Source organism: Ensifer sp. NM-2, assembly GCF_003024455.1.
Taxonomy (GTDB): domain Bacteria; phylum Pseudomonadota; class Alphaproteobacteria; order Rhizobiales; family Rhizobiaceae; genus Ensifer; species Ensifer canadensis.
Map to the genome: position 1 here is coordinate 1 of NZ_PVZR01000037.1, position 47,352 is coordinate 47,352.

Here is a 47,352-nt window from a genome sequence, read left to right on the forward strand (position 1 = left end):
GCATCAGGGTCACGCATTGGAGACTGGTTCAGAACCGAAGGACGGCCCTGTCCAGCGGAAGGAAGAACATTGAGCCGATCGGCAAAAAGCCGGTCAGAACGAAACCGAACCCAAGGAAAAGCCGCCAGTTCAAGGCGTTTTGCCCCTTGTGTTCTTTCATTGGAGAAAGCCATGATCCGTATCGACGACAGGCTCTATGATCGCGCCTATTTCGACGAAACATCCGCACGCCTGGCCGGGCAGATCGGCCTGAAGGACCGCGACGACGGACGCTACGCGGTCTGCTTTGCCGAAACCATCGACTGGCTGGCGCTATTCTTCGCCATCCGCAAGGCCGGCGCCAGCGTGTTGCCGATCCATCCGGGCACGCCCTATGCCGCCGCGCGCAAGCTTGCGATCGGCGCGGGCTGCGACCGACTGTTCTACAACAGCCCGACGGCGGAGGTACTGGAACGGTCGCAGAACGCCTTGCCGGTCGGAACGCTTCTCCAGATGAGCTCGGGCACGACAGGTGCACCAAAATGCGTGGCGCGTAGCTGGGAGGATATCGACGCCGAGATCGAAAGCTATATTGGCATCTTCCGCGCGCCGGAGGACATGACCCCGGTCATCGCCTGCCCGACGACCCATTCCTATGGCCTGATCTGCGGCATCCTGGTGGCGCTCAAGCGCGGCCAGACGCCGGTTATCGTCAACACCGCCAATCCGAAATATCTCATGAAGGTTCTTCGCGAGATCGAGCGGCCGCTGCTCTATTCGTCGCCGGCCATCCTGCACACGCTTGCCCGGCTGCTGCCCGAGGGCGAGCAGATCCATGCGACGATGACTTCGGGCACGCTGCTGCCGGATCCCTGGTTTGCGCAGATCAGGGCCAGGAGCCGGCATATGTTCCAGCAATATGGCTGCTCCGAAGCCGGATGCATCGCCATCAATCCGGATGTCACCAACGCCGGCGACATGGGGTTCGTGCTGCCGCATCTTCTGCCGCAAACCGGCAGCAACGCCGAAAATGCCGACGAAATCGTCGTGACCAAGGACGACGGCATTGCCATCCACACCCGCGATCTCGGCTATCGCCGCGATGACGGCATGCTGGTCTTCGTGTCGCGCATGGACGACATGATCAATGTCTCCGGTCTCAACGTCTATCCCCGGGATGTCGAGGACGCGGCAATGGCGATGGCTGAAGTCAGCGACGCCGTAGCCTTCCGCATGGGCGACCGCTTTGCCGGGGAGCGTGTCGCGCTGCTGTTCAGCGCCAGTCAAACCATCGCGCCGCAGGCGATCCGCGAATGGTGCAGCCTGCACCTCGCCAGCCATCAGCTACCGATGGACATCCGCCAGGTCGACACCATCCCGCGCCAGGCCAACGGCAAGATCAGCCGCCGCGAGGTTGCCGCCCGCCACGCCGCCGGCGAGTTCACCAAGTCGATCGCGGGAGCCGCGTCATGACCAGCAACAAAACCCTGGAAGCAATCCACAAAGTCCTCAGCGAACACATGATGCATCCGCATCTCGACGGCTTTGGCCCGGAAGCTCGCCTCAACGAGGACCTCTATCTCGATTCCGTCCTGATCCTGCAGATCTTTCTCAATTTGGAGCTGGAATACGGGCTGAGTGTTCCGGAAGAGGCGATCGCCCGCCAGGATGTCCAGACGGTCGCCGATCTCGCCGCGCTCTATGAGCCGAAGTCGATCGAGACGGTCGTCCCATCGTTTCCATTAACCGGCGGTACGACAGACGAAGGCGTGCATGGCGAGGCCTATTACGACATCAAGGTGCACTGCTTCGTCAGTTGCGTCTGCGACGGGCTGAAGCGAAAGGGCCTGGATCACCGACCGTTCTATTTCGGTGTCTGGGACGCGAAATTTGGGCTCAGCGACCGCTTCCAGCTTCTCTATCATGCACCCGAGATCAGCCAGGAATTCTTCCGCAGCTGGTTTCAGCGGCTATACGGCGTCACCGTTTACGAGTGGTACGACCCTGACATCAGCAAGAGCGAAAATCTCACCGTGATGCTCGACCTCGTCAAACGGCGCGCAGATACCGGCTCCGTCATGGTCATGCTCGACATGTTCCACCTGCCGGAGCGCGAGAACAAGTTCAACCAGAACCCCTTCCCGCACTACCTCATGCTGCAGGAAACCGCCGACCCCGATACGTGGTTCGTGCATGATCCCGACTACCGTTGGGAAGGCGAGATCGCGCGGGACAAGGTGATCCATGCGGTGATGCAGCCGACCGTCGGCGGCGGCTATGTCTTCGACAATGCAGAGGCTCGGCCACCGGCAGCCGAAGACCTCAAGGCCTATTTCGAGGCCTGCTTTATCAGAGACAGCAATCCGCTGGCCGACACCGTTCGCATGATCGTCACGGCTCATATCGACGGACGCGGCGGCATCGACCTCTCCGACCTCACGGACGCCGTGCGCGAACTGCCCGTCATCACCATCCGCAAATACGCCTATGAGCATGGCTTTGCGTTCTTCTGGCGGGCGCTGAAGCTGCCGGCGGCCGAGTTCGAAGGCTGGTGCGAAGAGATCGAGGCGCTCGTCCAGGCGCTGAAGGCGCTGCACTACGATTGCATGAAGCTGAGCCAGACCGGCGACCGCGCCTTGGCCACTCCGGTGTTCGAGCGGCTGGCAGAAGCCGACCGGATCGAGACGAAACTGAAAGGCAAGCTCGCCGAGATCTTCGATCTCTGGTGTGAACAGAACATTGCCGCCGACATTCCCATGCTGGAGAGGCCCATGCTGAAAAGGGTTGCGCGATGAACATATCGCTGTGCACGATCACGTTTCGCCATCATCTGATTTCCCTCGGCGAAATCGCCGCTTGGGCGCAATCCAACGATTTTCAGGGGATCGAGCTCTGGGGTGCGCATGCACGCAACCTGGCGCAGCAGCCCGACCGCAATGCCGATTGGCTCGATACTTTCGGGCTGAATGTGCCGATGATCAGCGACTATCTGCCGCTCGACGGCGATACGGAGACGCTGCGGCACAAGACTGTCGAGCTCTGCAGGCTCGCCCGCCGCTGGAGAACCCGCAAAATCCGTACCTTCGCCGGCAATTGCGGCAGTCTCTCCGTCTCCCACGAAGAGCGGCAGCGCATCGTGGAGCGGCTGAGAGAGATATGCGCGATCACTGCCAGCTACGGCATTCAACTGCTGGCGGAGACACATCCGAAGACGCTGGCCGATACTGCGGCCTCGACATTGCGTCTCATTGCGGAGGTCGACCAACCCGCCTTCGCGATCAATTTCGATACGCTCCACGTCTGGGAGGGCGGCGACGATCCAATCGCCGTGCACCGCCAGATGATACCGCACATCCGCCATTACCATCTGAAGAACATCCGCGACCGGTCGGACCTCTCGGTCTTCGAACCGGCAAACGTCTATGCCGCGGCCGGCCGTCGCGACGGAATGACGCCGTTGTTCGAAGGCACCGTCGACTATGTCGACTTTCTCCTGGAGATCGCGGGCGACGGACAGCACGACGCATCGCTGGAATGGTTCGGCAATGATTGCCTCGATGTGCTGCGTCGCGATCGCAGGCAGGTTCGCGGCGTGATCGAGGGGCGTGAACCCATACGGCGGACAGTCAACTTTTCGTGATCGCGTTTAGCGGCATCATCGACCCTTGCCGACGCAAGCCCATAAAAAAATGGCCCCGGCTGTACATGCCGGGGCCCATTTTTTGTTTTTGTTTTCGTCTTGCAAATGACAAGCAATATAGTTTCGGAGCACCGAAATACTACCTCGTTCGCGGCTTTGCTCATTTTTGACTTGAAGCGGACGAGCTGTGCTCTACCTCGCTACTCTGGCGATCTTGCAGCCGAAAATCAATCAACTTTTATGGGGCTATTTTTCGCCGCGCGACACGGGCGCTTGGGAAACTGCCGCACTGTTTCAACACCCCCAGGGCGGGCAGAAAACATGCCCTTCTCCAAACATAGCGGCGCCGGCAAGGATACGGAAGACACGTACGGCCGCGGCGTGTGCGCCTGACGTACCGCCTTGCCACCAGCCAACGGTCGCATCGATCGCTAAAGAATCTGACAGCGGCGCTGCCATGCAGATGGTCTTCTCTGATGGTCGAAATCACGACCAAGAGGAGACGAAGACGATGAGCCAGAAAACCTGCGCGGCCTGCGACTGCGAACTCGATCAGGACAGCATCAAGGTCAAGCTCGGCGGCAAGACGGTAGAAGTCTGCTGCGAGGAATGCGCTGCCGCCATTGGCGAAGCGGAGACCGCAAGGACGGCTGCGGCGTCGGCCGGAAAGTAAACATGAGGCCGGTCGCCATGGCAGCCGGCCTCCAATTCACAAGCATCAAGGTTGTCTTTTCGCAGCGACCGTCAGTGGCCCTTGAGCGCGGCAATTTCAGCCTGGAGCAACGCCACAGTCTCTTCCAGCGTCTGCACGCGCTGTTCCAGCTCGGACAGGCCTGACGTAGTGAAGGACGGCATGCTCGGCGCGGCGGCGACCGTCAGGTCGACCTCGCCACACAAAAGATGCGCAAACCGGTCTTCGCGCTGGCCGGCGCCGCGGTTGAGCTGCACGGTCAGCGGAGGCCGACGCCCGATCATCAGATCGAGGTTATCCTTGAGATCCTCGACCGACTGGAACCGCGCCATGCGTTCGCTGCGAGACCAGAGCTCGTAGGCTGTCTGCGGGCCGCGCAGCAAAAGCAGGCCGAGCACGACGATTTGCGGCGAGGTCAGCGAAAAGCGGTTGGCGGCCTGATGTTCATAACGCTCGACGCGCGATGCAAAGGCCTGCCGGACCAACCCCTTCTGGGCGAGCGAATTGAGCGCACGATGCACGTCCACCTGTTCCAACGCCATCACCGGGTCGCGCGCCGTCTTCTGGTTGGCGGCGGAGTGGAGGGAGTTGAGTGTCAGCGGATAGACGTCAGGCGTCGTTTCCTTCTTCTCGATCAGGCAGCCAAGAACACGGGCTTCGATCGCATTGAGTTCGGGAAAATCGGTGTCTGGATTGGTGTTCATAAGCTCACTCTTCTCGGCAACGAGTTCAACGGCAGCCCGGGGTTCTCCGACCGGATTGATCTACCCGGATTTTCCGCCCGTCTTTGGCAGAAAGCCCCGAAATCCCCGGCCGGCCGAACGGCACCCCTCGATAGACCGTTGCACGGCCAAGGCCAAGTTGCTTTCCGGTTTCCAAGTCCGAATATCCCCGGCAGCAAGCGACTGAAGGTAACTCGCTCGATCCTAACCGTCGCCTTGATTTTATTTCACCGAGCCCGACGCTGGCCACCCGATCGATCACGATTGCGCCGCAGTTCGCATCGATACGGTGCCGGTCAATTTCAAGCTGATTCCGCCTCCTGCCCTCCCTCGCCTTACGTCGCCAGATGCCCAGCGGTCACCCAATCGGGATCGCCGCCGCGTCGCTTGGCGGCGACCGTCGAAACCATCATCACAGAAGCCTCCCATGTCCCGTGTGAAAAAGAGGGTCGTACTGCATTTTCCGGGCTTTGAGCCCTTCGACGCGGAGGCGCACCGCCGGCGTTACGCCCGTTCAGCGCGGTAGAGCGCCGAGGTATGGGACTTCAAGTCCGATGTCGGGCCCTTGGTGAGCACGGGCGCGGCGACGCATTTCGACGTCGACTGTGCCGGACCGGACTGGCGGACTTCAAGCCGTATCCATGTTTTCGATCACGATGTGCTCGTCGATACCTTGAGCCGCCAGTCATTCACACGCCGGCTGGGCGGCGGATTTGCCAGTGCGCTGAACGTAACGTTCAACGGTGGGCTTTGGGGTTATTTTCGCCATGCCTGGCGCTTTGGCCTATTTTTCCTGTTCCCCTTCCTGCTGGCCGGATTGATGACGGCAGCGGCCCTAGTCGTTGCATTCATTCCCCACTGGCTGAGCCTTTCGAGCTGGAACCTGCTGTGGAGCGTACCGCTGGCCGGTCTCCTGCTGCGACAGGTCATGATGCCGTTGGCCACGAAGTTCCATACGCTGCACCTGTTTGCCGACTGGGAAATGGCCGTGGCCATGGCACGACTGGATCGGCCCGATTTCAACCGTTGGCTCGAAAGCTGTGTGGATGCCGCTTGCGAGGCGTTCAGCGAGGACGCCGACGAGTATCTTATCAGCTCGCACAGCATGGGTTCGAGTGTCGCCGCGCATGTCATCGGCATGCTGATCGAGCGGCGGCCGGATGTTATCGAAGGCAAACGGGTGGTGTTCGTAACACTTGGCGGCGCGATCCTGCAATGCGCGCTGATGGCGCCGGCCCATGCCCTGCGGGCCCGCGTCGGGGCAATTGCCCGCGCCAAGGAAATCTTCTGGTTCGAGGTCCATTGCCTGACGGATGCGATCCATTTCTACAAGACGCGTGTCGTCGCCCTGTCGGGGCATCCTGAGGCAAGGCAGCCGTCCATCGCCTATATCAAGGTCAAGCACATGCTGTCGCCTGACCGCTATAGGCGGATCAGGCGCAACTTCCTGCGCGTTCATCGCCAGTATGTGCTCGGTCCGGACGTGCGCGCACCGTTCGATTTTACCTTGATGACCGCAGGTCCGCTGCCGGCAGCGGCGTTCGCGGGTTTTTCGCAGGCTAACATACCGGCACTTTGACCCGCGACATCCTCGATGTCCTCTAGCGCGGCCCAGGCAGCCGCGCTTCTTTCCGGTCTTATGGAGCAACGCCCCCAACCGCGACTTCCGGTGCAAAGCGGTCGTTTCCAGCGGATGTCCGCTGGAATATCACACCGCTGATTTCGGCCGACCGGGAGAATGAGGGCAGTCAATCGAACAACCCTCGTCTCGACATGTTCGACTAGTTCCCCGGCTTGTTCTTGATCGCCGCATCGATCTGTTTCTTCACTGCATCCAGGTTGAAGGAGGCCGGATCCTGCATTGGCGGATAGTCAATCGCGGTGAGCGCAAGTTTGCCGACTTCCTGCTGAACACTGACGAAACGCCAGAACTCGCGAGCATAGAAGTCGTTCATGTAGCCCCCACCGAGGTCATTGAGGCTTTGACTGCCAATCGACGGCGTCCGCTCGAATGGGTCCTGACGGATATTGACCATGGTGGGCATGTCCGTTGTTACCTTCGCACCGGGCCAACCCTGAGGCTGCTGGAAGAACTGATACTTGAAGTCATCGATGCGAACTGCCCCCAGAGAAGGGCCGCCGAAGTAGAAGAATTCATGCCGTGCGGATGGTCCTTTGCCCGTCAACAGGTCGAGTTGGTTGTAGCCATCAAGGTGGTTCTTGTAGGTCTTGTCGCCCAGCTTCGCGCCCTTGAGCAACTGGTCAGTAATCTCGCTGTTGCCCGCCGCCGCGACCAGCGTTGGGAACCAATCCAAGGCAGAAAATATGCCGTTCTCGACCGTTCCCGCCTTAACCTTGCTCGGCCAACGGATAATGGCCGGCGCGCGGAACCCGCCCTCCATTACCGTACCCTTGGTGCCCTTGAACGGGGTCATGCCACCGTCGGGCCAGGTAAACACCTCCGCGCCGTTGTCGGTCGTGAAAATGACGATGGTGTTGTCGGTCTCACCCGCATCTTGCACGCATTTCAGGAGAGCGCCGACGCTGTCATCGAGCTGCGCCATGCCAGCTTCTTCGAGGCCATAGTTGGTGTCGCTGTTCATCAGCGCTTGGTATTTTGGCGACAGGAAAGTCCAGACGTGCATTCGCGTCGTATTGTGCCAGACAAAGAACGGTTTGCCGTCTGTCTTTGCCTTGTCCATGAAATCGCACGACGACTTGACCAGGACTTCATCGAAGGAGCCCATGTCGTATTTGGCCTTGGGCATGATGTCATGCATGTTCGGAACGTTGGACATGTCAGGGTACGGCGCTAGGGGACCCTCGTCCACGATCCTCTGCTTGCCGATCTTGCCCCAACGCGGCTGTTCGGATGTGTCGTCCGTATCGGTAGCAAAGGTGTGGACCAGATTGCGCGGCCCGACCTTGTCTCGGTACGACTGTTCGTTCGGAAACGAATACCAATAGGGGTCTGACATCGCGTCGAGGTGATAGAGGTAACCGAAGAACTCGTCGAACCCATGCAGTGTCGGCAGAAACTTGTTCAGATCGCCGAGATGGTTCTTGCCGAACTGGCCGGTGGCGTATCCCTCCGTCTTCAGCGCGGCGGCTATGGTTGCCGCCTTGTCAGGCATTCCTACGTCTGCGCCCGCCTGGCCAACCGTCGTCAGGCCCGTTCGGAGCGGGATTTCACCGGTAATGAAACTCGCCCGTCCAGCAGTGCAACTTGCCTCGGCATAATAGTCCGTAAACATCATGCCCTCTGCCGCCAGCTTGTCGAGGCTGGGCGTCTTCCCGGACATTATTCCCCGGTGATAGGCACCGATATTGAACCAGCCGACATCATCTCCCATGATGACAAGAATGTTGGGTTTTGGCTGCGGCTGCTGCGCAACTGATGGCGCAGCCAGCGCGGTCGCGAATACGGAAGCCAGCAAACCAAAATAAAGGTTTCTCATGCCACTCATAATTCATTCCCTCCGTTTAACTTGGCCTACTGCGTGTTTTCTTAAATCCTATTCGATCTATGGATAAAAACATGCAGCAATTCAAAGCGTTACAGCGACCTTTGCGTGTCTAATACGACGCGCGGCGCTGTAGTGGGGGATGCCCTTCTCACAGCATAGGGGTGCTCCTCCTCATTTATTCGGGACGATGAGCTTGTGAAATTGCGCGGCATAGCGCCGTCTCAGCGGAAAATGTTGGGTAGGGTGAATGCTGCTCTGAAAATTCGCCATAGGGCGGCGACAGACATACCGGCCATCGAAGCGTCAACAGCTAGTCACGCTTTACTAACTGCCGCAGGGTGGCAGTCGTCTTGGGCACGAATATCGCACATCTTCATTTCCTCCGCCAGTTTTGAAACCGCAACGCGAAGCGAGCGTTTACTGCCGGCGCAAAGTTGCCAATCTCACCCATCCGTCGCGCGAAAATAGAGGACCGGTACCGAACGACGCCAACGCTCGGGAAACCTCGCGATCTCGAACCAATGCCTATGCAGAGTTGATCCCACGGACATGGGGAAGTATTTATCGTGTCGACAAAAGGATTCTAAAGATGACCGATACCGATTCCAACCCCACACTCGAACGCAAGCGCGGCTCCGGCGTAAAGATGGTCTACGACCTTCTGCGTGACGAAATCCTCGATCTGGTCCTGCCGCCGGGCAGCCCGATCGACGAGGTCCAACTCGCCGAACGCTTCAAGATGTCGCGCACGCCGATCCGCGAAGCGCTGGTGCGGCTGGCCGGCGAGGGCCTGATCGATACGCTGCCGAACCGGTCGACGATGGTTTCAAGCATCGATTTCCTCAACATGCACACGTTCTTCGATGCGCTCGTGCTGATGTACCGCGTCACCACCCGGCTCGCGGCGCAGCATCATCGCCCGGAGGATCTGCAGATCATCCGCGCCCGGCAGGCTGAATTCGCAGCCGCGGTGCAGGCCCAGGATGCGCTGGCGATGATCGCCACCAACGCCGCCTTTCATTCGGCCATCGCCGAGGCCGGCCGCAACGCCTATTTCAGCGGCCTCTTCAACCGGCTCCTCGACGAAGGCCGGCGGATGCTGCGGCTCTATTACCAGTCCTATGGTGACCAGCTGCCGCAACGCTTCGTCGACGAGCACGAGGACATGATCACCGTGATCGCCGCCCGCAACGTCGAAGCGGCCGACCAGCTGGCCAAGGTGCATGCCGAGCAGATCGTCACTCAGATCAAGCGGCTTTTCACCCGCGACGAGCGGTTGGATATCGCGCTGTAATCTTCTGTCGATTTCTTGTCGACAAATAAAATACAACAGGATATTGTCACCGTCGAAGGCTGAGATCGGCGTCGGTGATGACGTTGGCCTCAGCCCATTCGACAGACCAATTGAGGAGTTTGAGATGAAGGCCAAGATTTTCTCCGGCGTCATTCCTGCGCTGATGACCCCGTGCAACGACGACCGCAGCCCCAACTTCGATGCGCTGGTGCGCAAAGGCAAGGAACTGATCGCCCAGGGCATGTCCGCAGTCGTCTACTGCGGTTCGATGGGTGACTGGCCGCTTTTGACCGACGCGCAGCGCATGGAAGGCGTGGAGCGCCTGGTCAAGGCCGGCATTCCGGTTATCGTCGGCACCGGCGCCGTCAATACCGCTTCTGCCGTCGCCCATGCGGCCCACGCCCAGAAGGTCGGCGCCCAGGGCCTGATGGTTATCCCCCGCGTGCTTTCGCGCGGCTCGGTCGTTGCCGCCCAGAAGAACCACTTCAAGGCCATCCTCTCGGCTGCCCCGGACCTGCCGGCGGTGATTTACAACAGCCCCTACTACGGCTTTGCCACCCGCGCCGACCTGTTCTTCGCGCTGCGCGCCGAACATCCGAACCTCGTCGGCTTCAAGGAATTCGGCGGCGCCGCCGACATGCGCTATGCGGCCGAGAACATCACCAGCCGTGACGATGGCGTCTCGCTGATGATCGGCGTCGACACGGCTGTGTTCCACGGCTTCGTCAACTGCGGCGCAACCGGCGCCATCACTGGCATCGGCTGCGTGCTGCCGAAGGAAGTCATCCACATGTGCAACCTGTCGCGGGCAGCCGCCGAAGGCGACGTCGATGCACGCCTGCGCGCGCTGGAACTGGAACAGGCGCTCGCCGTGCTTTCCTCCTTCGACGAAGGCCCGGATCTGGTTCTCTACTTCAAGCACATGATGGTGCTGAAGGGTGACAAGGAATACACGCTGCACTTCAACGAGACCGACGCCCTGTCGGAAAGCCAGCGCGGCTATGTCGAAGCGCAGTTCAAGCTGTTCAACAGCTGGTATGCCGCGTGGAGCAAGCTCCCGGGCGCAGTGCAGACATACAAGGGCTGATCATCGGTTGACCGCGCGTTAGCAAGAAGGCCCTCCCGTCGGGAGGGTCCTTAGCTGACGTGTGGAATTTTAGGTGACGTTTCTGCTGAACCCCCTACACCGCAAGGACTTAGGGGGTTCTTTTTGTTTAAAAATCTGAAGGAAGCGAGAACCAGCGTCTGTTCGTCCTTAAGGTTCGCGCCCCAGCAACGTCTGATTTCGAATGATCGACGTTAGCTGCGCAGCGCAGATCTTCAGGGGAGCCACGGACTGGGATGCTTTCGCCATCGCCATCGCACCGGAATAGGTTGCTACGACCAGGGTTGCCATGGCCTCAGAATCGAAATCGTGAACGGGGGCCGCCCGGAGGTCGCCCCTTAGCTTGTCGGCGATGGCTGACCTCCAACGCATGAAGATCGCCTCGATCGCGGCCTGGAAATCTTCGTCCTCGCGCGACAGTTCAAGAGCGAGATTGTTCAACGGACAGCCCGACACTGCCCCTTTCCGCTCCAGTTCGGAAATGATGGCTGCGAACACCGCTTGGATACCGTCGGCCGTCGTCGTCGCAAGATTGACTGGCGTGATCCAGGTCAACTCGACGGCTTCCGCCACCCGATCCTGAATAACGGCGAGGCCAAGGGCCTTCTTGGTGGGGAAATGATGGGCGAGCGCTCCACCCGTGACGCCCGCCTCGCGCTTCAAGTCGTGGAGGGCACTGGAATGGTAGCCGCGGGTCGAGAATGCAGCGTAGGCAGCATCCACAAGCCGCTGCCTTAGTCCTTCGGGATCGTTCATGCGTCTATGCGACGAGGTAGGTCGGTCCGACATGGGTCCTTCCTTTCCTCCTGGTTATAACAGGTTGACAAAACAGGACAACTGTCCTGTATTACAAAACAGGACGATTGTCCTGTTCCGAGGAAAGGTGGCCATGACTGTATTCACAATGAGCGAACCACTGACGGCTACGGACGATCCGACCAACGCGATCGTTGAACTGCGGCGGTATCGGCTTCGGCCGAACACCAGGGAGACGCTGATCGACCTGTTCGATCGCGAGTTCATCGAACCCCAGGAAGCGCAGGGAATGAGCGTGATGGGACAATTCCGCGACCTTGATGATCCCGACAGCTTTGTATGGCTGCGAGGCTTTCGCGACATGCCGTCCCGCGCAGCGGCATTGAACTCGTTCTATACGGGCCCGGTGTGGGCAGCTCACCGCGAGCAGGCGAACGGAACGATGATCAATTCGGACAACGTTCTGCTCCTGCGGCCCGCATCGCCCGATACCGGCTTTGCGCGGTCGGGCGTCACGCGCGCCGCCTCTGGCGCGGCGGATGTACGGCGCGGTCTTGTGGTTGCGACGATCTGTTATCTCGCACCACGCACGGACGACGCGTTTGCCGTGTTCTTTGAAGCCGTTGTCAGGCCATATCTGGAGCAAACCTCGGCTACGGTGTTGGCAGCATTGGTCACCGAGCAGAGCCCGAACACTTTCCCCAGGCTGCCTGTGCGCGAAGGGGAGACCGTCTTCGTCTGGTTCTCCGCTTTCCCCAGTCTGGCTGCCTACGAGACGCATCTTGCCGAACTTGCGCACTCCGAGACCTGGATCACGGAGGTCGTTTCGGAGATGGAGCGGCGAACGTGGCGGCAGAACGAGGTGTTGCGGCTGACGCCGACGGCACGATCCCTGCTGCCGTGACGCATTGCGTTGGGGGCGCATCTTCTCGGTGATCTCGCGGCCTTTGTTACCGGATGCCCGTTCAATGAACCCGTTACCGGCAGATTCTGAAAATGTGGAACCAGGGCAACCTGGTTCCACATTTTGGGAAAGGCTAGGCTCTCCGGGATGACCTTTCGTTTTACTGAGTGCCAGAAGCGGGCTGAGTGCCCCCGGCTGGATTTTACGCCACGGCATCGAGCCCAAGTGTGTGCAGGCGCTCGAGTTGCTCCATCTCGGCGGCCGTCAGGGTGATGCCATCGACCTCAGACTTTGCGCGGGCGGCGAAGCGGCGCTGAGACGGCAGGCGCGCGCCCTGGCCGAGAATGGCGTCAAACAGGACCTCGGCGCGGTCGAACGGATTGCCGGGACGCCCGGCGGCAAATGCCTCCGGCGAGAAGGCGATGATCAGTTCGCCATGGAACGGCGCCAATGTGGTGGTGCCGAGATAGTCGAGCACTTCCGGGCTAGTCAGGTCGCCGATCATGATGCCGGCCAGGAGTTCGATCATCGTGCCGATGGCCGAACCCTTATGGCCACCGAACGGCAGCATGGCGCCAGCAAGTGCGGCATCCGGATCGGTCGTCGGATTGCCCGACGCGTCGATCGCCCAGCCCTCCGGCAGCGGCTTGCCGGCACGGCGGTGCAGCTCGATCTCGCCGCGTGCGGCAACGGAGGTCGCAAAGTCGAAGACATAGGGCGGACGGCCTTCGCGCGGCCAGGCGAAGGCAAACGGGTTGGTGCCGAGCAACGGCTTGTTGCCGCCGGTCGGCGCGACCGTCGCATAGCTCGGGCACATGACGAGCCCGGCAAGGCCCATATCCGTCAGTCCTTCCGCCTCGGGCCAGAGCGCCGAGAAATGGGTGCAGTCATTGATGACGAGGGCGGCAAGCCCCAGGGTTCGGGCACGCTCGGCCAGAACAGGCAGGCCAAGCTCGAAGGCCGGATTGGCAAAACCACCCATGGCATTGACCTTGACGATCGCCGAGCCTTCCTGCGGTAGAAGCTCGGGAGTGGCGTCCGGCTTTACCTTACCGGCCTTGACGGTGCGCAGCGCGCCTTCGATACGGTAGATGCCATGCGACTTGCAGGCGTCGCGTTCGCCTGCCACGATCACCCGCGCAAGGGCGCCGGCCTGGACGGCATTGAGCCCGGCCTTGCGGAAGATCGCCTCGACCCGCTCCTGAACTGCGGCGATTGTCAGGGTGGTGGTCTCACTCATCTTGTACCTTTCTGACTGCGTATGACCCTGTTGTGGGCGGTTGAAGTTATGCATACATAGAGTATACAAAGAACCGCCGAGTGCAATTCGGCTGTCAGCTATTCATGCCGAAAGACACCGGTGTTCTCAAGAAAGGATCCGCAGATGGTCTTCACCCCCAAAGGAAAACATCTCGTCGCCGGCGAGTGGCTCGACGGCGCAGGCACCTTCGCCTCGACACCGGCACACGGCCCGGCGCATGACTTCGCGGTCGGCACGGTCGAACTGGTGAACCGCGCCTGCGAGGCGGCGGAAGAAGCGTTCTGGACCTACGGCTATTCGTCGCGGGCCGAACGCGCAGCGTTCCTGCGCGCCATCGCCGACGAGATCGAGGCACGGGCCGAAGCCATTACCGCGATTGGCAGCCAGGAAACCGGCCTGCCGGAAGCGCGGCTGCAGGGCGAACGCGGCCGCACCACCGGTCAGCTGAGACTGTTTGCCGACCATATCGAGGCGGGCGACTACCTCGACCGACGTGTCGATGCGCCCCTCCCCGAGCGCCAGCCGGCGCCCCGTCCGGAAATCCGGCTGATCCAGCGGCCGATCGGCCCGGTCGCCGTTTTTGGCGCCTCCAACTTCCCGCTCGCCTTTTCCACCGCAGGCGGCGATACCGCAGCGGCGCTGGCTGCCGGTTGCCCGGTGGTGGTCAAGGGTCATTCGGCCCATCCCGGCACCGGCGAGATCGTCGCTGAGGCCGTCGAAGCCGCCATCCGCAAGTGCGGCGTTCACCCGGGAGTCTTTTCGCTGATCCAAGGCGGCAGCCGCGACGTCGGCCACGCGCTCGTCAAGCATCCGCTGATCAAGGCCGTCGGCTTCACCGGCTCGCTCGCCGGCGGACGCGCGCTCTTCGATCTGTGCGCCGCCCGCCCCGAACCAATCCCGTTCTTCGGCGAGCTCGGCTCGGTCAACCCGATGTTCCTGCTGCCGGAAGCCTTGAAGGCACGTGCCGAGGCGCTTGGACAGGGCTGGGCCGGTTCGCTGACCATGGGTGCCGGCCAGTTCTGCACCAATCCCGGCATCGCGGTGGTGATCGAAGGATCCGATGCTGACCGCTTCACGGCCGCTGCCGTCGATGCGCTCGCAAAGGTGGCGCCGCAGACCATGCTGACCGATGGCATCGCCAAGGCCTACCGCGACGGCCAGGAGCGTTTCACCACCCGCAACAGCGTCAAGCCGCTGCTCGAGACCAGCTCGTCGGACCGCGCCGCGTCGCCCAACCTGTTCGAGACGACCGGCAGCCAGTTTCTGGCCGACCATGCGCTCGGCGAGGAAGTCTTCGGCCCGCTCGGCCTCGTCGTCCGGGTAAATTCGGAAGCCGAGATGGAACAGCTCGCGCGCGGTCTCCAGGGACAGCTGACGGTCACCGTGCACATGGATGCCGGCGACATCGAGCCGGCCCGTCGCCTGCGCCCCATCCTTGAGCGCAAGGCGGGCCGCCTGCTCGTCAACGGTTTCCCGACCGGTGTCGAGGTCGTCGATTCCATGGTGCATGGCGGGCCGTATCCGGCCTCGACGAACTTTGGCGCGACCAGCGTCGGCACCATGTCGATCCGCCGCTTCCTGCGTCCGGTCTCCTACCAGAACCTGCCGGAAGCCCTGCTGCCGGAAGATTTCCTGAACTGATCCGCGACCGATCGCTGCGCAGGGACCCCATTTTGCGAAACAAATGGGATCCCTGCGGGCCAATGACGTCACGATCATATACTTTTTGTATACTGTTTGTATTTTTAAGTTGATTTACGCTCTCCAACGCGGAATATTGCGCTCGCCGTCAAACGGCGCACCAATTCAGGGAGAGAGAAAAATGAAGACCTCGGTCCTAGCCTTCGGCCTCGTTGCCGCCACTGCTCTGACCAGCCCGGCCCACGCCGACAAGCTGGATGACATCATCGGCTCGGGTACGCTGCGTTGCGCAGTGGTTCTCGACTTCCCGCCGATGGGTTCTCGCGACGAGAACAACAATCCGGTCGGCTTCGACGTCGACTACTGCAACGACCTTGCCAAGGCGCTGGGCGTCACGGCCGAGATCGTCGAAACTCCCTTCCCCGAGCGCATTCCCGCGCTGATGTCCGGCCGCGTTGACGTCGGCGTCGCCTCGACCTCCGATACGCTCGAGCGTGCCAAGACCGTCGGCATGACCGTTCCCTACTTCGCCTTCGAAATGGCCGTTACCGCCAACGACAAGACCGGCATCAAGTCCTTCGAGGACATGAAGGGCAAGGTCGTCGGCGCCACCGCCGGCACCTTCGAAGCGATCGCGCTGGAAAAGCAGGTCAAGGAATGGGGTGCGGGCGAATTCCGTCCTTACCAGACGCAGGCCGACGTCTTCCTCGCGCTTAGCCAGGGCCAGATCGACGCAACGGTGTCGACCTCGACCGTGGCGCAGGCCAACGTGAAGACCGGCAAGTTCGCCGGTATCTCGGTTGTCGGCAAGGCGCCGTTCGACATCGACTACGTGGCTCTCTTCACCAACCGCGAAGAATACGGCCTCATCAACTACCTCAACCTCTTCATCAACCAGCAGGTCCGCACCGGCCGCTATGCCGAACTCTACGAGAAGTGGGTCGGCGGCGAACTGCCTTCGCTGGCGGTGAACGGCGTCTACCGCTAATCTGTCCGTTTCTCTGGCGGCGCGAGGCAAACGTCTCGCGCCGTTGTACCAACCTGCGCTGATATTGACCGATTGCGTGGGACCGTGTGCGGTCATCCGGCAAGGAGCGGACCTTAGAGCGATGCCTTGGCATCGGTCGAGGATTGCGACACTGCCGGTGGCCGACACACGGCCCACCCGAAGGGCCGGGCGCTTTTGGCCCCCGGACCGCGTCGACAATCCTCACCGGACCGTCTGGTCCGGTTGCGGTTGTCTGCTTGCCGGAAGCTAAAATCGCTCCGGCGCAATCGGCCAATATCAGCGCAGGTTGGTACCACTCATTTTCGAAAAGGTGAGACGGCGATGTTCAATTACTCCTTCCACTGGAACCAGGCGCTGAAAGCATTGCCGCAAATGCTTGACGGCGCGCTGGTCACGCTGCAGATCGCGCTGCTGTCGATGCTCATCGGCGTCATTTGCGCGCTCGCCCTGACCGGGTTCCGCCTGTCCGGCAATCGCATCCTCAGTGGCTTTGCCACCGCCTGGATCGAGATCGCGCGCAACACCCCCGCGCTGTTCCAGATCTACATGGCCCATTTCGGCCTCGGCAATTTCGGCATCCATCTGAGCCCCTACACGGCGCTGCTCGTCGGCATTGCCTTCAACAATGCGGGCTATCTGGCTGAAAACTTCCGCGGCGCCCTGAAAGCGATCCCGGATACGCAGACCCGTGCCGGCCGTTCGCTCGGCATGACGGCGCTGCAGGCCTTCCGCTACATCATCCTGCCGCAGATGCTGCGCGTCGCCTTCCTGCCGACCACCAACCAGATGGTCTGGGCAATCCTGATGACCTCACTCGGCGTCACCGTCGGCATGAACACCGACCTCGCCGGCATCACCCAGGAACTGAACGCCCGGTCCTTCCGCACCTTCGAATTCTTCGCCCTGGCAGCCGTGATCTACTACGTGATCGCCAAGGCCGTGACCCTCGCTGCCCGAGCAATCGCCTCGCGCATGTTCCGTTACTGAGAGAGGTGAGAGATGTTCAATACCGCCCTCACCTGGAGTGATCTCGCCTTCCTTGCACAGGGTGCGGCGATGACGCTCGCCGTCACCGCCGTTTCGGTTACCGCCGGTACGCTGCTCGGCATCCTCTTCGGGGTGATCCGTGTTCAAGCCGGCCCCTACTGGTCGGCGCCGCTGACCTTCGTGCTCGACGTGTTTCGCTCCGTTCCGCTCCTGATCCAGCTCGTGTTGGCCAATGCCTTCCAGTCCATCGCCAAAATGGGCTGGGGGCCGTTCACGACCTCTTGCGTGGTGCTGTCGCTCTACACGGCCGCCTATTGCACCGAGATCGTGCGCGGCGGCATCTCGTCGGTGCCGCCGACCACACGCCGCGCGGCACGCTCGCTGGGCATGACCTGGTGGCAGGACATGCGCTACATCGTGGCGCCGCTTGCCACCCGCGTTTCGCTTCCGTCCTGGATCGGCCTCACGCTCGGCGTCATGAAGGACTCGGCACTCGTGCTCTGGCTCGGTCTGATCGAGCTTCTGCGCGCCTCGCAGATTCTCGTCACCCGCCTGCAGGAACCGCTGTTCATTCTCCTGATCTGTGGTGCAATCTATTTCCTCATCAGCTTCCCCATCGCCCGGCTTGGTGGGTATCTCGAAAAACGGTGGTCCCCCAATGATTGAGATTGAAAACGTTCGCAAATCCTTCGGCCCGTTGGAAGTTCTGAAGGGTATCGACCTCACCGTGAAGAAGGGCGAAGTCCTGACCATCATCGGCGGCTCCGGTTCGGGTAAGTCAACGCTGCTAACCTGCATCAACGGGCTCGAGACCATAGACGGCGGACGAATCGTGGTCGACGGCACCGATGTGCATGCAAAAGCGACGAACCTCAACAAGCTGCGCCGTAAGCTCGGCATCGTCTTCCAGCAGTTCAACGCCTTCCCGCATCTGACCGTGCTCGAAAACGTTATGCTCGCACCGCGCAAGGTGCTGGGTCAGTCGAAAGCCGAGGCCGAGGCCATGGCCGTAAAACAGCTCACTCATGTCGGCCTTGGCGACAAGCTTTCGGTCTATCCCAACCGCATGTCGGGCGGCCAGCAGCAGCGCATGGCGATTGCCCGCGCCCTTGCCATGTCCCCGGCCTACATGCTGTTCGACGAAGTGACCTCGGCGCTCGACCCGCAGCTCGTCGGCGAAGTGCTCGACACGCTGCGCATGCTCGCCTCCGAAGGCATGACGATGATCTGCGTCACCCACGAGATGAAATTCGCCCGCGAAGTGTCCGATCGGGTGGCCTTCTTCCACAAGGGCGTGATGGCCGAGATCGCCCCGCCGGAGGAGCTGTTCGGCGCGCCGAAGGATCCGGAATTGCAGAAGTTCCTGGCAGCGACGCATTGAGCCGATCATGAAGGATGCAGCTCAGCCTGACGTCATCGTCATCGGCGCCGGCGTTGTCGGCCTTTCCGCCGCGATAGCGGCCCAGGCACGGGGGCTTTCGGTCACCGTGCTCGACCGGGAAGGCCCGGCAGCTGGAGCCTCGGCGGGAAACGCCGGGGCCTTCGCCTTCACCGACATCCTGCCGCTCGCCTCGCCCGGCATCCTCAAGAAGGCGCCGAAATGGCTGCTCGACCCGCTCGGGCCGCTGAGCATCCCGCCGGCCTACGCCGCGCAGATCGCGCCGTGGATGTTCCGTTTCTGGCGCGCCTGCTCGCCAAAGCGGGTGGCGCATTCGACGGCCGCCCAGACGGCGATGATGGACCTCTCCAAGGTCGAGTTGGAGCCGTTCCTTGCCGCAACCGGCACCCTGCCGATGCTGCGCAAGGATGGCAATCTTCAGGTCTATGAAAGCGAAGCCGAACTCAAGGCTTCGCTGCCCGGATGGCGGGCGCGTGCGGACCATGGCATCGAATTCCGCCATATGGGCGCAGCCGAGATGGCTGAGATCCAGCCGGGTCTGGCGCCCCGCTTCACCCATGGCACCTTTACGCCGGGCTGGTTTTCCATTGCCGACCCGAAGCTCTATACGCTGGCGCTGGCAGAACACTTCCGCGCCAAGGGCGGGGCGATCGAGCGCGCCGACGTTACGGCCCTGGCGCCAATCGATGGCGGCGTCGAAATTCGGACCACAAGTGGCGCGACGCGGCGGGCGGCACAGGTCGTGCTCGCGGCCGGTGCGTTCTCCCACCGGATTGCCAAATCTCTCGGCGAGAGCATCCCGCTCGAAACCGAGCGCGGCTACAACACCACGCTGCCGGCAGACGCCTTCGACCTGCGCACGCAGGTCACCTTCGGCGGCCATGGCTTCGTCGTCACCCGGCTCTCGACCGGTGTCCGTGTCGGCGGCGCAGTCGAGCTCGGCGGGTTGCAACTGCCGCCGAACTACCGCCGGTCCGAAGCCATGCTGCAGAAGGCACGAACCTTCCTGCCGGGGCTCAAGCCCGAAGGTGGCGTGCAGTGGATGGGCTTCCGCCCGTCGCTGCCCGACAGCCTTCCGGCCATCGGCCGCGCCCGCGCGACATCGCGGGTCGTCTACGCTTTCGGTCACGGCCATCTCGGCCTGACCCAATCGGCGGGCACCGCCCGGCTCGTCGCGGATCTTTTGACCGGCCAGGCTCCGACGATTGACATCGCCCCCTTCTCGCCTCAACGGTTCTGACAGAGGTTTCGACCATGGCCACCTACACCTTCTCCTGTATCGACGGGCACACCTGCGGCAATCCCGTCCGCCTCGTTTCCGGCGGCGGTCCTCGTCTTGAGGGCGCCAACATGCTGGAAAAGCGCGCCCATTTCCTCAGAGAATTCGACTGGATCCGCACCGGCCTGATGTTCGAGCCGCGCGGACATGACATGATGTCCGGCTCGATCCTCTATCCGCCGACACGGCCCGATTGCGATGTCGCCGTGCTGTTCATCGAGACCTCCGGCTGCCTGCCGATGTGCGGCCACGGCACCATCGGCACGATCACCATGGCGATCGAGAACGGACTGATCACGCCGCGCGAGCCCGGCAAGCTGTCGATCGACGCGCCTGCCGGCAAGGTCGACATCAGCTATCGCCAGGAGGGCCGCTTCGTCGAGGAAGTGCGCCTGACCAACGTCCCCGGCTTCCTCTATGCCGAGGGACTGACGGCCGAAGTCGAGGGCCTCGGAGAGATCGTCGTCGACGTCGCCTATGGCGGCAACTTCTACGCCATCGTCGAGCCGCAGAAGAATTTTCGCGATATGGCCGACCACACGGCCGGCGAGCTGATCGGCTGGAGCCCGAAACTGCGCGCCGCCTTGAACGCGAAGTACGAGTTCGTGCATCCCGAGCACCCGGAGATCAAGGGGCTCAGCCACATCCAGTGGACGGGCAAGCCGACGCAAGCCGAGGCGCATGCCCGCAACGCCGTGTTCTACGGCGAGAAGGCCATCGACCGCTCGCCCTGCGGCACCGGCACCTCGGCGCGCATGGCGCAGCTTGCCGCCAAGGGCAAGCTGAAGGTCGGCGACGAATTCGTGCATGAATCGATCATCGGCTCGCTGTTCAAGGGTCGGGTGGAGGCCGCGACCAAGGTCGCCGACCGCGATGCCATCATCCCCTCGATCGCCGGATGGGCGCGCATGACCGGTATCAACACGATCTTCATCGATGATCGCGATCCCTTCGCCCACGGCTTCGTCGTAAAATGAACAATCCGTTCTCCGCTCGCAGTATCCTTGGCGGCACGGCCGAGGGGCCGATCGTTGCCGCACCGGAAGCGCTGAGCTTCTGGGGTGGTGTCGATCCGGCGACCGGAGCGGTGATCGATGTTCACCACCCACTGCACGGGACCTGTCTCACGGGCAGTATCCTGATGATGCCGTCGAGCCGGGGCTCCTGCACCGGCTCGGGCGTGCTGCTCGATCTTGCGCTGACCGGTCGTGCGCCGGCCGCGCTTGTCTTTTCCGAAGCCGAGGACGTGCTAACCCTCGGCGCGCTGATTGCAGCCGAGATGTTCGGCAAGCCGCTGCCCGTCCTGCGCCTTTCGTCCGATGCCTTCGCAGCGCTGGCGGAGGCAAAAACCGCGCGCATCACCGATACGGCGATCGAGGCCGACGGCCTGACGATCGAAATCGCACCGCTTGCGACCGCGGCGCTCGATCTTGATGAAGCGGACCTCGCCATGCTGGATGGCCGCGACGGGGTTGCGGTTGAGGTCGCGATGCGCATCATCTGCGCCATGGCGGCGCAGCAGGGCGCAACACGCCTCGTCAGCGTGACGCAAGGGCATATCGACGGCTGCATCTATGCCAGCCCTGCCAATCTCACCTTCGCCGAAAAAATGGCGGATATGGGCGCGCGGGTCCGGCTGCCGACGACAATGAACGCCATTTCTGTCGACCGCGCCAACTGGCAGGCGCAGGGGGTGCCGGCCTCGTTCGGCGATCCGGCCGCGCGGCTGGCCGACGCCTATGTCCGCATGGGCTGCCGTCCGACCTTCACCTGTTCCCCCTATCTGCTCGACAGCGCGCCTGAGGCCGGAGAGGCAATCGCCTGGGCGGAATCCAACGCCGTCATCTACGCCAATACGGTGCTCGGCGCCCGCACCGCGAAGCATCCGGATTTCCTCGACCTCTGCATCGCGCTGACCGGCCGCGCGCCGCTCTCCGGCGTCTATCTCGACGAACACCGCAAGGCCAGCCGCGTCATCGACGTGGAGTTGCCTGAAGGGGTGGACGACGCTTTCTGGCCGCTCATCGGCTATCTCGCTGGGCGGGCTGCACCCGATTGCATCCCGCTTCTGCGTGGCCTCGCGGCTGCAAAGCCTTCGTCCGACGACCTGAAGGCGCTGTGCGCTGCCTTCGGCACCACATCGGCAGCGCCGATGTTGCACATTGAAGGTGTCACGCCGGAGGCGGAAGGTGCTGCGTCAAGCGAAGCTGGCACTGTTGCAATCACCCGCGCCGAGATGGCGGCCGCCTGGACCCTGTTGAACGACGGACCGGAGGATGTGGACCTGGTCGCCATCGGCAGCCCCCACGCCTCGCTGAGCGAATGTCGGGCTCTGGCGGCAGCGCTTGCCGGTCGCAAACGTCACGGGGATGTAGCGGTGATCGTTACGGCCGGCCATCAGGTGATTGCCGCTGCGCGGGCGGAAGGGACACTTGCCGCCCTGGAGGCAAGCGGTGTGCAGGTCCTGCCCGACCTCTGTTGGTGCTCGATCTCTGAACCGGTGTTCCCGACGCGAACCCGCGCGCTGATGACCAATTCCGGCAAATATGCCCATTACGGCCCCGGCCTCTCCGGCCGTGCGGTGCGCCTCGGAAACCTTGCCGATTGCGTGACGGCTGCGCTGACCGGGCGCGTTCAAGCACGGCTGCCGATTTGGCTCTCCCCGGCAGGCCGGTAACGGAACCGCCGACAAGAAGCCGGCAGGTATCGTGATCGGAATGACTTTCCTTGAGGCAACCGCGATGCCTGCGGAGGGCTCTCCTACGCCTACAGATCAGGTGCGCGGTCGACCAGGGTTTGGAACAACACGTTTGCAGCCTCCTGAGGCGTCGAAGCCGCAAACCAGACTGGATCGGTCGTTAGAACGGCGTGCTCCGTCCAAGAGGCAGTGTCGGATGCCTCGCATTCGTAGACGCCGCAGGCGCGGCGCTGCTTTCGATTGAGCGCGATTTCGAGAATGCCCGAAGGTCGCGCGCCCGGCGCATCGAAGATCTGCAGGACGTAACCGCGGAACCCGGTTCTGCCACCGTTGGAATCGATCTCATCGAGAACGGACGGGCAGAGTTCCGCCTGCCCCACCGGAATGGGCCGTGTCCAGAAGGGCCCCTGATCGCCTTGATCTGCGCGCAGCATCGCACTCGCCTCCGTCCCCTCGGGGCAGCGAGCTTAACACTTGATCACCTCGAGTTCAGCCGACCCAGAATAGAATGCGGTCGAACGCTGTGACATGCTGGGTTGCAAAGCGTACCACTTCCGAGTGAGGATCCGGATTGGCGGGTCGTGCTGATCCTGCACCGGCTACTGCGAGCGGTAGAGTACGCGGCAAGCGTCACACGACAGACGCGGGCCCATGCGATCGTTCACCGTGGCGGAGCGCATTTCCAGCAAAAGTGCGAAGCCGTTTTCCGGCAGGAAATGCTTGGAAATAAGGAGATAGAGCGTTTCTGCGGCTCCGTTTGAACCGGAGAGGCTCTGGCAACATGAGGTTGGAAAAATGCACAGATTGCTCAGCGGACTGTCAGTCATTGCATTCGTGGGATTTACGATCGGCATTGGCGCAACGGACCCCGCCGCAGCCGCAAATACACCCAAAGAACGCTCAACGCGCAATGCCGATGTACCGGCGAAAACCGCCACTACTCCAGCAAGAGGCAAGCGTCCCACCGTTGTCGTAAACCACCCTCCTCCGAGGAACGGAGCCTACTACAAGGGCATATTCCGCGAATGATGATGGGGGTACCAAGCACTGCCTAGCGGCAACGATCACGGCGAATATTTGCAGCTTTACAACCCGGGTTACGGCGAAAGCCTCTCTTCGAGATCGTCCAGCGCGACGACTATCGCGGTTAAAGTATCTGCGACCAGGGGGGCTCCTCTCCCTTGGGATTCGATCCAATATCGAACGGCCAACACGATGTTTACACCATACGAGCAAATGCTCGCCGGTACCCCTTCAAACTGAGGGTACTGCTCTCGGTGGCCATGGCTGTATTCTACCACTGCGTGCAGCCACATGGTCGCAGGCGGCCATGCCGACCGGAGCAAGGGCAATTTATCCGGAGCCGGCCTCAGCTTTCGTTTTCAAAGTCCGATTTGATGATCTACCGGAAGTTTCGACCGAGAGGTCCTTGCTCTCAGGCCGGGTCACCACGCCGCAATGCCGAGCATCGCAGTCAAGACATCATCGTGCAAAGCATGGCCAGACGGCCGACAAAAATCCCTTCGTCAACACACGTGCCTGGCCCGGCAGAAGGGTCCGGCCAAAAGGAGGTCTCATGTCTCTCCACCAGGCATTCCTGGATTTCGGTTATGATCCAACCATCGTCGAGGTCGGGCGCACCATTCGGCCCAAGACGACAGGCGCGCCACCGGCTTCAGCAACCGTTAACGCCCAATATCTGCCACCACCGCAGGCGCAGGGCACGGCTCAGCATGTCGGCAGTCCCGGCAGCTGTGCAGCCTGGGCGTCTACCTATGGTCTTGCGACCTACACGGCGGCCGCCGCATCCGGCCAGACGCCGTCGGGCGCGTCGCAACAGGCAAGCCCCGCCAACATCTATATCGAGGTCATGATCAACGATGGTCAGAAGACGTGCAGCGGCTCGAATCTGGCGTCCTACCTCAACATCCTGCAGCAGGGCGGCACGCCCAATTGGGCGACGGCCCCCTACTACCCCAACTGCCCCGAACTTTGGTCCAGCTACGACCCCGACGCCACCGCCGATACCAGCTTCCAGATCCCCGGTTGGGCCATCGTCGAAACATCGGATCTCGACGCGATCAAGGCCATCATCGCTGATGGTGGTGCTCTGTGCTACGGCACGGCCCTCAATTCCGGCTTCATGAGCTATAGCGGCCCTGGGTCATTGACGGGGCCGCTCGACAAGGTGCGGGGCGCCAACGGCAAGCTTGTCGGCCACTGCATGCTGATCATCGGCTACGACGATGCGCAGCAGGCGATCCTCATCCAGAACAGCTTCGGACCGGATTGGGGCTGCCAATGGAACGGCAGCGGCGGTTACATCTGGATGAGCTACGAGCTGTTTCAGTACCTGGCACAGGGCCAGGCCATGTATGTGACGAGCTAAGCCAGAGGAGCGAAGCTTCCCTCACGCACGCTATCCGGACGCCGCCGCGATCATGTGCGGCGGCGTCCGGTGAAAGGCGAAATCGTCGTGTGGTTTATCGCGGCGTGACGTCGAAACCGAACCACTTTTCCGAAAGCGTCTTGATCGTGCCGTCCGCCTTAGCGGCAGCAATCGCCTCGTTGAACAGTGTCTTCAGATCCGGATCCGTCTTGCGCAGGCCGACGGAACTGCCGCGACCGAGAAAGCCGCCCTGGAACCGGGGACCGGTGGTGGTCATGTCCTCATTGCCCGGCTTTTCGGAAGCCGTCGTCAGGTAAGCCATCGAGGCCATTACCAGGTCGACGCGGCCAGCCGCGAGATCGAGATCGTGCTCTTCGGTCGTCTTGTATTCGCGCACCTCGACGACGCCCTTCAGATATTTGTCAACGAAGGCGGCACCGGTCGAGGCGATCTGGACGCCAATCGTCTTGCCTTCGAGCAGCGGCTTCAACTTCTCGATCTCGGCGGTAGCACCTGCCTCGTTCGAAGCGAGCGAAAACACCACGCCCTTTTCAGGCAGTGATGCGAGCGGACCGGATTTCAGCGTGGCGAAGGCCTGGCCGGTCGAACCGTAGGAGTCGCTGAAATCGATAACCTGCTCGCGCTTGGCTGTTGCCGACATCCCGGAAATGATCGCATCGAACTTGCCGGCATTCAGCGCCGGGATCATGCCGTCAAAGTTCTGGACGCTGATCTCGCACTCGACCTTCATATGGGTGCAGAGGTATTTGCTGAGCTCGATCTCGTAGCCGTCAAGCGTGCCGTCGGGCTTGGTGAAATTGTAAGGCTTGAAGCCGCCTTCGGTGGCGATCGTCACATGTGTCCAGGTCTTGTTTTCCGCATGCGCGCCATTGGCGGCGAACATCATCGTCGCGATGCACAGGGCCTTCATTGTCGATTTGGTGTGGTTCATTGGTAGTTCCCCTTTTTTGAGTGGTTAGAGCCGCCGGTTCACGCCTTGATGAACCGACGGAAGCGTTCGGATTTGGCGTTGCCAAATACCTCGTCCGGTCGACCGTCTTCCTCGATCTGACCCTGGTGAAGAAAAATGACCCGGCTGGAGACATCGCGGGCGAACCCCATTTCATGGGTCACGACCAGCATCGTGCGTCCCTCTTCGGCGAGCGCGCGCATGACGCGCAGCACCTCGCCGACGAGTTCCGGGTCGAGCGCCGATGTCGGCTCGTCGAACAGCATCACGGCCGGACGCATCGCCAGCGCGCGGGCGATTGCCGCGCGCTGCTGCTGGCCGCCGGACAGGTGCGCCGGATAATGATTGCGCTTGGCCGCGATCCCGACCTTGGCGAGAAGGGCTTCAGCCTCTTCGAGGCACTCGGCGCGAGGGCGCTTCTGCACATGGATCGGCGCCTCGATGACGTTCTCCAGCACCGTCTTGTGCGACCAGAGATTAAAGCTCTGGAACACCATGCCGAGCCGTGAGCGGATGCGATCCACCTGGGCACGATCCCTCGGACGGCTCTTGCCGTTGCCGGCAGCAAGCATCTCGATCGTTTCGCCCGCGACCGTGACCTCGCCACGATCCGGCGTTTCGAGCATATTGATGCAGCGAAGCAGTGTCGATTTTCCCGAACCGGACGAGCCGAGGATGGAGACGACCTCGCCTTCGCGCGCGTCGAGCGAGATGCCTTTCAAGACCTCGATCGGACCGAAGCTCTTGTGGATGTCCCGAACGCTGATGGCGACGGGCGCAATGGACGACGCGGGCGAACTCAATGCGCTTCTCCTTCGATGATGGCGGGCAGCACCGCAACCGGCTGCCTGAGATGCGGGCTCAGCCGGAACTCGACGAGCTGCACCAGGCGGGTGAGCAGGAAGTTGATGGTGAGATAGATGGCGCCGGCGACGACGAACACTTCGATCGCGCGGTAGCTCTCCGAGATGATGCGCGCCGCAACGCCGGTCACTTCCATCAGGGTGATGATCGATGCGAGTGAGGTCGCCTTGACCATCGAAATCATCTCGTTGCCGTAGCCGGGCAGCGCCTGCCTGACGCCGAGCGGCAACGTGATGCGCCGGAAGATCATGAAGCGCGACATGCCGCATGCCCTTGCCGCTTCCACCTGTCCAAAGGGCACGGAAAGCAGGCCGCCGCGGACAATCTCGCTGGCATAGGCAGCGGTGTTGAGCGCCAGCGCCAGGACCGCACACCAGTATGGCTCCCTGAGCACGGGCCAAAGCAGGCTGTGTCGGATGGCCGGAAACTGGCTGAGACCGTAGTAGATGATGAAGATCTGCACGAGCAGCGGCGTGCCGCGAAAGACGAAGACATAGGCCTGCGCCAGCCAGCGCAAGGGGGCGGTAGCCGAAAATCGGGCGACAGCGATGCCGACTGCCAGGATCGCGCCGAGGGCAATCGAGTTTGCCGCCAGCAACAGCGTCATGGGAACAGCCGAAACGAGGCTGACAAAGGTTTCCTGAAGGAAGGTCCAGTCCATCAGCTTCTCCTCACGCCGCGGCTGAAATGACGCTCGGCCCGATGCAGGACGGTGCTCGATACCGTCGAGATCATGAGATAGATGCCGCCGGCAATCAGGTAGAAATCAAAGGGCAGCCCGGTGGAGCCGGCAGCAATCTGCGCCTGGCGCAAGAGTTCGGCGACGCCGGTGATCGAGACCAGCGCACTCTCCTTGAGCACCACCTGCCAGACGTTGCCGAGGCCCGGCAGCGCATGCCTGAGGGTCAGCGGCGCGACGATGCGGCGGAACCGGAGCCATCGTGGCATGCCGCAGGCGATCGCCGCCTCTATCTCTCCGGGGTGAACCGCCCTGAAGGCACCACGAAAGACCTCCGTATGCTGCGCGCCCGAGGTGATCCCGACCGCAAGCATGCCGGCAAGGAAGCCGGGAAAGCCGATGAAGCCTTCAGCGCCGAAGAGATGTCCGACGGCGGAGATTGCAGCGGAGCCGCCGAAATAAAGCAGATAGATCACCAAGAGATCGGGAATGCCGCGCAGCACCGTCGTGTAGACGTCGGCAGCGAGGCGCGTCCCTGGTCCGCCCCTCACCTTGGCCCAGGCTCCGAGTACGCCGATGACGGCACCGGTCGCATAGCCCGACAGCGCGATCAGGATCGTCATCATGGCACCGGCAAGGAGGATGTTCCCCCAGCCACCGGGGCCGAAACTGATGAGTTCGAGGATACCGGGCTGGGTCACAAGGTTTGAACTCCCAGTTCCGCAGACCCGGCCGCGCGCGAGGGAAGAGGCGGGTTGACGTCATCGGGGATCGGATTGACGAAAGGCGTGTCGTCGAGACGGCTGCGATGGTCCGCCTTGGCGGCCGCCACCAGTTCTGGGTCCGCCATCAGATCGATGGCAAGGCTCGCCATGGCTTTCGCCGCATGCGCCATGCCCTTGTGCGCGGCCGGCAATTTTCCTTGCGCGACCAACTGCCAGGAATGGCCGGGCGTGCCGATCGCATAGGTCGCACCGCGCATCTGAACCGTCGGGACGACCCAGCTTACGGTTCCGACATCGGTCGAGCCGACGATGCTGCCGTCGCCGCCATAGAGCGGGTAGATCATGTCGCAGAGCGGCTGCCCCTTGCGCGGCGCCAGGCCGAAGCGTGCATAGGACGCGGCGATATCGTCGGGGGAATAGGTCGCCTGAAACTTTCGCGCCGTTTCGAGGTCGGCAGCATCGAAGGCGGCGGGACCCAAATGTTCGAGGCAGGTGTGGAGCCGTGCTTCCAGCGGGGCATTGCCGACGAGATTGGCATCGCCGCTGATCACCTCGTGGCGCACGGTCGTCTCGGTCATCAGTGCTGCCCCTTGCGCGATCTTCTTGACGCGCTCGATCAGGCCGAGCAGATCCGGCAAGGTGCGGGCGCGGATGAGATAGCGCACCGTTGCACGGGCCTGCACGACATTGGGCGCGTCGCCACCGGCATCGGTGATGGCGTAGTGGACGCGGGCGCTCGACGGCATGTGCTCGCGCATGTAGTTGACGCCGACATTCATCAGCTCGACGGCATCGAGCGCGCTGCGGCCGAGATGCGGCGTCGCCGAGGCGTGGGAAGCGCGACCGGAGAAGTGGAAGTTGATCTCGTTGCAGGCAAGCGAGATCGGGTTGTTGACGCCGGAAAAGGCGGCCGGATGCCAGGAGATGGCGATATCGACATCGTCGAAAGCGCCGGCCCGCACCATGAAGCCCTTCGATGAACCGCCCTCTTCGGCGGGGCAGCCGTAATAGCGCACGCGCCCTTTGAGGCCGTTGGCCTTGAGGTAATCCTTGACCGCGGCAGCGGCGAGCATGGAGCCGGAGCCGAGCAGATTGTGGCCGCAGCCGTGGCCGTTGCCGCCCGGCACGACTGGTCGCTCTTCGGCAAGGCCGGCAACCTGGCTCAAGCCAGGGAGCGCATCGAACTCGCCGAGAATGGCGATCACCGGACCACCTTCGCCCGCTTCGCCGATCAGCGCCGTCGGCAGGCCGGCGACATTGCGCTCGATGCGAAACCCCTCCGCCTCAAGCAGGCGGGCATGCTCGCTCGCGGACTGAAGCTCCTCGTAGTTGGTTTCGGGACTGTCCCATACGCGGTCACTAAGCTCGAAGAATTCCGGGCTCTTTTCCTCGACGATCGACCATACGAGTTCGGTATTCTTCATTGGCATTCAGCGTCCCATATGCGATAGTTACCAAAATTGGCGCCAATTTAGGATACAAAAATAAATTGCGCAATGGGCGGCGATGGATATTTTCGGTATCGATCGCAGACGCAAAAACAGACGATCGCTTATGCGAACAAGGCGAGCCCGCGCGGCCCGCTCACAATTGAGCAAACAGGAATGTCCATGACCGAAATGCAAGATGTGACCGAGACTGCGGCCAAGGAGCGGGACGTCACCGATCTCGTTCTCGAGGACATTCTGACCGGCGTGCTGCCAGCCGGCACCTGGCTCAAGCAAATCGATCTCGAAAAGCGATACGATTGCACCCGGCCGGAGGTTCGTCGGGCCCTCGACCGCCTGTCGCAGAAGCGGCTGGTCGAGCACGTGCCCAATCGCGGCTATCACGTTTATCAGCCGGACGGCCGGCGTGCGCAGGAAGTCAGCGATATCCGCGTCATCCTCGAAACAGCGGTGGCCGATCTGATGGTGGAACGGGCCACGCCCGAAAGCATCGCCAGGCTGCGCCAACTCGCCAGCCATTTCGACCAGATGACCATGGTCGGCACGGTGCTGGAGCATTACGAGGCCAACCTCGCCTTCCACCGCGAACTGCTGCTTCTGTCAGGCAATCACGAGCTTGTGGACCTCGTTTCCGAAATCCGCCAACGCACCTCTTCGGCACCGGTCTCGCAGTGGCGCACAAGAGCCCGCGTCGAGCGGTCCGCACGCGAGCATCATATGATGGTCGATGCGCTCGAAACCCGCGATGTCGCCGGCCTCAAACGCCTGATCGAAGCGCATATCCGCCAGACGGGGGATGTTGCCCCAGCTGAAAGCGTTGCGCGCCAAGCATGACGCCCAGCGCTTTCTGGGGGCAAAACCGCCGAATCCCCCTGATTTCTCAGAGTTGTGGCGCTACCGCACAGAACCTAAGCTTGGGCCGAAATTGAGGTTCAGCCATGACAGACACACGCAATCCGCCTGTAACCGATGTCGTAGAGATGCGTGAGGCGCTGGCGGAGTGGTGCACGCAGAACAACTGCACGCAATCGGACCCGCCCGCCAACAAGATCGCGCTCCGGATTTTCGACGTCGCCACCGGGAAAAAACTCAATCGCACAGAAATCCTGGCCCTGCTGTCGAACGGATAGCAACCGTTCGCCGGGTGGCCGCAACGGCGAGAAGTGAGGACCGGTTTCAAGACTGCGCCATTCTGCTTGCCGTCAGCTTCACGCCTTCGGCTATGCGATCTCTGCCGATCGACGAGTATCCCATGCGGAAAAAGCGGCAGCTTTCCTCGTCGTTCGGAAAGAACGGCGATCCGGATTCGATCAGAACCCCGTCTTCCCGCAGATCGGCCATCAGCCTGTCCGCATCGAGACCGTCAGGGCCTTCGATCCAGAAGGAGGTTCCGCCGAACGCTGCCGAACCGGCGATCTTAAGCCCGTTGGCGTTGAGCGCGTCTGCCATTACCCGATGGCGCAGGTGGTACTCTTCCCGCATCCTGTGAAGCACGGCGTCATAGTGACCGAGCGCCAGAAAATAGGCAGCGGTGCGCTGGAGGTGGCCGGGCGGATGGCGCAGCATCAGGGCACGGAGCGCCCGCGCCTCCCGGATGACGGGAGCCGGTGCCACGAGATAGCCAAGCCGCAGGCCGGGGAAAAGCGACTTCGAGAAACTGCCGATGTAAAAGACCCGCCCGCTCCTGTCGAAGGCCTTCAGCGCCGGCGACGGTGGCGCGAGAAAGCTCATCTCGAACTCGTAATCGTCCTCGATGATGACGAAGTCCCTGCTTGAGGCGGCTTCGAGCAGTGCGACGCGGCGATCCATCGGCATGGTCGCACCCGTCGGTGAATGATGGCTCGGCGTCACGAACACGGCGTCGACGTGCTCAGGCAAGTTGGCCGGCGGCAGCCCGCCGTCATCGACGTCAAGCACCGTCACCTTTGCGCCGCTCAGTTGCAGCGAGGCGCTCATATCCGGGTGGCAGGGGTTTTCGCACACGGCATGGGACCCGCGCCGCAGCAACAGCTGAATGACGATCCAGAGCGCATTCTGCGCTCCCACCGTCACCAGGATCTCGTCGGGATTGGCCCGGATGCCGCGCCCCGGCAGCGTGCGCGAACAGATGTAGTTGACCAGTTGCACATCGTCAGACGCGGCGAAATCGCCTGCCATCAGTTCGAAATCTTCGCGCGCCAGCGCGCGCCGGGCACAGTCGCGCCAGGCGGTGAGATCGAACAGCGACGGGTCCATCTGGCCATAGAGGAAAGGATAGGGATACCGCCGCCAGTCGAGCGGCTTACGCATCTGCTTGGCAACGCGAAAGGTCGAGCGCAGCTTAGACGACCAATCCACCGCATCCGCCCCCGGCGACGCCACGTCCGCATCAAGCACGTTGAACGGCGGCTTGTCGGCAACGCGGTAGCTGCTGCGGTCGGCCGCATCGAGATAGCCCTGGGTCGCCAACTCCTGATAGGCAAGCGTGACGGTGAGGCGCGAAATGTTGAGATAGCTCGCAAGCTTGCGCGTCGACGGCAGCAGGGCACCGGGCGGCAGCCGCCCTGACAGCACGGCGGAGACGACCGTCTCGCGGATCTGCGCCTGCAGGCTCGTACGGCTCGCCCGGTCGATGAAGAAGATTGTTTCCGGAACAGAAATGCGTGCCACGTCCGATCCCCTATCGTCAATCTGGACTTATCTAAGTTTCAATCTGGCTATAAAGCAAACCGGAAAGCTGCTTTATCCCTTATGGTCGAAAATGAGATCGGCATAACAGTCGACAGACCCCGAAAACGGGGTCGGAACCAGAGGGAAACAAATGTTCTATTCCAACGCCTTGAAAACCATGGCGGGGGCGGCCACGATTGCGGCCGGCCTCCTGACCTCCAGTCTTGCCCGCGCCGAGACCGATGTGATCATCGGCTACCAGCAGATCGTCGGCCCGTTCATCGCCGCCATCGCCGACGGTCGCTTCGACGCCGCCGCGAAAGAGGCTGGCTATCTCGTCGACTGGCGGCAGTTCAGCTCCGGCGGCGATATCTCGACGGCGCTTGCATCGGGCAACGTGCCGATCGGCGTCATCGGCTCCACCGGCACCACCGCGGCGGCAACGCGCGGCGTTGATCTCGAGCTGTTCTGGATCCTCGATAACATCGGCAAGTCTGAAGCGCTGGTCGCCCGCGAAGGCTCGGGTATCGAAAAGCCGGAAGATCTGGTCGGCCGCTCCGTCGGTGTCCCCTTCGTCTCGACGTCCCACTTCCATCTTCTCGTTGGGCTTGAGCAGGTGTGGAAGGTCGATCCGCGCGAAGTCAACATCCTCAACATGAAGCCACCGCAGATCGTGGCCGCCTGGCAGCGCGGCGATATCGATGCCGCCTATGTCTGGCCTCCGGCCCTGTCGGAACTGCTGAAGACCGGCAAGGTGATTTCCGACTCCGAAGCGATCGGCGCGGCGAGCGTCCCGACCTTCGACGGTCTGGTGGTCGACAAGAAATGGGCAGCTGAAAATCCGAAGTTCATGGCCGCCTTCACCAAGGTGCTGGCCGAAGCCTACGCCGACTACAAGGCAAACGGCGCAAGCTGGACGGCAGACTCCGCACCGGTCCAGAACATCGTCAAGCTCATCGGCGGCGATGGCGCCGGCACCGTCGAAGCGCTGAACTTGCTCTCGTTCCCGACAGCGCAGGAGCAGGCGTCCGAAACCTGGCTCGGCGGCGGTGCTGTGCGCGCGCTGTCGGAAAGCGCGAAATTCCTTGCCGACCAGAAGCAAATCGACAAGGCGCTCGATGACTACGCCCCCTACGTCAACAGCGCCTACGCGAAAGAGGCTTCGAAGTAGCCGACGCCCGCTCCTGACCGCCTGTTGGTCAGGAGCGCCGCCAACGCCACTCAACAGCCATTTCTCGAAAGGCCTCCACAATGGAAACTCTGAATGTTAGCAATGTGAGCCTGACCTATCCTGGTCTCTATTCGGACGAGGCGGTCATTGCGCTCAAGGGCGTCAACCTCGAAATCAAGAGCGGCGATTTCGTCGTCGCGCTCGGTGCCTCGGGCTGCGGCAAGACCACGCTGCTCAATCTGATGGCGGGCTTCATGGCCCCGAGCGGTGGTGAAATCACACTTGGAAGCCGCCGCGTCTCCGGTCCCGGTGCCGACCGTGGGGTCGTGTTCCAGAAGCATGCGTTGCTGCCCTGGCTCAATGTCATCGACAACACCGAATTCGGGCTGAAACTGCGCGGTGTCGACAAGGCGAAACGCCACGAGGTCGCCTCCAAGAACCTCGCTCTTGTCGGCCTGCAGGATTTTCACCGGCACATGATCTACCACCTGTCCGGCGGCATGCAGCAGCGTGTGGGCATCGCCAGGGCGCTGAGCTGCGACCCGTCGATGCTCTTGATGGACGAGCCGATGGCGGCGCTCGATGCGCTGACCCGCGAGACCATCCAGGAACTGCTGCTCAAAGTCTGGCAGCTGACCAACAAGATGTTCTTTTTCATCACGCACAGCGTCGAGGAGGCGTTGTTCCTGGGGTCGCGCCTGATCGTCATGTCGCCGCGACCAGGACGGATCACCCACACCTACGAGCTCGATTTCAACAAACGGTTTCTGGAAGAAGGCAATGCCCGTGCAATCAAATCCAGTCGCGACTTCATCGACATGCGTGAACAGATCCTCAGCATCATCTACGGCGACGAACGCCAGTCCGGAAACCCGGAGCTCCTCCATGCTTGAGCGCGTGACGAAAGCCAAGCCGGTCAAGCCGGGCCGGATCTACGGCGCCCCCGGCGAGGGCATGAGCGGACATATCAGCCTGCTGACAGCGCTGACCCTGGTGGCGCTCTGGCTGCTGGTCACCGAGATGCAATGGGTACGGCCGCTGTTTTTGCCATCGCCGCTTGCGGTCTGGGACAAGTTCGTGATCGCGCTGACAGAGGGCGTCTCCAATTCGACCCTCGCCCAGCATACGCTGGCAAGTCTCGGTCGCGTGCTCGGGGCCTTCGCGCTCGCCCTTGTCACCGCGGTTCCGATCGGCATCCTCATGGGCGTGAACCGGGTGATGCGCGGGCTCTTTGATCCGATCATCGAGTTCTACCGCCCCTTGCCGCCGCTCGCCTACCTGCCACTGATCATCATCTGGCTCGGCATCGGCGAATTTCCGAAGGTGTTCCTGATCTTCCTCGCGATCTTCGCGCCGATGGCGATCGCCGCCCGGGCCGGTGTGCGGTCCGTCTCGATCGAGCAGATCCATGCGGCCTATGCCATGGGCGCTAGCCGCCGCCAGGTCATCAGCCACGTCATTCTCAAGGCGGCGCTGCCGGAGATCTTCACCGGGATGCGCATCGGCATCGGCGTCGGCTGGACGACGCTGGTTGCGGCCGAAATGGTCGCAGCCCACCGGGGCCTCGGTTTCATGGTGCTCAACGCCGCCGAGTTCCTGGCCAGCGACACCGTGATCATGGGCATCATCGTCATCGGCGTCTTCGCCTTTGCGTTTGATCTCCTGATCCGGCGTCTCGAGAAGGCGCTCATTCCCTGGAAGGGCAAGGTGTGACGATGCACCGTTCAACAGGGGCGCGGCCACCGAGCTAATGGCCGCCCCGTCCTAACAGGACCCCATACCGCACAAACAAAGCCGATCCGGCCGGTTCACCCGGCCGCGGCGAAGCCATGCCCGAAAACATCGCCTGAAACGCTTAGGAAACACAAGCCATGACCGCGACCGACCTATCCGACCTCTTCGACGCCTTCAACCGGCACGACATCGACGGCGTCATGTCCTTCTTCGCCGAAGACTGCGTCTTCAACACTGTGGCCGGCAGCGAAGCGCACGGCACCCGGGTCGAGGGCACTGAGCAGATCGCGACCGCCTTCAGCAGCGTGTGGCAGACGATGCCGGACGCTCACTGGGCCCACCACAGCCATTTCGTCCATGGAGACCGGGCCGTATCGGAATGGACCTTCTCCGGCACGAACGCCGACGGCAGCCGCATCGAGGCCGAAGGCTGCGACCTCTTCACGCTCCGTGACGGCAAGATCGTCCGCAAGCAGGCCTTTCGCAAGAACCGGCCGCTGATTGCGGCCCCCTTCCGCTACTGAGCTCCAGCCAGGCCAGGAAACCGACATGGAACAGCTTGTCAAAACATTGCGGCCGAGCAAGCCCTTCGATCCGGCATACGATCCCAATCGCGCCGCCAATCCCGGCGACGGCAAGGATTATGCGCCGACCTACTGGGTCGCAACCGCCGGACCGCCGCCCGCCGATGATGGTCCCGTGCTTGGCGATATCGACGTCGACGTCGCAATCGTCGGCTCGGGATACACCGGCCTCTCCTGCGCCATCCATCTTGCCAAGGAGCATGGCATCAAGGCGACGGTGCTCGAGGCAAACGGCGTCGCCTGGGGCTGCAGCACCCGCAACGGCGGTCAGGCGCAGATTTCGGCGGGCCGGCTCAAGCGCTCGCAATGGATCGAGCGCTGGGGCGTGGATGTCGCCAGGAAGCTTCACGTCGAGATCAGCGAAGCCTTCGATCTTTTCCGCGACCTCATCCGCTCGCCGGAAATCGCCTGCGACCCGCAGGATGGCGGGCATCTCTATATCGCCCACCGCAACAAGGTGATGCCGTCGCTGGAAGCCGAATCCCGCGTCCTCAACGACGTCTTCGGCTACCGCACCCGCATCCTCGGCCGCGACGAAATCCATCGCGACTTCGTCCGCGACAACGAGGCGGTGGGCGCGCTTTACGAGCCCGACGGCATGGGCATCCATGCGGCCAAGCTCGCCTTCGGCTATCTCACCCTGGCGCGCAAGCTCGGTGCCCGCGTTCATACTTCGAGCCCGGTTCTCAGCTGCGACCGGAAAGGCGGAGTCTTCCACCTTCGCACCCCCGGCGGGATCGTGCGGGCGAGGGCGGTGTGTTTCGCGACGGCCGGCTATACCTCGCCCGGCCTGCATTCGCTGACGAAGCACCGGCTGATGCCGATCCTCTCCAACTCGATCGTCACGCGCGTACTCACCGACGAAGAGCGGTCGGCGTTGAATTTCCAGACGCATATTCCGCTTACCGACACGCGCACGCTTCGCCACTACTACCGGCTGTTGCCCGACGGGCGCGTGCAGATCGGCAGCCGCAGCGCGATCACCGGCAAAGACGCGGTCAACCCAAAACATCTCGACCGTCTGCTCGAGGGCCTCTACCGCAAGTTCCCGGTGCTGACAGGCATCAAGGTCGACTACTCCTGGTGGGGCTGGGTCGATGTCAGTCACGACATGATGCCGCGCATCTTCCGCCCGGATCCGCAACAGGCGCTGTTCTACGCCATGGGCTACGGCGGCAACGGCGTCATGTACTCGGCCCAGGCCGGACGGCGCATGGCGCAGATGGTCGCCGGCAAGGGCGGTGCCCTCGACCTGCCGATCTTCACCTCCCCTCTCCCCAGCCATGGGCTGCTGACGCCGTTCCGGCGCATCGGCCAGTGGGGGATGTACCGCTGGTACTACCTCAAGGACGAAATCCTCTAGCCGCTCGGTCGGCCCCCAACCCAACATGAAAGGAAACAGACAATGAAAATGACGACCGAAGAGGCTTTCGTAAAAGTCCTCCAGATGCACGGCATCGAACACGCCTTCGGGATCATCGGCTCGGCGATGATGCCGGTGTCCGACCTCTTCCCGAAAGCTGGCATCACCTTCTGGGACTGCGCCCATGAAACCAACGCGGCATTGATCGCCGACGGATACACCCGGGTCACCGGCAACATGTCGATGGCAATCGCCCAGAACGGACCGGGCGTCACCGGCTTCGTGACAGCAGTCAAGACGGCCTACTGGAACCATACGCCGATGCTTCTCGTCACGCCGCAGGCGGCAAACAAGACGATCGGCCAGGGCGGCTTCCAGGAAGTCGACCAGATGGCGCTGTTTGAGGAAATGGTCTGCTACCAGGAAGAGGTGCGCGACGCGAGCCGCGTTCCCGAAGTCCTCAACCGGGTAATCGAGAAAGCCTGGCGCGGCTGCGCCCCGGCGCAGATCAACATCCCGCGCGATTACTGGACACAGGTGATCGACGTCGAGCTGCCGAGCATCGTTCGGCTGGAGCGCCCCTCCGGCGGCAAGCAGGCAATTTCAGAGGCAGCAAGATTGCTGTCCGAAGCGAAATTCCCGGTGATCCTCAACGGCGCCGGCGTGGTCATTGGCGGCGCGATCGGCGAATCCATCGCGCTGGCTGAGCGTCTCGACGCCCCGGTCTGCTGCGGATACCAGCATAACGACGCCTTTCCCGGCGGCCATCGCCTCGCGGCAGGCCCGCTCGGCTACAACGGCTCCAAGGCTGCCATGGAACTGATCGCCAAGGCCGACGTCGTACTGGCGCTCGGCACCCGCCTCAATCCGTTCTCGACGCTTCCGGGCTACGGCATCGAGTATTGGCCGAAGAATGCCGCGATCATCCAGGTCGACATCAACTCCGATCGCATCGGCCTGACGAAGAAGGTGACGGTCGGCATCTGCGGCGATGCCAAGCAGGTGGCAAGCCAAATCCTCGATCAACTGTCGCCGTCGGCCGGCGATATCGGCCGCGAGGAACGCAAGGCACTGATCCACACCACCCGCTCGGCCTGGCTGCAGCAGCTGTCGTCGATGGACCACGAGGATGACGATCCGGGCACCGAATGGAATGCCTCGGCCCGTCGGCGGGAATCCGACCGCATGTCGCCACGCCAGGCATGGCGTGCGATCCAGGCGGCCTTGCCCAAGGACGCCATCATCTCCACTGACATCGGCAACAACTGCGCCATCGGCAACGCCTATCCGAGCTTCGAACAAGGCCGGAAATACCTGGCGCCCGGCATGTTCGGACCCTGTGGCTACGGCTTCCCGTCGATCGTCGGCGCCAAGATCGGTTGCCCTGATGTGCCGGTGATCGGCTTTGCCGGCGATGGCGCATTCGGCATCTCGATGAACGAGATGACCTCCATCGGTCGCGCCGGCTGGCCGCCGATCACCATGGTGATCTTCCGTAACTTCCAGTGGGGAGCCGAGAAGCGCAACACGACGCTCTGGTACGACAACAACTTTGTCGGAACCGAACTCAATCCCAACCTCAGCTACGCGAAAGTGGCCGACGGCTGCGGTCTCAAGGGTGTGACGGTCGATACGCAGGCGGGCCTGACGGCCGCCCTGCAGCAGGCGCTCGACGACCAGTCACAGGGCGTGACCACCTTTGTCGAGGTCATCCTCAACCAGGAACTTGGCGAGCCCTTCCGCCGCGACGCGATGAAGAAGCCGGTGCAGGTGGCGGGCATCCAGCGATCGGACATGCGGCCGCAGCAGCACATCTGACATCCAACCCATGCCCGGCTGATGTCGCCGGGCATGGGCCTTAGATTTGGCGCTTTCAGACGGGAAATTTAACATGAATGCGGTATCCGAAACGACGCGGCGGTTCCAATGGCTGCCCTCGGCGCTGTCGACCTATGGTCCTGGTCTGCTGGTGACGGCCGCCGTCGCCATGGCCGCGCAGTTCCTGTCGGATCATTATGGCGCGCCCGCCATGCTGATGGCGCTTCTGCTCGGCATCGCGTTCCACTTCCTCTCCGAGGAAGGCAGATGCGTCGCCGGCATCGAGCTTTCAGCAAAAAAGATCCTCAGGATCGGCGTTGCGCTGCTCGGCATGCGCATCAGCGTCGACCTTCTGATCGGGCTCGGGAGCGGCACCATTCTCCTGCTGGTGGCAGCGATTGCAGCAACGATCCTCTTCGGGCTGGCGGCCGCCAAGATCCTTGGAAGAGGCTGGAGGCTCGCCCTTCTCACCAGCGGTGCGGTCGCGATCTGCGGTGCTTCCGCCGCGATGGCGATTGCAGCCGTTCTGCCGAAGAACGAGTTTTCCGAGCGCAATCTGATCTTCACCGTGCTGTCGGTGACCGTCCTCAGCACCCTGGCGATGATCGGCTATCCCATCCTCGCCCAGTCGCTGGGGCTCGATGCGCGCGGCACCGGCATCTTCTTCGGCGGCACGATCCATGATGTCGCCCAGGTGGTCGGCGCCGGCTTCTCGGTCTCGCCGGAGGCCGGCGAGACCGCAACACTCGTCAAGCTTATCCGCGTGACGATGCTGGCACCCGTTGTCCTCATCTTCTCCATCGCCCTTCGAAACGTCCCCCAGGAAGGCGTGGAGGCCGGCAAGCGCCCGCCCTTGCTGCCCGGCTTTGTGGTCGCCTTCCTGATCCTTGCCGCCATGAACTCCGGCGGGATGGTGCCGGCCGCCGTCGCCGAACTCGGCATGGAGGCATCGCGCTGGGCGCTTTTGGCGGGCATCGTCGCCGTCGGCATGAAGACGTCGCTCCGGCGCGTGCTCGATGTCGGCGGCGACGCAGTCGCGCTCATCGTCGCAGAAACAATCTTCCTCGGCCTCTTCATTCTCGGCGGCATGCATTATCTGGGGCATCTCTAATGAAACCACTCGACCGCATCATCGAAACCGCCAAGCAGGCACCGCGCCACATCGTGCTTGCCGAGGGCGAAGACACGCGGGTGGTCGCTGCGGCCATGCGCGCCCGCGCAGAAGGTCTCGCCGAAATCACGCTCATTGGTCGGCACGAGATCATCGCCGAGCGCCTGCGCGATCACGGCGGCGATGCGCCTGCCTTCCGGATCGAAGACCCGGCGACGTCGCCACTGACACAGCAGTTCGCGTTGCGATATCACGACCTGCGCCGGAGCAAGGGCGTCGACCGAGAGATGGCCGAGAAGGCAGTGCGAGAGGACCTGGTCTTCGCAGCCATGATGGTTCGCGAAGACGAGGCGGACGGCACCATCGGAGGAGCGGTGGCAACAACGGCCGATACGGTGCGCACCTCTCTGCAAATCATCGGCCGTGCGCCTGACGCCGGCCTCGTCTCCAGTTTCTTCCTGATGATGTTGTGCCAGCCGCACCACGCCAAGAAGGGCGCCTTCGTCTTTTCCGACTGCGGCCTCGTGGTCGACCCGGATGCTGCCGGTCTCGCCGATATCGCCCGCATGTCGGCTCGGTCCTATCAGGCGCTGCTTGGCGAACGTCCCAAGGTCGCGATGCTCTCCTTCTCCACCAATGGCAGCGCCGCGCACGACCGCGTCTCCAAGGTGGTCGAGGCGACGCACATTGCCCGCGCCGCCAATCCCGACCTGCTGATCGACGGCGAACTGCAGTTCGACAGCGCCTTCGTCGAGGCCGTATCGTCGTCCAAGGCACCCAATTCGGCGCTGCACGGTCAGGCAAATGTCTTCGTCTTCCCCAATCTCGATGCCGCCAATATCGGCTACAAGATCGCCCAGCGCATCGGCGGCGCGACCGCCATCGGCCCGGTGCTTCAGGGGCTGGCCAAGCCCGCCAACGACCTTTCGCGTGGCTGCACGGCCGATGACGTCTTCCACATGATCGCCGTCACGGTGGTCCAGGCAGCGTCGCGATAGCGGCGGCGCTTGACCTATCGCGATGTCCGTTTCCGGACGCACGGATTACCGCTGCCAAACCGATAACAACTTCAAATCACCCGCATGCAATGGTGCCCAAGATCTCGGCCTATAATTCGGGCTGCGCGTTTGAGGAGACGCGAAGATTATACAGCACACGCATCTGGGAGGAGACGCATGGATGTTTCGCATCGAAACGATCACATCGAACAAACGATTGAGCGGCCGGAAGACAAGCGCCTGGGCGCAGGCGCAAACCTCGTCTATGGTCTCCAGCACGTGCTCACCATGTATGGCGGCATCGTCGCCGTCCCACTGATCATCGGCCAGGCGGCCGGCTTGTCGCCAGCCGACATTGGCCTGCTGATCACCGCGTCGCTGTTTGCCGGCGGCCTGGCGACTATCCTGCAGACGATCGGCATTCCGTTCTTCGGCTGTCAGCTCCCGCTGGTTCAAGGCGTTTCGTTCGCCGGCGTCGCTACCATGGTGGCGATCGTCACCAGCCGCGAAGGTGGCGGATTGCCGGCGGTGATGGGCGCCGTGATGGTGGCGTCACTCGTCGGCCTGGCGATCACACCGATCTTCTCGCGCATCACGCGGTTCTTCCCGCCGCTGGTCACCGGCATCGTTATTACCACGATCGGCTTGACCCTGATGCCGGTCGCGGCCCGCTGGGCCATGGGTGGCAATCCCAACGCGCCCGACTTCGGCAGCGTCAGCAACATCGGCCTGGCGGCGGTCACTTTGCTCACCGTCCTGCTGCTCAGCAAGGTCGGCAGCTCCAGTATATCGCGCCTGTCGATCCTGCTTGCGATGGTCATCGGCACGCTGATCGCGCTTGCTTTCGGGATGACCGATTTTTCCAAGGTCGCCGAAGGTCCGATCCTAGCCTTCCCCTCGCCCTTCCATTTCGGGGCGCCGGTCTTCACGGCCGCGGCGATCGTCTCGATGTTCATCGTTCTCCTGGTCATCCTGGTCGAGACGTCGGCAGACATCCTGGCCGTCGGCGAAATCATCGGCACCAAGGTCGATTCCAAGCGACTGGGCGATGGCCTGCGCGCCGACATGATCTCGAGCCTGTTCGCCCCGATCTTTGGCTCGTTCACGCAGAGCGCCTTTGCCCAGAACGTCGGTCTTGTGGCCGTGACCGGCATCAAGAGCCGCTATGCCGTTGCAACCGGCGGCCTCATTCTGGTGACGCTCGGCATTCTTCCTGTCATGGGGCGGGTGATCGCAGCTGTTCCGCCGGCCGTGCTCGGTGGCGCCGGTATCGTGCTGTTCGGAACGGTGGCGGCGAGCGGCATCCGCTCGCTCTCCAAGGTCGATTATCACAACAACATGAACCTGGTCATCGTCGCCACCTCGATCGGCTTCGGCATGATCCCGATCGCGGCACCACATTTCTACGATCACTTTCCGGCCTGGTTCGAAACCATCTTCCACTCGGGCATCAGTTCTTCCGCGATCATGGCGATCTCGCTGAACCTGCTGTTCAATCATTTCAAGGCCGGCAATTCCGATCAGCAGTCCGTATTCGTGGCCGGCACGGAACGCATCATCCGGTATCAGGATATTTCCGCTCTGCGTGACGGTGACCACTATCGCGACGGGAAGCTCTATGACCGCGATGGCAACGAGGTCCCCATGGCGGTTCCGCACCACTAACGCATGTCGCGCAAAAGTGTGCCGCGGTTTTGCGACCCCGACATGCGAAAGAACAAGAGCTTAGAGCAGCAACGCGCTTTGGGCCATCGCGCAAAATATGCTGTAGGCGTGGCCGAAGGATTTCGGCTACGAAGCATCCATGGATGCGGCTGTGTTGCGGAATACGCCGTGGGGAGATCACCACTGATCATGCGGGAGATGGCGATGGAAGGACTGTTTGTCATACTGCTCTGTCAACTGATCGGCGAGATCGTTGTCAGGACCCTCGACCTGAGCATGCCGGCTCCCGCACTCGGTATCGTGCTCCTGCTTGCCTATCTCTGGATTGCCGACAGGAGAGCCGGGTCGGAAGATGGCACCGCCCACACCCGGGTCAGCGGCGTGGCCGACGCTCTGCTCAAGAACCTCGGCGTGCTGTTCGTGCCCCTTGGCGTTGGGGTGATGCAGAACTACCGGCTGATCTACGAATATGCCGGCACGATCGTCATCGCCGTCGTGGTGTCGACCCTTATGACTTTGATGGTGACGGTGGGAGCTTTCCTGTTCGCGAGCAGGATGTCGGGCGCAGGAGGGGCTGGCGATGGACACTAGCGGTCGCGTGTTCGAGCTTTGGGTCTATCTCTCGACCAGCCCGCTCACGTGGCTGACCGTGACGATCGGCGCCTATATCGCCGCTCAGCGGCTTGCGGCGCTCAGCGGTTTCAACCCTATCGTCAATCCTGTGCTGATCGCCGTCGTCCTGGTGATCTCGATACTGACTGCCACCGGGACATCCTATTCAACCTATTTCGACGGGGCGCAGTTCGTGCATTTTGCACTGGGACCTGCGACGGTGGCGCTTGCTGTTCCCCTTTACCGGAACCGGACACTGATCCGGCAGAACCTCGTGCCCGTCGTCGTCGCGCTTGTCGCGGGCAGCCTGACGGCGATCGTTTGCGCCACGGGTGTCGCCATCCTGCTCGGCGCACCTGACAGTGTGGCGATATCTCTGGCGCCGAAGTCGGCAACGGCCGGCATCGCCGTCGGCATCTCGCAGCAACTCGGCGGCGACCCGGCCCTGACAGCGCTTCTCGTCATCTTCACCGGCGTGTTCGGGGCAATTATCGTCACGCCGCTGATGAACCTTCTGCGGATCCGGAATTATGCCGCGCGCGGGTTTGCGGCCGGCCTGACGTCGCACGGCATCGGCACGGCACGGGCTTTCCAGGTCAACGAAATTGCCGGGACGTTCTCGGGCCTTGCCATGGCGCTCAACGGCATATTGACCTCAGCCATCGCCGCTGTTGTCCTCGGGGTGCTGCTCTGAGCGCCGCCCTCGGGACAGCTCGTTACCAGAAGGCACCGTAGAAGGTGACACAGCCGACGACACCGAGCACGATCGCCAGGGATGATCGGATCGTGAAATCGAGCAGCCTGAACTGATATCCAAAGCTTCCAACAGATGGCTTCATGGTTTTCTCCCGTGGTTGTCTTCTGAGCGACTGCGTCCCGGGTACCCGGTGATGGAACGTCGAGACGACGCCTATAGGCTTGCGGCCTCAGGCCGACTTTGCGAATCCACCGTCGTGGTGACGGTAGAAAGTCTTTGCTGCGACAAGCAGCGCTTCTTCGTCCAGCGGACGGCGAAACTCGCGCATGAGAAATCGGGCGAGATGCTGGATCTGCTCGCCATCTCTCGGAATGTCGTACTCGATACAGACAGTCTCAAAAACACGCCAAAGCATGCCGATTTCCTCCTTGCTCAAGGCGGCAAGCATCTCGTCGGGAATTCCGCGCATAAGAACCTCGCTCCGTATTCGCGCCGTCCTGCCCGCGAGCAGGGACCGAATTGCTATTGAGGGATCGATAAACGGGCGCGTCGGCGGACCTGCGGTCACCGCCGCAGTGAGAAGCCAGATGAGCCTGATAATGACGATCGATGGGTAGCCGGTGATTGGGGCTTTACTGAGGTGATCAGCAGGATCGCCGGAATGCGACCATAGATCCACCTGACGAGCGCGACGAACGGCCCCGATGCCCTGGTCAGGCCCTGCCAAAAGATCGAAAGCCCGTCGTCGATACCGGACAAGGTTCGCCCGAAAGTCAGCGCGCGCTATTGCATTGTAACTGCTCCGTGCACTAGCATCCCCGGCATAAGACAGGAAGCCGGCTGGGGACTGCTTGCACTGCGCTTTGACAGGGGGATGGATGAGCAGGAATACTGGCGGCGTGAGGTTCAATTCGCCTCTCGAGCGAATTCGCAGCGGCGCAATGGTTGCCATGCTTGTGTTTGTGCTGGCCGCATGCGGCGGGCATCCGAAGGGCGTGCTGACGCCGGTCGCAGATACAGCCCCGGATTCAAGCCGGGTCAACATGCTGATCACGACGACGCGCAGCCGGTCGGAAAATCCCGGAGAAATGTATAGCGGCGAGCGCGCCCTGGCGCCCACCTTCGTCGACATGACCGTTTCCATTCCGTCAGACACCGTGCGCAAGGCTGGCGAGGTCGCCTGGCCGAAAAAGCTGCCGCCCAATCCGGCAACCGATTTTGCGACGCTGAAGGCGGACGATCTGGACATGGCCGGCGCCAAATCATGGCTGAGCGCGAGTGTGCGCAAAAGTCCTGACAAGAGCGTTTTCGTCTTCGTTCACGGCTTCAACAACCGCTTCGAAGACTCTGTCTATCGTTTTGCCCAGATCGTCCATGATTCCGGCGTCCACAGCGCCCCCATTCTGATCACGTGGCCGTCTCGCGGCAGCCTGCTTGCCTACGGCTACGATCGCGAAAGCACCAACTACACGCGCAATGCGCTCGAAAACCTGTTCCAGTACCTCTACCGCGACCCGGAAGTGAAGGAGGTCTCGATCCTCGCGCACTCGATGGGCAACTGGCTGGCGCTTGAGGCGTTGCGCCAGATGGCAATCCGCAATGGCGAACTGCCCGCAAAGTTCAAGAACGTCATGCTGGCGGCACCCGATGTCGACGTCGATGTCTTCCGCCAGCAGATCGCCGACATGGGCGAGAAGCACCCGAACTTCACGCTGTTCGTATCCCGCGACGATCGAGCTCTGGCAGTCTCGCGCCGGGTCTGGGGCGACGTTTCCCGGCTCGGGGCGATCGATCCGGAGCAGGCGCCGTTCAAGAAGGAGCTCGCGGACAACAAGATCACGGTGATCGACCTGACGAAGATCAAGGCCGGCGACAGCCTCAATCACGGCAAGTTCGCGGAATCGCCCGAAATCGTTCGCCTCATCGGTTCGCGCATCTCCGACGGCCAGACGCTGACAGACAGCCGGGTCGGTCTCGGCGACCAGATCCTGGTGGCAACGACCGGAACGGCCGCGGCCGTCGGCAACGCGGCCGGTCTGGTTTTGGCCGCACCAGTCGCCGTCGTCGATCAGAACACCCGCGACAATTACGCCGAGCACCTCGGCAGTTCGGCTGCGAGAACCAACCGTGCTGCGACGGCGAGCGGATGCGACCCGACGCGACCGACCACGCCGGGATGCAACCGATAAAAGTAGGCTTGGAACCGGCCCCCGCAGCTTGAGGCAAACCTGCTGCGGGGTGCTTCGGCATCAACCCGGAAAGGGCATGCGCGCAACGTCGAGCGCGGCCGTTTGCCTTCCGCCATCCGGAAGTACTTAGAGCATTTCCAGGAAAAGTGCGAAGCGGTTTTCCGTCAGGAAATGCGTAAAAACAAGGAGATAGAGCGTTTCTGTGACTCCGCCTAAACCGGAAACGCTCTAGCCCCCCGGCATGCTTTCCGGCTACACCTTTACCCAGGCGCCATTTCGTTTTGACGACTGGACGCAGGCATCGACGAAGGCCATGCCCTTCATACCGTCGTCGATTGTCGGATAGGTGACGGCGGCATCGATGGTCTCGCCCTTGCGTTTGGCGAAGATCGCCCGGGCCGCTTCGGTGTAGATATTGGCAAACCCTTCGAGATAGCCTTCGGGGTGGCCAGACGGAATGCGGCTGACGCGAGCGGCGGCCGGGCCGGAGCCGGCACCAGCCCGGGTGAGCAGCCGCTTCGGTTCGCCGAACGGCGTGTACCAGAGATAGTTCGGGTCCTTCTGCGTCCATTCGAGCCCACCCTTGGTGCCGTAGACCCGCACCATCAGGCCGTTCTCGTGGCCGGGCGCCACCTGGCTGCACCACAAGAGCCCCTTGGCGCGCTGACCGTCCTTGGCCTTGAAGCGCATCATCACATGGGCATTGTCGTCGAGCTGACGGCCTTCGACGAAGCTGTCGAGGTCGGCGGCAAGTTCCTCGAGTTCCAGCCCGGAGACGAAGGCGCCGAGATTATAGGCATGGGTGCCGATGTCGCCGGTCGAGCCGCCGGCGCCGGAGCGGGCCGGATCGGTGC

At 62.3% G+C, this 47,352-nt stretch carries 44 protein-coding genes and 1 pseudogene; 31 read left to right on the top strand and 14 right to left on the bottom strand.

All coding sequences use genetic code 11. The annotated features are described in order from the left end of the window. Positions 1 to 171 precede the first annotated feature (171 nt). The 4 genes from C6558_RS36950 to C6558_RS40480 all read left to right on the top strand — a co-directional run bounded on the left by C6558_RS36950 (position 172) and on the right by C6558_RS40480 (position 4,292). Positions 172 to 1,452, top strand: a complete 1,281-nt coding sequence (locus C6558_RS36950; RefSeq protein WP_057225550.1) for an AMP-binding protein — start codon at positions 172 to 174, stop codon at positions 1,450 to 1,452. After that, the gene (locus C6558_RS36955; RefSeq protein WP_057225548.1) at positions 1,449 to 2,774 is read left to right on the top strand and encodes a DUF6005 family protein; all 1,326 of its coding nucleotides are present in this window, start codon (positions 1,449 to 1,451) and stop codon (positions 2,772 to 2,774) included. The genes C6558_RS36950 and C6558_RS36955 overlap by 4 nt, the downstream gene beginning before the upstream one ends. Beyond that, positions 2,771 to 3,619 (top strand): sugar phosphate isomerase/epimerase, encoded by an 849-nt coding sequence (locus C6558_RS36960; protein ID WP_084815418.1) that lies wholly within the window; start codon positions 2,771 to 2,773, stop codon positions 3,617 to 3,619. Before C6558_RS36955 ends, C6558_RS36960 begins: the two co-directional genes overlap by 4 nt. Positions 3,620 to 4,130: 511 nt before the next feature. After that, positions 4,131 to 4,292: a hypothetical protein gene (locus C6558_RS40480; RefSeq protein ID WP_192433255.1), complete on the top strand. Its 162-nt coding sequence runs from the start codon at positions 4,131 to 4,133 to the stop codon at positions 4,290 to 4,292. A 71-nt stretch (positions 4,293 to 4,363) separates the two neighbouring features. On the opposite strand, the gene C6558_RS36970 is transcribed toward C6558_RS40480, so the two are convergent. Continuing rightward, positions 4,364 to 5,014, bottom strand: coding sequence for a YceH family protein (locus C6558_RS36970; RefSeq protein ID WP_057225544.1), 651 nt, complete (start codon positions 5,012 to 5,014; stop codon positions 4,364 to 4,366). A 445-nt stretch (positions 5,015 to 5,459) separates the two neighbouring features. Between C6558_RS36970 and C6558_RS36975 the strand changes: the two are divergent. Beyond that, positions 5,460 to 6,611, top strand: a pseudogene (locus tag C6558_RS36975) (hypothetical protein). A gap of 202 nt (positions 6,612 to 6,813) precedes the next feature. Here the strand turns inward: C6558_RS36975 and C6558_RS36980 are convergent. Then, positions 6,814 to 8,499 carry an arylsulfatase gene (locus C6558_RS36980; RefSeq protein ID WP_107028698.1) on the bottom strand — a complete coding sequence of 562 codons (1,686 nt, stop codon included), beginning with the start codon at positions 8,497 to 8,499 and terminating at the stop codon, positions 6,814 to 6,816. 589 nt (positions 8,500 to 9,088) lie between these two features. Here C6558_RS36980 and C6558_RS36985 point away from each other — a divergent pair. Next, a complete protein-coding gene (locus C6558_RS36985) occupies positions 9,089 to 9,793 on the top strand; it encodes a GntR family transcriptional regulator (protein ID WP_057210029.1) in 705 nt (234 codons plus the stop codon). A 124-nt stretch (positions 9,794 to 9,917) separates the two neighbouring features. Further along, positions 9,918 to 10,880, top strand: a complete 963-nt coding sequence (locus C6558_RS36990; RefSeq protein WP_057210031.1) for a dihydrodipicolinate synthase family protein — start codon at positions 9,918 to 9,920, stop codon at positions 10,878 to 10,880. 168 nt (positions 10,881 to 11,048) lie between these two features. Here C6558_RS36990 and C6558_RS36995 read toward each other — a convergent pair whose 3' ends face one another. Continuing rightward, positions 11,049 to 11,687, bottom strand: a complete 639-nt coding sequence (locus C6558_RS36995; RefSeq protein ID WP_107028699.1) for a TetR/AcrR family transcriptional regulator — start codon at positions 11,685 to 11,687, stop codon at positions 11,049 to 11,051. Positions 11,688 to 11,787: 100 nt separating this feature from the next. Between C6558_RS36995 and C6558_RS37000 the strand changes: the two genes are divergently transcribed. Continuing rightward, positions 11,788 to 12,558 (top strand): NIPSNAP family protein, encoded by a 771-nt coding sequence (locus tag C6558_RS37000; RefSeq protein WP_225906519.1) that lies wholly within the window; start codon positions 11,788 to 11,790, stop codon positions 12,556 to 12,558. Positions 12,559 to 12,760: 202 nt separating this feature from the next. On the opposite strand, the gene C6558_RS37005 is transcribed toward C6558_RS37000, so the two are convergent. Then, entirely contained in the window at positions 12,761 to 13,798 is a 1,038-nt protein-coding gene (locus C6558_RS37005; protein WP_057210036.1) for an Ldh family oxidoreductase, read from the bottom strand. Positions 13,799 to 13,942: 144 nt separating this feature from the next. Here C6558_RS37005 and C6558_RS37010 point away from each other — a divergent pair, with 144 nt between their 5' ends. The 8 genes from C6558_RS37010 to C6558_RS37045 all read left to right on the top strand — a co-directional run bounded on the left by C6558_RS37010 (position 13,943) and on the right by C6558_RS37045 (position 22,811). Further along, positions 13,943 to 15,460, top strand: a complete 1,518-nt coding sequence (locus tag C6558_RS37010; RefSeq protein WP_057210038.1) for an aldehyde dehydrogenase (NADP(+)) — start codon at positions 13,943 to 13,945, stop codon at positions 15,458 to 15,460. Positions 15,461 to 15,641: 181 nt separating this feature from the next. Beyond that, the gene (locus C6558_RS37015; RefSeq protein WP_025429440.1) at positions 15,642 to 16,448 is read left to right on the top strand and encodes a transporter substrate-binding domain-containing protein; all 807 of its coding nucleotides are present in this window, start codon (positions 15,642 to 15,644) and stop codon (positions 16,446 to 16,448) included. Between the two features lie 342 nt (positions 16,449 to 16,790). Further along, the gene (locus tag C6558_RS37020) at positions 16,791 to 17,456 is read left to right on the top strand and encodes an amino acid ABC transporter permease (protein WP_025429441.1); all 666 of its coding nucleotides are present in this window, start codon (positions 16,791 to 16,793) and stop codon (positions 17,454 to 17,456) included. 12 nt (positions 17,457 to 17,468) lie between these two features. Beyond that, positions 17,469 to 18,122, top strand: coding sequence for an amino acid ABC transporter permease (locus C6558_RS37025; RefSeq protein WP_025429442.1), 654 nt, complete (start codon positions 17,469 to 17,471; stop codon positions 18,120 to 18,122). After that, positions 18,115 to 18,837, top strand: coding sequence for an amino acid ABC transporter ATP-binding protein (locus C6558_RS37030; RefSeq protein WP_057210039.1), 723 nt, complete (start codon positions 18,115 to 18,117; stop codon positions 18,835 to 18,837). Before C6558_RS37025 ends, C6558_RS37030 begins: the two co-directional genes overlap by 8 nt. A gap of 7 nt (positions 18,838 to 18,844) precedes the next feature. Further along, positions 18,845 to 20,095 (top strand): FAD-binding oxidoreductase, encoded by a 1,251-nt coding sequence (locus C6558_RS37035; protein WP_057210041.1) that lies wholly within the window; start codon positions 18,845 to 18,847, stop codon positions 20,093 to 20,095. A gap of 14 nt (positions 20,096 to 20,109) precedes the next feature. Then, complete coding sequence (locus tag C6558_RS37040; protein ID WP_025429445.1) at positions 20,110 to 21,111, top strand: 4-hydroxyproline epimerase; 1,002 nt, start codon at positions 20,110 to 20,112, stop codon at positions 21,109 to 21,111. Next, a complete protein-coding gene (locus C6558_RS37045) occupies positions 21,108 to 22,811 on the top strand; it encodes an aconitase X (RefSeq protein WP_057210042.1) in 1,704 nt (567 codons plus the stop codon). The genes C6558_RS37040 and C6558_RS37045 overlap by 4 nt, the downstream gene beginning before the upstream one ends. Positions 22,812 to 22,900: 89 nt before the next feature. Here C6558_RS37045 and C6558_RS37050 read toward each other — a convergent pair whose 3' ends face one another. Next, positions 22,901 to 23,266 carry a hypothetical protein gene (locus tag C6558_RS37050; RefSeq protein WP_057210044.1) on the bottom strand — a complete coding sequence of 122 codons (366 nt, stop codon included), beginning with the start codon at positions 23,264 to 23,266 and terminating at the stop codon, positions 22,901 to 22,903. 1,142 nt (positions 23,267 to 24,408) lie between these two features. Between C6558_RS37050 and C6558_RS37060 the strand changes: the two genes are divergently transcribed. Continuing rightward, positions 24,409 to 25,221 carry a C1 family peptidase gene (locus C6558_RS37060; protein WP_158269005.1) on the top strand — a complete coding sequence of 271 codons (813 nt, stop codon included), beginning with the start codon at positions 24,409 to 24,411 and terminating at the stop codon, positions 25,219 to 25,221. Between the two features lie 94 nt (positions 25,222 to 25,315). Here C6558_RS37060 and C6558_RS37065 read toward each other — a convergent pair whose 3' ends face one another. Genes C6558_RS37065 through C6558_RS37085 form a run of 5 tightly spaced genes read right to left on the bottom strand, consistent with a single transcriptional unit; the run spans position 25,316 to position 29,883 of the window. Then, complete coding sequence (locus C6558_RS37065; protein ID WP_057225536.1) at positions 25,316 to 26,173, bottom strand: transporter substrate-binding domain-containing protein; 858 nt, start codon at positions 26,171 to 26,173, stop codon at positions 25,316 to 25,318. Between the two features lie 38 nt (positions 26,174 to 26,211). Beyond that, positions 26,212 to 26,994, bottom strand: a complete 783-nt coding sequence (locus C6558_RS37070) for an ABC transporter ATP-binding protein (RefSeq protein WP_057210050.1) — start codon at positions 26,992 to 26,994, stop codon at positions 26,212 to 26,214. Continuing rightward, positions 26,991 to 27,716 (bottom strand): ABC transporter permease, encoded by a 726-nt coding sequence (locus tag C6558_RS37075; protein ID WP_057210052.1) that lies wholly within the window; start codon positions 27,714 to 27,716, stop codon positions 26,991 to 26,993. Before C6558_RS37075 ends, C6558_RS37070 begins: the two co-directional genes overlap by 4 nt. Next, positions 27,716 to 28,435, bottom strand: a complete 720-nt coding sequence (locus C6558_RS37080) for an ABC transporter permease (protein WP_057210054.1) — start codon at positions 28,433 to 28,435, stop codon at positions 27,716 to 27,718. The genes C6558_RS37075 and C6558_RS37080 overlap by 1 nt, the downstream gene beginning before the upstream one ends. Further along, positions 28,432 to 29,883 (bottom strand): M20 family metallopeptidase, encoded by a 1,452-nt coding sequence (locus C6558_RS37085; RefSeq protein ID WP_057210056.1) that lies wholly within the window; start codon positions 29,881 to 29,883, stop codon positions 28,432 to 28,434. The genes C6558_RS37080 and C6558_RS37085 overlap by 4 nt, the downstream gene beginning before the upstream one ends. A 180-nt stretch (positions 29,884 to 30,063) precedes the next feature. Between C6558_RS37085 and C6558_RS37090 the strand changes: the two genes are divergently transcribed. After that, entirely contained in the window at positions 30,064 to 30,741 is a 678-nt protein-coding gene (locus tag C6558_RS37090; RefSeq protein WP_057210128.1) for a GntR family transcriptional regulator, read from the top strand. Positions 30,742 to 30,845: 104 nt separating this feature from the next. After that, a complete protein-coding gene (locus C6558_RS37095; RefSeq protein WP_025429455.1) occupies positions 30,846 to 31,037 on the top strand; it encodes a hypothetical protein in 192 nt (63 codons plus the stop codon). Positions 31,038 to 31,083: 46 nt separating this feature from the next. Here the strand turns inward: C6558_RS37095 and C6558_RS37100 are convergent, their stop codons facing one another. Next, on the bottom strand, positions 31,084 to 32,556 hold the full coding sequence (locus tag C6558_RS37100; RefSeq protein WP_057225552.1) for a PLP-dependent aminotransferase family protein: 1,473 nt from the start codon (positions 32,554 to 32,556) through the stop codon (positions 31,084 to 31,086). A gap of 151 nt (positions 32,557 to 32,707) precedes the next feature. Here C6558_RS37100 and tauA point away from each other — a divergent pair, with 151 nt between their 5' ends. The 11 genes from tauA to C6558_RS37155 all read left to right on the top strand — a co-directional run bounded on the left by tauA (position 32,708) and on the right by C6558_RS37155 (position 44,306). Further along, the gene (tauA, locus tag C6558_RS37105; protein ID WP_107028701.1) at positions 32,708 to 33,727 is read left to right on the top strand and encodes a taurine ABC transporter substrate-binding protein; all 1,020 of its coding nucleotides are present in this window, start codon (positions 32,708 to 32,710) and stop codon (positions 33,725 to 33,727) included. A gap of 80 nt (positions 33,728 to 33,807) precedes the next feature. Beyond that, positions 33,808 to 34,620, top strand: coding sequence for a taurine ABC transporter ATP-binding protein (locus C6558_RS37110; RefSeq protein WP_057212938.1), 813 nt, complete (start codon positions 33,808 to 33,810; stop codon positions 34,618 to 34,620). Next, positions 34,613 to 35,440 (top strand): ABC transporter permease subunit, encoded by an 828-nt coding sequence (locus tag C6558_RS37115; RefSeq protein WP_025429459.1) that lies wholly within the window; start codon positions 34,613 to 34,615, stop codon positions 35,438 to 35,440. The genes C6558_RS37110 and C6558_RS37115 overlap by 8 nt, the downstream gene beginning before the upstream one ends. A 158-nt stretch (positions 35,441 to 35,598) precedes the next feature. After that, entirely contained in the window at positions 35,599 to 35,985 is a 387-nt protein-coding gene (locus C6558_RS37120) for a nuclear transport factor 2 family protein (RefSeq protein ID WP_057212940.1), read from the top strand. A gap of 25 nt (positions 35,986 to 36,010) precedes the next feature. Next, complete coding sequence (locus C6558_RS37125; RefSeq protein WP_057225532.1) at positions 36,011 to 37,408, top strand: FAD-binding oxidoreductase; 1,398 nt, start codon at positions 36,011 to 36,013, stop codon at positions 37,406 to 37,408. A 42-nt stretch (positions 37,409 to 37,450) separates the two neighbouring features. Continuing rightward, positions 37,451 to 39,226, top strand: a complete 1,776-nt coding sequence (gene xsc / locus C6558_RS37130; RefSeq protein ID WP_057210065.1) for a sulfoacetaldehyde acetyltransferase — start codon at positions 37,451 to 37,453, stop codon at positions 39,224 to 39,226. Between the two features lie 73 nt (positions 39,227 to 39,299). Continuing rightward, positions 39,300 to 40,337, top strand: coding sequence for a YeiH family protein (locus C6558_RS37135; RefSeq protein ID WP_025429463.1), 1,038 nt, complete (start codon positions 39,300 to 39,302; stop codon positions 40,335 to 40,337). Further along, positions 40,337 to 41,335 carry a phosphate acetyltransferase gene (gene pta, locus C6558_RS37140; RefSeq protein WP_057225530.1) on the top strand — a complete coding sequence of 333 codons (999 nt, stop codon included), beginning with the start codon at positions 40,337 to 40,339 and terminating at the stop codon, positions 41,333 to 41,335. The genes C6558_RS37135 and pta overlap by 1 nt, the downstream gene beginning before the upstream one ends. Before the next feature lie 177 nt (positions 41,336 to 41,512). Beyond that, the gene (locus C6558_RS37145) at positions 41,513 to 43,000 is read left to right on the top strand and encodes a nucleobase:cation symporter-2 family protein (protein WP_107028702.1); all 1,488 of its coding nucleotides are present in this window, start codon (positions 41,513 to 41,515) and stop codon (positions 42,998 to 43,000) included. 204 nt (positions 43,001 to 43,204) lie between these two features. Beyond that, positions 43,205 to 43,591 (top strand): CidA/LrgA family protein, encoded by a 387-nt coding sequence (locus C6558_RS37150; RefSeq protein WP_158269006.1) that lies wholly within the window; start codon positions 43,205 to 43,207, stop codon positions 43,589 to 43,591. Then, positions 43,581 to 44,306, top strand: coding sequence for an LrgB family protein (locus C6558_RS37155; protein ID WP_057210071.1), 726 nt, complete (start codon positions 43,581 to 43,583; stop codon positions 44,304 to 44,306). The genes C6558_RS37150 and C6558_RS37155 overlap by 11 nt, the downstream gene beginning before the upstream one ends. Before the next feature lie 22 nt (positions 44,307 to 44,328). On the opposite strand, the gene C6558_RS41475 is transcribed toward C6558_RS37155, so the two are convergent. Then, positions 44,329 to 44,451: a hypothetical protein gene (locus tag C6558_RS41475; protein ID WP_025429467.1), complete on the bottom strand. Its 123-nt coding sequence runs from the start codon at positions 44,449 to 44,451 to the stop codon at positions 44,329 to 44,331. A gap of 87 nt (positions 44,452 to 44,538) precedes the next feature. After that, a complete protein-coding gene (locus tag C6558_RS41270) occupies positions 44,539 to 45,261 on the bottom strand; it encodes a hypothetical protein (protein WP_245449336.1) in 723 nt (240 codons plus the stop codon). Between C6558_RS41270 and C6558_RS37165 the strand changes: the two genes are divergently transcribed. Beyond that, positions 45,251 to 46,498 carry an alpha/beta hydrolase gene (locus tag C6558_RS37165; RefSeq protein WP_057212955.1) on the top strand — a complete coding sequence of 416 codons (1,248 nt, stop codon included), beginning with the start codon at positions 45,251 to 45,253 and terminating at the stop codon, positions 46,496 to 46,498. The genes C6558_RS41270 and C6558_RS37165 overlap by 11 nt on opposite strands. Positions 46,499 to 46,750: 252 nt before the next feature. Here the strand turns inward: C6558_RS37165 and C6558_RS37170 are convergent. Further along, a partial coding sequence (locus C6558_RS37170; protein ID WP_146160967.1) for a Gfo/Idh/MocA family oxidoreductase occupies positions 46,751 to 47,352 on the bottom strand: 602 nt, incomplete at its 5' end.

Coding starts and splice junctions, on each gene's coding strand:
- C6558_RS40480 (WP_192433255.1), top strand. CDS start 4,131: ATGAGCCAGAAAACCTGCGCGGCCTGCGACTGCGAACTCGATCAGGAC.
- C6558_RS37010 (WP_057210038.1), top strand. CDS start 13,943: ATGGTCTTCACCCCCAAAGGAAAACATCTCGTCGCCGGCGAGTGGCTC.
- C6558_RS36980 (WP_107028698.1), bottom strand. CDS start 8,499: ATGAGTGGCATGAGAAACCTTTATTTTGGTTTGCTGGCTTCCGTATTC.
- C6558_RS37075 (WP_057210052.1), bottom strand. CDS start 27,716: ATGGACTGGACCTTCCTTCAGGAAACCTTTGTCAGCCTCGTTTCGGCT.
- C6558_RS36990 (WP_057210031.1), top strand. CDS start 9,918: ATGAAGGCCAAGATTTTCTCCGGCGTCATTCCTGCGCTGATGACCCCG.
- C6558_RS37005 (WP_057210036.1), bottom strand. CDS start 13,798: ATGAGTGAGACCACCACCCTGACAATCGCCGCAGTTCAGGAGCGGGTC.
- C6558_RS36950 (WP_057225550.1), top strand. CDS start 172: ATGATCCGTATCGACGACAGGCTCTATGATCGCGCCTATTTCGACGAA.
- xsc (WP_057210065.1), top strand. CDS start 37,451: ATGAAAATGACGACCGAAGAGGCTTTCGTAAAAGTCCTCCAGATGCAC.
- C6558_RS37025 (WP_025429442.1), top strand. CDS start 17,469: ATGTTCAATACCGCCCTCACCTGGAGTGATCTCGCCTTCCTTGCACAG.
- C6558_RS41270 (WP_245449336.1), bottom strand. CDS start 45,261: ATGGCAACCATTGCGCCGCTGCGAATTCGCTCGAGAGGCGAATTGAAC.
- C6558_RS37000 (WP_225906519.1), top strand. CDS start 11,788: ATGACTGTATTCACAATGAGCGAACCACTGACGGCTACGGACGATCCG.
- C6558_RS36960 (WP_084815418.1), top strand. CDS start 2,771: ATGAACATATCGCTGTGCACGATCACGTTTCGCCATCATCTGATTTCC.
- C6558_RS36955 (WP_057225548.1), top strand. CDS start 1,449: ATGACCAGCAACAAAACCCTGGAAGCAATCCACAAAGTCCTCAGCGAA.
- C6558_RS37090 (WP_057210128.1), top strand. CDS start 30,064: ATGTCCATGACCGAAATGCAAGATGTGACCGAGACTGCGGCCAAGGAG.
- C6558_RS37155 (WP_057210071.1), top strand. CDS start 43,581: ATGGACACTAGCGGTCGCGTGTTCGAGCTTTGGGTCTATCTCTCGACC.
- C6558_RS37030 (WP_057210039.1), top strand. CDS start 18,115: ATGATTGAGATTGAAAACGTTCGCAAATCCTTCGGCCCGTTGGAAGTT.
- C6558_RS37040 (WP_025429445.1), top strand. CDS start 20,110: ATGGCCACCTACACCTTCTCCTGTATCGACGGGCACACCTGCGGCAAT.
- C6558_RS37095 (WP_025429455.1), top strand. CDS start 30,846: ATGACAGACACACGCAATCCGCCTGTAACCGATGTCGTAGAGATGCGT.
- C6558_RS37110 (WP_057212938.1), top strand. CDS start 33,808: ATGGAAACTCTGAATGTTAGCAATGTGAGCCTGACCTATCCTGGTCTC.
- C6558_RS37085 (WP_057210056.1), bottom strand. CDS start 29,883: ATGAAGAATACCGAACTCGTATGGTCGATCGTCGAGGAAAAGAGCCCG.
- tauA (WP_107028701.1), top strand. CDS start 32,708: ATGTTCTATTCCAACGCCTTGAAAACCATGGCGGGGGCGGCCACGATT.
- pta (WP_057225530.1), top strand. CDS start 40,337: ATGAAACCACTCGACCGCATCATCGAAACCGCCAAGCAGGCACCGCGC.
- C6558_RS41475 (WP_025429467.1), bottom strand. CDS start 44,451: ATGAAGCCATCTGTTGGAAGCTTTGGATATCAGTTCAGGCTGCTCGAT.
- C6558_RS37135 (WP_025429463.1), top strand. CDS start 39,300: ATGAATGCGGTATCCGAAACGACGCGGCGGTTCCAATGGCTGCCCTCG.
- C6558_RS37115 (WP_025429459.1), top strand. CDS start 34,613: ATGCTTGAGCGCGTGACGAAAGCCAAGCCGGTCAAGCCGGGCCGGATC.
- C6558_RS36995 (WP_107028699.1), bottom strand. CDS start 11,687: ATGTCGGACCGACCTACCTCGTCGCATAGACGCATGAACGATCCCGAA.
- C6558_RS36970 (WP_057225544.1), bottom strand. CDS start 5,014: ATGAACACCAATCCAGACACCGATTTTCCCGAACTCAATGCGATCGAA.
- C6558_RS36985 (WP_057210029.1), top strand. CDS start 9,089: ATGACCGATACCGATTCCAACCCCACACTCGAACGCAAGCGCGGCTCC.
- C6558_RS37065 (WP_057225536.1), bottom strand. CDS start 26,173: ATGAACCACACCAAATCGACAATGAAGGCCCTGTGCATCGCGACGATG.
- C6558_RS37050 (WP_057210044.1), bottom strand. CDS start 23,266: ATGCTGCGCGCAGATCAAGGCGATCAGGGGCCCTTCTGGACACGGCCC.
- C6558_RS37035 (WP_057210041.1), top strand. CDS start 18,845: ATGAAGGATGCAGCTCAGCCTGACGTCATCGTCATCGGCGCCGGCGTT.
- C6558_RS37060 (WP_158269005.1), top strand. CDS start 24,409: ATGTCTCTCCACCAGGCATTCCTGGATTTCGGTTATGATCCAACCATC.
- C6558_RS37015 (WP_025429440.1), top strand. CDS start 15,642: ATGAAGACCTCGGTCCTAGCCTTCGGCCTCGTTGCCGCCACTGCTCTG.
- C6558_RS37120 (WP_057212940.1), top strand. CDS start 35,599: ATGACCGCGACCGACCTATCCGACCTCTTCGACGCCTTCAACCGGCAC.
- C6558_RS37125 (WP_057225532.1), top strand. CDS start 36,011: ATGGAACAGCTTGTCAAAACATTGCGGCCGAGCAAGCCCTTCGATCCG.
- C6558_RS37045 (WP_057210042.1), top strand. CDS start 21,108: ATGAACAATCCGTTCTCCGCTCGCAGTATCCTTGGCGGCACGGCCGAG.
- C6558_RS37145 (WP_107028702.1), top strand. CDS start 41,513: ATGGATGTTTCGCATCGAAACGATCACATCGAACAAACGATTGAGCGG.
- C6558_RS37020 (WP_025429441.1), top strand. CDS start 16,791: ATGTTCAATTACTCCTTCCACTGGAACCAGGCGCTGAAAGCATTGCCG.
- C6558_RS37165 (WP_057212955.1), top strand. CDS start 45,251: ATGGTTGCCATGCTTGTGTTTGTGCTGGCCGCATGCGGCGGGCATCCG.
- C6558_RS37150 (WP_158269006.1), top strand. CDS start 43,205: ATGGAAGGACTGTTTGTCATACTGCTCTGTCAACTGATCGGCGAGATC.